This window comes from Psychrobacillus antarcticus, from assembly GCF_029533155.1.
GTDB classification, from domain to species: Bacteria; Bacillota; Bacilli; order Bacillales_A; family Planococcaceae; genus Psychrobacillus; species Psychrobacillus antarcticus.
In genome coordinates, this window is record NZ_JAIZDB010000006.1 from 1 (window position 1) to 57,671 (window position 57,671).

Here is a 57,671-nt window from a genome sequence, read left to right on the forward strand (position 1 = left end):
CAATCTACAGGGCAGGTTGCCCACGTGTTACTCACCCGTCCGCCGCTAAATCAGAAGAAGCAAGCTTCTTCGTCATTCGCTCGACTTGCATGTATTAGGCATGCCGCCAGCGTTCGTCCTGAGCCAGGATCAAACTCTCCATAATAGTTACCTTCCGATCTGCGAAGCATTTCGAAAGGCAACAAATTAGAACTAGTTTAAAAGCTCATTTGTTTTGCTGGCATCATCATTAAATGATGTCAAAAATTGTTTTGCTGTCAAACTAACTAAGTTAGCTATCAAGCTGTATGTCTTAACGTTTTGCATGTTCAGTTTTCAATGTTCAGTATTCTATAGTAGAAAATGTTGGAGCGGGTGAAGAGAATCGAACTCTCATCATCAGCTTGGAAGGCTGAGGTTTTACCACTAAACTACACCCGCATTAAATTTCGTTAAATTGTTATGTGACTGGTGCGGCCGAGAGGACTTGAACCTCCACGGGGTTATCCCCCACTAGGCCCTCAACCTAGCGCGTCTGCCGTTCCGCCACGACCGCTTAGTTAATCAATAGGACAAGGTTTAGTATAGTCTCGAACACCTTAAATGTCAATAACAATTTGATGAGCCATGTAGGATTCGAACCTACGACCCTCTGATTAAAAGTCAGATGCTCTACCAACTGAGCTAATGGCTCAAAAATGGCTGGGGAACCTGGATTCGAACCAGGGCATGATGGAATCAAAATCCATTGCCTTACCGCTTGGCTATACCCCAACATGGCGGTCCCGACCGGGATCGAACCGGCGATCTCCTGCGTGACAGGCAGGCATGTTAACCGCTACACCACGGGACCGTTAAAATATTTAAAAATGGTAAATGACCCCTACGGGATTCGAACCCGTGTTACCGCCGTGAAAGGGCGGTGTCTTAACCGCTTGACCAAGGGGCCATAATGGCTCCGAAGGTAGGACTCGAACCTACGACCGATCGATTAACAGTCGATTGCTCTACCACTGAGCTACTTCGGAATAATTTTTGTTGTTTTGTCGTTTTGTTTTACTCGACTTTATCTATTATAGAGAGGGTTTTTGAAAACGTCAACTACTTTTCGGATATTTATTTCATATTCTCCAAGGAAACGAATAACAAAGCTCCGTAACACTTGCCACAACGGTATTTCTTCGTATTTAATTGAATCTTCCGGTTATATAAAAGAGAGCATTTAGCGCATTTATACGTATACTTCTTTGTAATTTTCCTTCCTGTTCTCTCCATTAACGTAGAACAAAATCTAGGGGCGTTTGTTTTTTTTAGTAGCTCACGAAAATCTGCATCTCTATGTTGATATCCTTTTCCTTCTATATGTAAGTGATAATGACAAAGCTCATGTTTGATCACACCAACTAATTCATCCATTCCATATTTTTCGAATACTAACGGATTTACTTCTATATGATGTGTTCTCAACATATATCTTCCACCTGTAGTTCTCAGGCGTTTATTAAAATATGCTTTATGTTGAAAGTCTTTCCCAAAGATCTCGTTCGATACATGACATACTAGTTCGTACAGTTTTTCATCCGACATATAACTCACCCCTATTTAAAAAGAGGTTGTCCAATAGAAAATCTCCATTGGACAACTCTATTAGTTACACCTGTTGTTCTGGAGGAAGCATCGTTAATGCAATTCTTCCTTTATTGGCATCGAACTGCTCTACCCATACGGTGACGATGTCTCCAAGCGATACAACATCTAAGGGATGTTTGACAAACCCTTTTTTTAGTTTGGAAATGTGAACTAAACCATCTTGTTTTACACCGATATCGACAAATGCACCAAAGTCTACTACATTTCGTACTGTCCCTTGTAGTTCCATCCCTGTTTTTAAATCCTCTAATTTGAGTACATCTTTTTTCAAGAGAGGTTGTGGGAATGCTTCACGGGGATCACGTGCAGGTTTAATTAATGCATCTACAATATCTTTTAGTGTGATTTCTCCTATTTCTAATTCTATACTCACTTCTGCTATGGAAATTTTCTTTAATGCCTCTTCTGCTTCTTTTGTGCCTATTTGTGTTTTCTTAAGGCCTGCAATTTCCAGTACCTGTTCCGCCCCTTTATAGCTTTCAGGGTGAATGCCAGTTGCATCAAATGGATTTTTTGCATCTGGTACGCGTAAAAACCCAATTGCTTGCTCATAAGTTTTAGCTCCAAGACGCGGAATTTTCTTGAGTTGAGCTCTGGAGGTAAATCTACCCTGCTCATTTCTCATATTCACAACATTTTCTGCGACTGTTTTTGAAAGACCAGAAACGTATTGCAATAGAGAGGCTGATGCTGTGTTTACATTTACTCCAACTTGGTTAACAGCAGTTTCTACTATAAAGGATAGCGATTCCGATAATTTCTTTTGCGAAACATCATGTTGGTATTGTCCCACCCCTACAGCTTTTGGATCTATTTTCACTAATTCTGCAAGAGGATCCTGCAGTCTTCTTGCAATAGATACTGCACTACGCTGCTCTACTTGTAAGTCAGGAAACTCGTTACGTGCAGTTTCAGAGGCTGAATACACACTGGCACCAGCTTCATTTACTATTACATACGCTACTTCATCCTCTACTTCTTTCAAACAGTCCACGATAAATTGTTCCGTTTCGCGAGAAGCTGTACCATTCCCAATGGCAATTAAAGAAATAGGATAGTTTTTTAAGTAAGCAAGCACTTTTTTCTTGGAACCCTCCACATCCATTTTAGGTGCATGTGGATAAATAGCAGAAACCTCAAGAAGCTTTCCTGTATCATCTACAACCGCTAACTTACATCCCGTACGAAAAGCTGGGTCGACACCTAGAATTACTTTCCCCTTTAATGGTTGTTGTAATAGTAGGTTTCGTAGGTTTTCAGAGAAAATATGAATAGCTTGCGCTTCCCCTTTTTCAGTAAGCTCTGCGCGGATTTCTCGTTCTACAGAAGGCTGAATAAGTCGCTTATACGAATCTTCTACCGCCAATTCAATCTGCTCCACCGCATCACTAGATGAAGTTTTAATCCACTGTGCCTTCATCACATTCATCGCTTTCTCTATTGGAACCTGAAGAGTTACTTTTAGAATATCCTCTTTTTCTCCTCGGTTTAACGCTAATATACGATGAGGTACTATCTTTTTCACCGGCTCTTCGTATTCGTAATACATCTCAAATACATTCTTTTCGTCTAGCTCTGCTTTTTTAACAGACACAATAATTTTACCGTCCGCACGGGTAATATTTCGAATTTGCTCTCGTATTTTGGCATCATCGGCGAACTGCTCTGCAAGAATGTCTCTAGCTCCAAGTAAAGCTTCCTCTACAGTTAAAACTTCTAACTCCTCATTCAGAAACTCTTCTGCTAATATAGCTACTGGCTCCCTAGGGAAAGTCATTAAAAGTGCAGCAAGTGGTTCTAATCCTTTTTCTTTTGCGATAGTAGCTTTCGTTCTACGTTTTTGCTTATAAGGACGATATAAATCCTCTAATCGCTGCAGTACTGTCGCATTATTTATAGAAGCAGTCAATTCTTCGGTTAATTTTCCTTGTTCCTCAATTAATCGAAGGATTTCTTCTTTTCTTTGCTCCAGCTGTTGTATGTAGTTATAACGATCCTCGACGGCTTTAATTTGGACTTCATCTAAAGATCCTGTTTGTTCTTTTCTATATCGTGCGATGAAGGGAACCGTATTCCCTTCTTCTAATAATTTTATAACCTGTTCTGCTTGCGATGTTTTGACACCTGTATCTTTTGAAACCAGTTGGAGCATCTTTTTTATTTCCAAAACAAACACGTCCTTTCTATATAGTACTCATTTTACCATACCTGGAGCCTTCTAGAAAAAGGTAAACAAAAAGCTTACCCTAGTTTAGAGTAAGCTTCCAACTATAAATGTAGAGTCGTCACCATGTTCAATTTCTTTAAAAACTGTTTCATAGAGACACTGAGCATTATTTGCATTTTTTAAAGTAGATTTCGGACTTCTCATCACAACACCGTCCGAGTGGAGCATAAACAAGTCATTCTTATCACAAGCATATGTTTGCGTATTTGTCTTTTGTTTTCTCCCAGATAAATAACCCATTACCGGCAAAGGATAAATCATCTTGTCCGTAGCACGTTTATACATATAAAACTTAACATTTCCTACACAGCTATAAGAAATAGTTTGATCTCTATAATCTATTTTAACTATCGCTACCGCCGCACCTCTTTTTTGAAACATCAAATCATTGCAGCGTAATAATAGTTCATCGAGCGTTTCTTCTTTATAGTTCTCTAAAATTTCCGGTATAACATCCGCAGATTCTTTAGCAACCGGCCCGTTTCCCAAGCCATCTGCTATAGCACAAAGCATAAAATCATCTGTCTTTGTAATATAATAAGTGTCTCCAGATTGTACATTTCCACTTTTGGCTTCTTGGTATACAAATAATTCTACTTTGTCATCTGAAAAATTTATCATTATACTACTCCGCCTGAGGATGAAATAGCTTCTTGTAATTTCTTTATGGCTTTGCGTTGAATTCTAGATACATGCATCTGAGATATACCAAGACGATCTCCCGTTTCTTTTTGACTCAGCTGCTCCATATATGTAAGTTGAATTATTTCTTTCTCACGATCAGATAAAACACTGAGTGCATTGGCCACAAGTAATCGTTGATCTGTTTTCTCGTACTCGTCATCCGGTTGTCCAATTACATCAAATAGCGTAATCGTACTACCATCTGAATCCGACTCAAGTGAATGATCCATAGAAAGTGCTTGATAACTTTTACCCATTTCCATGGCTTCTAGTACGTCTTCCACTTCTACCCCTAAGAAATCGGCTATTTCTGGGATAATAGGTGAACGTTGAAATTCTACTGTTAGTGTTTCAACTGCTACCCTGATACGTGGTCCTAGCTCTTTTATTCTTCTTGGAACATGAACAGCCCATGTTTTATCTCTCAGAAAGCGCTTTATCTCCCCGATAATCGTCGGAATTGCAAAAGCTTCAAAGTTTTTACCGAAAGATGGATCATATCTTCGGATAGCCCCAAGTAAACCAAGCATTCCAACTTGGGCAATATCCTCATGATGCGGTTTTCCATTTGAATACTTTCGAGCGATTGATTCAACCAATCTAGTATAATTTAGCACTAGTTTTGTTTGAGCATCTTCGCTTTCCGTCTCTTGATATTCTTTGATCCATTCCAATATTTTCTCTTTCGATTCTTTAGGAAGGGACGTGTTCGACATTTTGATCCACCCGCTCTACTCCGACATGCTTCGTCATAAATACAGTAACACCGTCTTGGTGGTGGACTTTCACTTCATCCATTAATGTCTCGATTAAATATAAACCAAGACCTCCTTCTCTTAAAAAGGATACTTCTTCTAAGTTATGGTATGGCCCTATTTTTGCCTTTGTTTCTTCAAAGTCAAAACTTTTCCCATGATCTGCTACCATAATTTCTATTTTTCCCTCGTACAATGCACAACCAATGACTACTTCGCCTTCCTCATTATCGGCATAAGCATGTTGGACTGCATTTGTAATAGCTTCACTTGTAGCAATTTTCAAGTCTTCTATATCGTCATACGTAAATCCGATGCGATTAGCTAGCCCAGAAATTGTAAGTCGTGCCACGCTAACATACTGAGGTTTTGCAGGCAGTCGCATTTCTACATAATCAAACGGTTTCATCTTTTTTCACCTCTTTATCTGTCTCCTGGATATCCATAATTTCTACTAAACCAGTTATATCAAATAAGCGTTTCAATCTAGACGAAAGTCCCGTCAACTCCATATGACCATTTGCAGCACTTATACTTTTATAAAACCCAACAAAAACTCCTAATCCTGTACTATCCATATATGAAACGTCCATTAAATTCAATTCAACATGCATATTATCCTGTAACGTTATTTCCTTAAGTTTCTCTCTTAGAATTGGTGCTGTAAAGGCATCAATCTCTCCACCAATTATTCCTTTAACGTGCAACTCACCTAATGTATGAAGTTCAACTGAAATATTCATTTACAATTCCCCCCGATTTTCGCTATAGCTATATATATGGTCTATATACCACAAGTTAGCTGATGATAAACCTTATATTACTTCTTTTTGAAAATAACGAGTGTAAAGTCATCCCGTTGTTCAAACTCCTGTAATTCCTCCAGCTTATGAAACACAAATTCCACCATATCTTGGGCGGACTGATCTCTTACACTTTCAATAATATCCATTACGGTATTTTGGTCAATGAACCCAGCTTTTGAACGACATTCCGTTACACCATCAGTCATCATAACGATAAAGTCATCTTTATCTAAGGATATAATATGCTGTTCATATTTAACATTGGGAATAACGCCTAATAATAATCCCTTTGCTTGTAACTCTGAAAATTCATTCGATTTAGCAGAATAAAACAGAGGTGGTTCATGCCCAGCTGAAGCATATGTAAATTTACTATTTGAAGTATCATAGGTCCCATAAAACATAGATATGAACATCGAATCACTTACACTTTTCTCGACGATTCTATTTATAACGTCTAGCACAACGATTGGTTCAGTTTCTGCACCATTCAAACTATCCATCCCATATTTAATCATAGACATGCATAGGGCAGCTGGAATTCCTTTTCCAATCACGTCAGCAACAGCGATACCAATTGTAGTGTCATCATTTAAAAAATGTGTATAATCCCCATTCATTTCTTTTGCAGGAACAGATATCATTCCTATATCCAAATCGTTCATAACTGGAATCTTTGTTTTCAACAAGGTTTGTTGAACATTAGACGCTAGCTCCATTTCCATTCTAAAGTTTTCCTGCTTTTTTATTAACGTTTGATGTTCTTTTAATGCTAGTCCATATCTAATCATCACTTCTATTAATAAATCAAAAGAATGCCAAACATCATTCGGTAAATCAGGCATAAGCTCTTCTAAAGAAGCCTTATGTATACTTATAACTTCCTCTGGAGAAATGTTCTTTTGAATGAGTTGTCGACTGAAGTTTTGCCCCTCATACAAATTAAGTTCTGTTTGTCTTTGAGTATATTGCTCCAAGATTTCTTTGTATTGTCTCTTAAATTCCTGAGGCATACGTTTAACTCACCTCCTATCTTAGTAGCTTAGACGCACTAATTGTAGTGCCCTCTCCTAGTACAGTTTCAATCTTAAAGTCATCCATTAGTCGCCTTACACCTGGTAGACCGGCACCTAGGCCACCTGATGTCGTATAGCCATCTTCCATAACTTTACGAACATCTACAATGCCTGGTCCTTTATCGGACGCAATGACTAATAGACCTCTAAGATTGCCATCTGTAATTTGTCTAATCTCTATTTTACCTTTACCAGCATATAAATATATATTTCGAGCAAGTTCACTAATCGCTGTTGTAATTCTTGCTTGGTCTACTGTACCGAAGCCTACTTCTTTGGCTTCATTTCTACCAAGTTGCCTTGCAGCAACGATATCCCACTCCGTTATTATATCAACAGAAGACCTTAAGTTCATAATGAATTAGTCCTCCAATTCTCGTTCTAATTTTTCCAATCCATTTTCTAAGTCTAGAGCCGTAACTACATTCTCAAGTCTGATTCCTAATTCTATAAGGGTAATTGCTACCGCGGGTTGAATGCCCGTGATTACTACTTTTGCTCCCATAAGACCAGACATATTAATAACATCGCCTAGTACCTTCGCGATGAATGAGTCGATAAAGTCGATCGGCGTTAAGTCAAGTACTACTCCTCTAGCAGAAGTTGTATGAAGCTTTTCAAGCAAATCTTCTTGAAAAGAAAGTGCAGTTTGGTCATCTAACTCCCATTGGATCGAAACGATTAAACAATCTCTCAATTTTAATATAGGTATTCTTGTAATCATTATATATTCACCTCTACTATTGCACGATTTGTCATAGCTAGGGCTTGTTCAACCCCTTTTTGTAATGTGCTTGTTGTTGTAAAATCATTTAAATTAATACCCAGTGTAACAATAGTTTGCGCAATTTCTGGACGGATTCCTACAAGCATACATTTCGCTCCTACTAAACGTACGGCATCTGCCGCTTGAATAATATGATGGGCAACCATTGTATCAACTACAGGAACTCCAGTGATATCTAGTAATACTACTTCTGCTCGATGCTTGACAACTCCATGTAGAAGGTTTTCCATTATTAGTTTTGCTCGTTCTGTATCAATCGTACCAACTAAAGGCATTACCGAAATTTTTTCAAATACAGGAATTAATGATGCAGAAAGTTCTTGTAAGGCGATTTTTTGTAAGCTCACTGTTTTTTCCCACACCACAGAATAGGCATCCACAATACTATGGTTTAAAGGAGTAATCCAATTAGTTAATATATCTCTATGTGATTGGAAATTACCTTCATTTAAGTACTCTGCTTCGTCCATTTTCTCATAAATTATTTCTGTAAAATTAGTTAGCGCCTTTAGTACAAAAGAAATAGACCAGCCATAACGTACAATTTGAACAGAGAAATCATCTAACTTTGCTGTATACGTTGCTTGTTCTTCCGTTAGACTCGAAATCATTAACTCTCCGAATTCGCGAACTATACTTTCCACAATTTTATCCGACATGATTTGGAAGAAGCGATCATCCTTCTCTTCTTCCATTTTGCATCTCCATTTTTCTAAAATTTCATCAATGTTTTCGTGAATATACGAAGCAATTCTTTTATTCATTGTCTCCTATACATCTCCTCGTTGGATATTAGTAATTATATTGTACAGAATTTCCTCGTACATTACATCATTTATACTTGTCCATATAAAAAAAAGCAGAGACGCTGCACTTCTGCTTCAGCGTTCTTCTGCGTCGAGCGAGTATAATTAGCTATGTTTTCCACTCATATATACTTATGAACTAAAATTTTTCTTCCTATTAAAAAACACAATGTGTCTTTGTCGGATTCACATTGTGTTCTTACTATGTATTAAAATTTAACAATTCCTAAGCTAATCCCTAAAGCATGATCAACATCTTCCATTACGTCTACGTCTAGGTGGGTGATTTTATCCGTAAGTCGAGATTTATCAATTGTTCTTAACTGCTCCAATAAAATAACTGAATCACGTTCGAAATCATATTCTTTTGCATTTATTTCTACATGCGTTGGTAATTTTGCTTTTTGAATTTGTGCTGTGATAGCTGCCACAATGACAGTTGGACTGAATCTATTACCGATATCATTTTGTATCACCAAAACGGGTCTGGTTCCACCTTGCTCAGACCCGATTACTGGTGATAAATCCGCAAAAAAAACGTCTCCACGTTTTACGATCAAATTTTCATCCTCCACTTACGAGTCGCTCTGTCGTATGTTGAGCTTCATATTCTGCATGTAAACACTCCGTACAGATGGAGAGATTTATATGAGACATCTCAACATAGCCTTTCATCATTGCTTCTCTTATAAGATTTGCCTGACCATTTTTTACATATTCATTTGCTTGGACACGAACGAAACTTTCTACGCCAGTTAATGATTGTTTGACGGTTTTTACTCCTTCATTAACCAATTGATTTGGAAGCTGAACTACTGCTTCCTTTTTCTTTTTATCACTTACCACAGCAAACACCTCCGACAAAACATTTCCCAATATGACAATATACTTCATCTTACCATCTCTCTAGCTAAAATAAAAGACATTACGAGAAATGATTAGACAAATTATTCATATATTCTTAATTTTTGTCGAAAGTCTACTTGCTATATATTCTTGGTACTCTGTTAGAAAAAGTGCAACAAACTTCATAAGGGATAGTTTGAAGCGCTTCCGCCCATTCTTCTATTAGAATCTCTTCGGTTTCTTGTTTACCTATTAATACAACTTTTTCACCAATCTCTACTTTTTCATCAAGCCGAATCATTGTTTGATCCATACAAATTCTCCCGACTATTGGCATCTTTTTACCATTTATCAATACAGATTGATTATGTAGCTTTCTTAACAAGCCATCTGCATAACCAATCGGAATTGTCGCAATCCACTCGTCTGTTGGAGCCACATATGTAGCCCCGTAGCCAATGGTAGAGCCCTTTAGAACCTTTTTTACATGTGCTACCTCTGTGTGCAACGACAGTGCCTTTTCTAACGAAAATGGAAGTTCACCATTAATCCACGGAGATGGCGCTATACCATACATAGATATACCGAAACGCACGGCATTCCAGTGCTGATCAGGATATATTAAAGCCGCTGCACTATTAGAGGTATGCACGATGGCCGGTCTTTGCTCAAATACATTTAATAACTTTTCAAATTTGGAAACTTGTTGTTGGAATAGTGTTTGGTCTTCCTCATCTGCGGTTGCAAAGTGCGTGAAAACGCCCGTAATCTGCAACCCCTCACTCTGTCGAATAAAAGCTAGCGCCATCTTCAGCTCTGTTTCATCCATAAAACCAATTCTACCCATCCCACTATCAATTTTTATATGCAGCTTCAAGGGACCTTGAATATCCCGAGTAGCAATTAGCCATTCATATGAATATGCTGTAAGTGTAATGTTCTGTTTGGAAGCTTCCTCTAAGAAAGAGAGAGGAGTGGTGCCCAGTAGAAGTATATCTGCTTGAATACCGGCTTCCCTTAAGTGCAATGCCTCCTCCGGCGTGGCAACAGCCAAGATTTTGGATCCTGCTTTTAATGCAGCTTGCGCAACAGCAACATCTCCATGACCGTATCCATTTGCCTTAACTACAGCAATAACTCCTGTATGTGTCGGAAGTGTTTCCTTGAGTCTTTTTATATTATTTTGTATGGCTTGTAAATTCACCTTTATGAACGTAGGACGGTAATGCTGTTGCGACATGTAATTCCCTCTTTTTATCAGTTTAAACCGATTATCCTACTAGTATAATGAAGTAGTCAACCCTAATCACTTTAAACCGCCAGTAGTCATGGACGCTGCAACTTCAATCATTTCTTCTTTTGTTAAAGTAGATGAAGCGATAAAGAATGACATTCCTTCCTGCTCCCAAGACAGTGAGTGGTCTGTTATAGCACCAATCGCAGCTCCTAAATCAACCGGATCACCAGGTGAAAATACTGGAATGATGGAAGAATCGCCCAGTTCACTCCGTTGTTGAATAATCGTAAATTCTTTGTCTCCACTATATGTTAATATAACTCTTTTTTCTCCGTCGACTTCCATTAATTTCTCATCAATGTTATGCACTTGTTCCCATTTTAATAATGGATAATACGTTTCAAATTCAGAATCATCTATCTCTGCTGATGCCTCAATTGTTCCTTCAGTGCCACCAGCTTTTGGGGCTGTTGTTTGTTCCATCTTATATTCTGCTGCTGCATGTGTTTTCCCTAGAGATACTTTACTGAATGTAATATGAATTTGTTCTTCTTTGTTCTCATTCATGATAGAAACATCCGTGGGTAGTAATGTCTTTTTATTGATGTAAATCTTTTGAGTTGGCAGCATCGTTTTATGATTATTACTCGTTTTTGTTTCAAAGACATAATTATCCCCTTCTTCTTTGAAGGTTGCTGTTTTATCTTTTTTTATGTCGTTGGCTAGTGAACCGATCAAATACGCTTGGCTATTTTCAGTTGGCCATTTGCTTTGGAACTTATACGTTTTGTTCAGTGCTGGCGTTACGACAAACACGCCTTCTGTGTTACGAACGATCATTTGCGTATTCTCTGCATTAGTATCCGACACCTGAACCCGGTAAAAATCTGGTTTCGTATGCCAAACTTCTACATCGTAAACTCTAGGTTCATCCCCAGTTAAGATACTCATCTCAGCTGCGAGCTCATACCCCTTTGTATCCACCCACTTGTTACTAAGTTTTTTCACAACGTCTTCTTTTGATTCTGCTCCACATGCGGAGAGTACTAAAATTGTTACAAATAAAAATAATAGTTTAGCCACGCGGCTTTTCAATCAGTCCATCCTTTCTATTATCACTGCGTTCATTCATTGTATGTAGATGGACGACCGGTTATGATTGTAGAATTACTTGTGCAGCTGCATAAACTTTTGTATGTGTTATAGAAACAAAGCCGTTAACTTTGATTCCTTTAAAATATAAGATTGGCTTACCTGAAGGTTCTTTTAAGATTTCAATATCTTGAAAACTACAATCTTTTCCTATTCCAGTGCCTAGCGCTTTAGAAAATGCTTCTTTGGCTGCAAATCTTCCAGCTAAATATTCTAATTGTCTTGCCGTTGATAATTCATTTAATTGAACTCTTTCTTTGTCGCTAAGTATTCGCTCTTCAAACTTATGTGTTTTAGCCTGAATGGATTTAATTCTTTCTATTTCTGTTATATCTAAGCCTATTCCAGTAATCATGAATGTTTCTCCTTTCCAAATATCCCACTCACAGGATATACTAATAGTAGAAAAATTGAGGTGATATAATGTTCAGTAGAACAGAAAACTTTAAACAATACATAAAACTATATCCAGTTGTTTCTTCATTGCTCGCGTTAAATATCGCTATACATCTATTAACGTTAGTTCCTATTCTCGGATCGCAAATTTTTAGTTTTGGTGTTCATTTTAACTTACTAATTAGTGAGGGTGAATATTGGCGTTTGCTAACTCCGATATTCTTGCATGCTTCTTTTGCTCATTTATTATTTAATATGTTCTCCTTGTACATATTTGGTCCGGAGTTGGAGCAAATTGCTGGGAAAGCTCGTTTCCTCACTATTTATATGTTAGCAGGATTAGTTGGTAATGTTGCCACCTATTTAATACATGACTGGAATTATACCAGCGTTGGGGCAAGTGGCGCAATTTATGGGATTTTCGGTGCTTTTGCGGCTTTAGTTTATTATATGAGAAATTTCATGCCACAGCTAAAACAAATCATTATTCCGATTATCGTAATTGGTGTTATTATGACATTCCTACAGCCTCAGATTAATGTTACTGCTCATCTTGCAGGTTTGGTAACTGGTTTTATATTAGGAATGATTTACTTCCATCCTAAGCGTATAGCTGCTTGGAAGAAACGACAACGTAAGCTTAAATCAGTTTGACCTAAGAGAAGATTACAAGAAAGACCGGACAAAAAAACGCCAAGGTCTTTAGGATCTTAACCTGTTTCTACTGTTTTCGAAGGGCTTTGGACAGACTTATTGCTATATAATTACCGTTTCATTTTTTAAAGATGCTGATCGTGACTGAGGTCACGACCAGCATCTTTTTTTCTTGGTAATCTTATGGCTATTAACTGTCCGTCGCACTTCTACAACTTTAAGAAACAAATTATTGCACTTTTTGTTAACTAGAGAAAAGCTACTTCCCTATTGTTAGAGGTGGATGAAGATGAGAGATTGCCTTCCCTTTGAGAGGTGGCGCTCTTAGCCTTTGTACCCCATCTGAAACGGAAATCAGTAGTATTTATTCATTCTATCAGGTCCATAAACCTAGTGTTCACGTACAATTTCATATACTATCTTTCAAAAAAGAACAGACCTTACAAAGGCTGTTCTTTTTCTATTTCTATAGGTTCTATTCTAGCTGGTTCATACCATTCCATTAGTTTTTCTGCATCTGCTTTTTCAATATGAGGAATGGTAGCAGCCGATCCAGACACGCCAGACTTAATAGTAGTAATAATAGAAGAAACTTCTGCTTTTTTTTGGAAATATGTAGTCCGCTCTGTCATTGCTTGAATGCGTTTCTTTTCCATCCAAAGCGAGACTCTACTAAATAGACGATACTGTACAACAAGCTGTTTTTCATCCAACCAATATCCTGCTGTCTTATGCTGCCATGCACCCAATAGAAAGCTTAGCGGTAAGAGTAATAGCGAGAACAACCCAAACGGAAAGAAGAAATAACTAACTACTGCCACAACTGGGATCAACCATAAAAAATCTAAACGATAGAAAAATTTTCTAGAGCGTTTCGGAACTCGCGTAAAGTTAGCTCCAAATTCGTAATTAGGAAAGATTTGAACGAGAATAGGATTAATCTGGTCCTTTTTAATAAGAGGGATTAATCGAATTTTCTCGTCTTTCTCAGCTAAGGATCCCCCAGCACTGTCAACGATAACAGTTGCATGCCCTGTGAGTTGACGAAGAGGATTTTCCACAATTCGCACTCCTTGGATGCGCGATAAAGGAATCGTTATTTTTTTCTTTTCAAGTAATCCTCTAGTAATAATAATTTCCTCATCTTCTACTCGAATAGTGAACTCATAATAGTTTATAAACGTAAGTGCTACCGATACAATCCATGCCACCAGAAGTACAAAGAATACAACTAAAGCGATTAGTAAAGCTCCGAACCTGATAAACATAATGACTTCATTATATATAGTCTCGTAAGGGATTACTTCTGAAAATTGGGAAACAAACACAGCTAAACCAGAGAAAAAAACACCAACTCCGCCAGATGTACTTGCAAGAATAAGTAAATCCTTCTGAGACATTCGGAATAACGGTTGTATTTGTTCTACTACCTGCTCTTCTGAATCAAAAGACAAATCAATACTATCTATTTCTGATTCCTTATTTTTCGCGAGATTCATCTCTTTTTTTATTTGCTCAGCTGCTTCTTTAGAAATTGCAGTCAATTCTGCATCTGCTTCTTTTGTTGCGCCTCCACCAGCCGTCTCTACCTTCACCTTTACCAATCCAAATGGTCGATGAAAGATACCCTCTGTATAATTTAAGCTTTGAATTCGTTCAAATGGGATATACCTTTTTTTCTTTACGAAAAGACCATATTCAATACGGAGTTCTTCCTCTTCGAACCAGTAACGAAACCTTTTCCATTTAATAATTCCACTCACTAACATAGCAATTAATAACACTGCATAAATAATATATATTATGTAAGAGGTCCAGCCCTCGGAGTCTCCTCCTCCAAACCCATTTACTGCAATAACTACGACTAACGGTACAATCATTTCTTTTAATACTTTTACAAAATTAATAACGGCAGATATAGGATGTAAAGTAAATTTTTCTTTAGACATCATCTTCCGCCACCCTTGCAAGCACAGAAATTCTACCACGAAGTTCGTCCGCTTCTGTAGTTATGAGGGCAGGAATAGTGTGACTAGTTGCAGCAGTTGAAATAGTAATCGACGATAAATCATACTTTCTCAGGATAGGACCCTGTTCCGTATCTACATGCTGTACACGAACCATTGGCACAAGCGTTCTTTTGACGATAAACAATCCGTGCTGTAATTCGATCTCTTGTTCTCGCACTTCGTATCTCCAACGAGTCCATCTAATTTTCGGAAATAGATAGATTAATAAATATCCAAAAAGTAATATTACTACTCCATCTACTATGTATAACCATATAAGTTGACCAGTGAAATAATTGATAACTCCTACTCCAACACCTAATAATAAAGCAATTATAGATTGAAATATTCCATAAATTCTCCATACACGCAATCCTTTTTCGGATAATCGATTGATTGGTTCTTGTCTCATATTAAGCCCCCTCTTTCCTCATTGTATACGAAATGCGCGCTAATATGTTTCAATATATTACAATTTTCTACGAGAACTAAATTTTCGGAACTAACATTTTTTTCCCAAAAGAAAAAGAATGAGCATACACCGAAGTGTAAGCTCATTCTTTGAAATTTCTTTTTAGCCTTCGTTACGTGGTGAGCGAGTTCTTGTGCTGCGTTGTGTTGAGCCGTCACGTGGACCACTGCTACGACGCGCGCTTGAACTTGGACGTGAACCTCCACTTGAACGAGGTCCGCGATCGCTGCTTCCGCTACGACCACCTGATGAACTACGACCGCCACCGCCGCCGCTGCTACGGTTACCTTTGTAACCACCGCCGCCGCCACTGCGTCCGCCGCCACCGCCACCACGTTCTCCACGAGAAGGTAGTGGACGTTCTTCAGAAAGAGAAATCGGAGTATCATCCGGTTCTTTCGTCATTGTTTTTAATGCTGCAGCAATTACGTCTATTGCTTCGAATTTTTCAAGCATTTCTTTTGCTAATGGACGATAATCACCTAAATCATTTTTATTTACAATTCCAGATAAAGTTTCTACTGCTACAAGTTTAAGTCCAACTAGTGCTTCATCTGAGCTTGGAGGGATTAAAGCTTCCATACGTTTTTTCGTTGTATTTTCAACGATACGTAAGTAACCCATTTCTCTAGGTGTTACGAATGTAGTAGCAACTCCACTTTTACCTGCACGACCAGTACGGCCGATACGGTGAACATAGCTTTCAGGATCTTGTGGAATATCAAAGTTATATACATGTGTTACGCCAGAGATATCTAATCCACGTGCCGCTACATCTGTTGCAACAAGAATATCAATTTTACCTGATTTGAATTGTTTTAATACAGACATACGTTTAGCTTGGCTTAAATCACCATGAATTCCTTCTGCAAGGTAACCACGAATACTTAAAGCATGTGCTAATTCGTCAACTCTACGTTTTGTACGACCAAAGATAATCGCAAGTTCTGGTTGTTGTACATTCAATATTCTTGAAAGAACATCAAATTTTTCACGCTCAGTAGCTTTTACGTAATACTGTTCAATATTTTCAACAGTCATTTCTTTAGACTTAATACTAACTTCCACTGGATCTTTCATGAAGCGTTCTGCAATTTTACGAATCGGTCCTGGCATTGTAGCTGAGAACAATAGCGTTTGACGCTCAGGAGGTACGCTTTCTAAAATTGTGTTAATGTCTTCAATGAATCCCATGTTAAGCATTTCATCTGCTTCATCTAAGATAAGTGTTTGAACTTGGTCAAGTTTCAACGTACGACGGTTAATATGGTCAAGAATACGACCTGGTGTCCCTACGATAACTTGTGGTTTGTTTTTAAGCGCACGGATTTGACGGCTAATTTCTTGTCCACCGTATACTGATAATAAACGAACCTTTTTGTCATACCCTAATTTGTAAAGCTCTTCCGAAACTTGAATTGCAAGCTCACGTGTTGGAGCGATGATTAATGCTTGGATATTCGGGTTTTTAATATCAATCTTTTCAATCATAGGAATACCAAATGCAGCAGTTTTACCTGTACCAGTCTGTGCTTGACCGATAACGTCGCGTCCACCCATAGCATGTGTAATAGTACCTTCTTGGATTGGTGTTGCTTCTTCAAACCCCATACGTTGTACGGATTTTAATGTAGAAGCGCTAATATTTAATTCTGAAAAGTTTGTCAAAATTTTAATCTCCTTTTTGTCTTTTTCACAAAAGGTTACATTTTCAGATGAAATTGCGGCAAATTCGAGCCTATACGAGGAACGTTTCCGTTACTTAAAATTCTCTGTGGTTTAAGATCAGAGGGGTCTTATATAAAGGGAAAGCCCGGTCTTTTGCCGAGCGGTCTGTTAGTGAGTTATCGTTAATACTACTTCAACAAACCGTTATGTTCAAAAAAAAGTACTCTTCAATAAACGCTGAAGAGTCTTCACACAAAATGTATCCATTGCTCTAAACGTAGTATATCATGCGACAAACTCAGTTGCAATGAATAAGCAACTGTTATAATTATTAGTTAATTAGTTTTCGTCTATTCCTCCTCCTCATGTAAAAATATGAGTGCAGTACTAAACCAATCTTCGCAGTCCTCGCTATAACAAATATGGTGTTTCCCTATGTCCGAGTAGACAATTTCTTTTTTCAAAGAACCAATTTCATCGTAGATAAATTGGGCTGTAGCATAAGGTACAATACCATCTTTTTTACCTTGGACTATATAGACTGGTATTGTAATTTGACCATAATAGGGCTGAACTATACGAACCAAACGAATAAATTCTAACGTCCCAGAAATTGGAGTCACTTTCAACTTATCACTGTATTTTTTATATAGAGAGTTTTCCTCAAGCTTACCAACAACCGCTTTTTTTGCTATATCCTTTATATCTTCTAAAAGCTGGGCCGGATATATGTATTTTGCTGCAGCACTCAATAAAACAAGCTTGTGTATTGGATAACGATTTGCTAAGTACATGGCAATAATTCCACCCATGGAAAATCCAACTATTATTATACGGTCCACTTCTTTTTGTAGTTGCCGAAGCGCCTGTTCAGCCGCCATCATCCACGATTCTGCGGTTAAATTCTTTAGCTCCAACGTTTTCCCATGACCAGGTAACGTAGGGACAACAAAATGCCAGTCTGTATGTGCCTGTATATAGTCAACAAATGGTTGAATCTCATATGGTCCACCTGTAAAACCATGAATACCTAATACTCCTGTTTTCATTGTCCTCACACCTATCTTTTAATTTTGAAACAGCTCAATTACTCTTTCTAACTTCATTCCCCTTGAGCCCTTTACTAAAACAATAGATTGGCTATTTATTTTATTTGCTAAAAAGGAGACTAGTTTTTCTGTGTCGTCATTGCTCCAAATTAGTTGATCGGCTGTAAATTGTTCTACTAACTTGTTATATAACCACTCCATGCGAGGTCCGTATAGGCAAACACCGTCAAAGACCTTGTTGGAAATAGATTTACTCATTTCCTCATGGTATTGTTGCTCATTGTCTCCAAGCTCAAGCATATCACCTAATACCAACCACTTTTCTGACTTAATAGATGACTTTTCTAAGAAAGAAATTGCTGCACGCATGGAGGTCGGCGCTGCATTATAAGCATCATTGATGAAAATAGCCCCATTATTTCCTTCGACCACCTGCATCCGCATATCAGTCAACACAATTTGTTTTAATGCTTCACGCATCTGCTCTGCAGTCAATCCAATTTCGTTTCCGATTAACAGTGCAGCGAGTGTATTTTTAACTTGATGCTCTCCCAACACAGGGATAGACATTTCATCGTTTAACTCTCCCTCTACTCGGAAAGCACTCCCTTGCTCGGTAAAGTTCACTTCTGCTATACGCAGATCATTCCGTTCCCCAACACCAAATGATTTAGTTTGTAAATGAGGAGTACTTTCCACAAATGGACGAAGTAATGGTTCATCCCCGTCGTAGAATAATTGACCAGCCGTATCTAATCCAGCAATGATTTCAAACTTCGCTTTTGCAATACCTTCTCTAGAGCCAAGATCCTGCATATGTGCTTCGCCAATATTCGTAATGACTACATATTTTGGTTTAGCTAAATTCGATAAAAACTCAATTTCTCCAAAGGAGCTCATACCCATTTCGAGCACTGCAAACTCCGTATCTTCCTCTAAAGAAAGAATAGTTAAAGGTAAGCCTAGCTCATTATTAAAGTTACCCTCTGTCTTTTTTACACGGAAGTACGGGGACAGCATGCCTGCCACTAAATCTTTTGTGGATGTTTTACCATTTGATCCAGTAATTCCGATAAATACCGACTGCAGTTCAGCGCGATACGCCTCTGCCATTTGCTGAAGAGCTTGTTCCCCACTTTCTACAAATAAAAGAGGAACGTCCTCTGGTGGATTCGGTTCGTCCTTCAACCAAAGAGATGCTACTGCTCCTTTGGCAAAAGCATCCTTTACAAATCGATGACCATTTACTTGTTCTCCGCGAAACGGGATAAACAAATCGCCCGGTTGAATCGTTCTCGTATTTATGGAAACACCTGTAATGACGGGATTATCGTCTGTTTTCTTTTGAATGTGTAACCATTCTGCTAGTTGTGCTAATGTTTTTTTCACTTGGTCACTTCCCGTCTTTCGAGTGTTCAAGCTGTTGCTTTTCTTCGTGGCGTTCGATTGCCAAACGAATAAGTTCTTCTATTAAATTTGAATAAGATAGTCCTGATTCCATCCAAAGCTTTGGATACATGCTGATTGGCGTAAAGCCTGGCATAGTATTCACTTCATTGATAATGACTTCATCTTGATCCGTTACAAAAAAGTCTGCCCGTACAAGACCCGAACAATCCAATATTTTAAACGCTCGAATAGCTGCATCTTCTAATTTCTCTTGAAGCTCTACAGAAATTTTAGCGGGGATTGCATAGTTCGTCGTACCATCCTCGTATTTTGCTTCGTAGTCATAGAAATCCTTCGTCGGCAGTACTTCTCCCGCAACCGAGCATCTTGGTTCATCATTTCCAAGGACACTCATTTCAATTTCACGCGCAAAAATACCTTGCTCCACAATAATTTTGCGGTCATATTTGAAGGCATACTCAACCGCTTTAATAAGTTCTTGTCGGTTTGTAACTTTACTAATTCCTACACTGGAACCGAGATTGGCAGGCTTTACAAATAAAGGCCATTGTAAATTTTCTTCCATTTTTTCAAGTAAAGCATCTTGATTCTTTTTCCACTCTTTACTGATGAAGTAAACATAAGGAACTTGAGATAAGCCAGCCTGGGCAAACAGTTGCTTCATGACTACTTTATCCATTCCTGCAGCGGATGCCAGTACGCCGTTTCCTACATACGGTAAGTTCAATACTTCTAACAATCCTTGTACTGTTCCATCTTCCCCATTCGGCCCGTGCAGAAGAGGGAAAATTACATCTAGTTGAGTGGTATCGTCCCCTTGTTGAGGTAGAAAACTAGAAATGGTATTAGGAATGGTTATTTTGCTACCAAATTGCAGAGATTCAATTGATTCTACTGGTGCAGTTAACTGTCCTTCTTTTCTCCATTCCCCTGTCTTCGTGATGAAAATTGGAAATACTTCATATTTATCAAAATTAATCGCTTGAGAAACGGCTCTTGCTGTAAGTAGCGACACTTCATGCTCTGCAGATTTCCCACCGTATAATAAGCCCACTTTTATTTTCATTCGTTCAATTACCTCCATGTTTTGGATACTATTAGTTTATCACGGACAGCCTCAATAGTTGAGTATTTACCCGAACAATTTAAGACCCACTACTCCCATGATAATACAGCTTAGAAAAAACAACTTCTTTCTACTTTTTTTCTCTCTAAAAAGATACATCCCCAGAAGAACGCTTCCTGCAGCGCCGATTCCTGTCCATACAGCATAACCAGTACCAACTGCAATTTCTTTTAAGGCCAAAGACAATAAGAAAAAACTTAAAGAAGCAGTAAGCACTGTAAGAATTGTGAATTTCACATTTTTGAAACCATCCGATAATTTCATACTAACAACAAATGCCACTTCAAATGCACCCGCAATTACTAATAAAAACCATGCCATTAGTTCTCCTCCTCTTCATCATCTACTAATTTCAGACCGATGATCCCAAAAAGTAGGACAACTAAAAAGAAGATCTTTCCAACGTTTACCTCTTCCGCAAACCAAATAATTCCTACAATAGCCGTGCCAGCTGCTCCAATCCCCGTGAATATAGCATATGCTGTACCAATCGGAATCGTCTTCATAGCTTTAGCAAATAGGAAAAAACTCACGATTAAGAATACGATCGTTACAATAGAAGGAACAAGCTGCGTAAAGCCATGAGCCTCCTTTAAACCGATTGCCCATATTATTTCTGTTAGTCCTGCGATTACCAATAAAATCCAAGCCATAAATTTCACCTCATTACCTAATAAACGCTCTTGCCCCTTCCTCGTGGCAAAAGCGTTCTATTTATACCTCTATCAAGACATCTGCTGGTTTTGCTAAATGCAACTTTAGATCCTCCAAAACCTCATCTGGGAATATATTCTCCGGGAGAATACGAATTTCTATCCCATAATTCAATTTATCTGTTTTGAACAAAGACATTAGCACACCATCTTCAAATAGTTCGTTTTGCTCTGTTACCTTTTCTGCCGACAGTCTTGGTAATACGATATTGTTCTTTTTCCGCCAAAAAGCTGTTGACTTAGACTTTTCACCAATTAGGCTAGTAATGACATCAGCAACTAAATGATTAAAATCTTCCATGTCTCGGAAATAGATTTTTGTTATCTTCTCGCCTTCGTCCGATAGATAGACAAATCTATTTTGTAGGTGATGATAAAACGGTGATCGAATCGCTTCTTTTTTATGTGCTATGTATAGTAGCTCAGCTTGTTCTTGAGGAGAAAGCATATTCAATTTACGCTCATCTTCAAAATCCATGAAGCATAATTCAAAGGGTCCTTCTATAAAGTCCTTTATGAAGTGGCTGTATTGTTCTGGAACGATAAATTCAAGCTGTGTATGCATATTAAAAGAAGCATCATCATAGCTATGTTTTAATAGTAAAAGAGCTGACAAATCATAGAATTTTTTTATAAATTGCTGAACTGTAATTCCGCTAAACAAAGCAAAATGCTCTACCTCGTTAACGTGGACATATAAATGAGTTAGGTATTCATCCATATCTCTCACATCTTTTTTTGCCACCAAAATCACTCCTTTGTCTGTTCATAATAATAGCACTATTTATACAAGGAAACATCTTTATCCGCTTCACGTCTCTATTAAACCATCAAGCAAAAAATATCATTATACGCTATAATAAGTGAATGAAATTCGAATGAAATATAGGTGACTTACATGGAGAACAAGAAAGGCTTTGCTGATCGTTTCGATTGGACACTTGCTTTTATTATATTATTATTTTTAATCATTAGTTTACTTGCTATTTCGTCAGCACAAACGACAGGACAATATGCTACTAATTTTGTTTTTAAACAGTTATTTTGGTATGGGGTCGGAGTTGTTATCATAGCAATGGCCATGTTTTTTGAACCAGAGCAATATAAAAAATTATCATGGCCTATTTATGGAACAGGTGTCTTCCTATTATTCTTATTGTTTATCTTACCTGGCAGTTTGGAGATAGTAGCGGAACGTAACCATGCCAAAAGTTGGTTTCATCTACCCTTTGGTATAGGGAGTATTCAGCCCGCTGAATTTATGAAGACCTTCTATATATTAGGACTTGCCCGATTAATCACGATACATCACGAGAAAAATCTTATTAAAACTGTGAAGACCGATTTAATTCTGTTGGTTAAAATTGGAGTTACATTAATTATTCCTCTGGCATTTATTCTTAAACAGCCTGACTTGGGTACTTCGTTAGTGTTCCTAGCAATTACGGCAGCTCTTATCATAGTTGCCGGAATTACATGGAAAATTATTCTGCCAATCTTTTTAGGTGGTATAGGTATGGGTGGTCTACTATTGTGGATGGCCGTGTATATGCAGGATTTTTTGGTTAACGTTTTTGGGTTTGACCCGTACCAGTCTGCACGTATATATTCTTGGTTAGATCCTTATTCTTATGCAAACGATGAAGGGATGCACTTAATCACTTCTCTAAATGCAATTGGTTCCGGAGAAATCTTCGGTAAAGGTTACGGAGAACGTATTGTCTATGTTCCAGAAAATCACACGGACTTTATATTTGCTGTTATTGGTGAAGAGTATGGTTTCGTAGGAGCAAGTATCGTTGTCAGTCTTTATTTCTTACTTATTTTTCATTTGACGAAAATTACGCTTCAGTTAAAGGATGCGTATAGTACGTATGTATCTGCAGGTATTATTGCAATGATTACATTCCATGTATTTGAAAATATCGGCATGACGATTCAGTTATTGCCTATTACTGGTATACCTCTACCATTTATAAGTTATGGTGGTAGTTCGCTCATGGGGAATATGTTAGCCATTGGTTTAGTGTTTAGTATGAAGTTTCATCATCGGACTTATATGTTTGCAAAAAACGAAGACGATTGATCAGTTAAAGCGTGTGGAGAAAGGGATTCTTGCCCGATCTTTGGATAAAAAAAGTTCAAAACCTGTTTCTATCGTTTCCGAAGGGCTTTGGACACAGACATTTTGCTATATTATTACCGAGTGAATTTTTATGGATGCTGATTGGTTGTGACGTCCGTCACAACCAATCAGCATCCATTTTTTTCGGTAATTTTATGGCGTTTAGTCTGTCCGTCGCCCTCCTTCAACTCTTAGAAACAGGTAAGTGCATTTTGGGTAAACTAGAGATAAGAAACTTTCCTATTGATAGAGCAAGCTCACGAAGATGCAATTTCGTTCGCTATTTCGCTGCTTTATTTAGTAAATACATACTATTTCTCTTATTTCCACTAGATAAAAGAAAATCTACTTTCTTCATCTTCCTTATAGGATTGTATCCCTAATTCAAAAGCCTGTTTTATCCCTCTATTAACTTTGACTACTATTATCATCTAAGCGAGGACTGTGCTATATCTTATCTTGGAGTACTACGCACTTAATTGGAGTGTAAGGTGGCGACTCCAGCGGGAAAAGCACGAACTGAAAGCCCCGCAGGAACATTTGAAAGGGACAAAGGCTAAGAACGCCACATAGTGTGGCAACACCTTCGTGACCAACATCCTGTTGGCCCGAGGAGATTGAAGCCGTGCCCGCGGAACGCGTCCACCTGTAACGGAAATCACAGTATTATTCATTCACTCAAATAACATGAACACTGTGTTCACGACACATTTTTATATACTCTATTATCTTTTCAAAAAAAAGGTGACTCTATTCGTTTCTTAACGAAACCTAAGAGTCACCTTCTTTTTAGTTTTGTACGTGAGGACTTTGTGCTGGTGGTGCTAAAGCTTTAAGTAGGTCAAGTCTAGATTTTGTCATTGTAACAGTAATACCAAGCTTCGAAAGATTACTAACAATTTTCTTCAAATCAACTTCCTTTGCCATTGAATCCACCTCGTCCTTCTATTTAATAATTACGATTTTCTTTATAAAAAGTTTCTTTTTTTTTATACGAATTTCTCCATATCATTATACCACTTTTTACCTAAGTTGAATCTTTCAATTTTGTTACATATATTATCGACTTGTAAACCATGCTATTTCCTAAAGGAGTGAGTGATTTGAATATAAAAGATGTCATGAGTAAAGAAGTTGTAACCTGCAACCCACAGGATTATGTAAGTGAAGTGGCAGATCAAATGCGAACACTAGACATTGGCTGTTTACCAGTAGTTAGCAACAAACAATTAGTTGGAATGATTACGGACCGGGATATAGTGACAAGGGCGGTTGCTAAGGATATGAAAAGCAAAGTGGAGGATGTCATGACTAAGTCCGTAATTTCCGTCTCCCCAGAAGATTCCACATCCCATGCATCTATTGTTATGGCTCGCCATCAAGTTCGACGCCTTCCCGTTATGGAGGATGGTAAACTCGTTGGCTTTGTCTCCTTAGCGGATTTAGCCTTTCCATTTCCACATGTTCAAGAAATTTCTAATGCTATGGAAAGTATATCCGAACCACGGCAATCCTAAACATACGGCATACGAGCTATCCTAAACTAGGGTGGCTTTTTAATTTCTATAACTGCTTTTGTCGTTTATATACGCTCTGATTTCAACGTGGCAAACTTCATAAAAACGTGTAAAATGGAGACTACAAGATTTGCAGAAAGCAGGTTCGATGGATGAAAAAAACACTACTTATATTAATGTCTATCCAGTTTTTGGTTTACCTAGGTTTTGGAATTATTATTCCCGTATTGCCAGAGGTTATATTAGAGCAAAATTATAATGAAATTCACGTTGGTGGTCTATTGACTGTTTACTCCTTAGCTTCCTTCTTTACTGCACCATTATGGGGAATGCTATCTGATCGTATCGGACGAAAAACACTTATTTTAGTTGGTCTAGTAGGATTCTCATTAAGTTTTTGGTTGTTTTCATTATTTTTTGATTCACTGTTTATGCTTTATTTCTCTCGTGTGGTTGGAGGATTATTTTCTGGCGCTCTTTACACTGCAGTTACTGGGTTTGCAGCTGATTTATCAAATGAAGAGAATCGTAATAAATATATGGGATTTCTCGGCATGTCGATTGGTTTAGGTTTTATCTTTGGTCCAGCAATCGGAGGAGTATTAGGACATATAGATTTAGCACTTCCATTTACAACTTCTGCGATTTTATTACTTGTTATTTTTGTTTATGCTTTCATTATTTTAAAGGAACCAGAACGTACGGGTGAAGCTAACAAACGCGCACTTCTTCCGAAAGGAGCAGCGAGTTTATGGGGTTACCGTATTAAATATCTCTTCTTATTTTCTTTCATGGTGACGTTTTTACTAGCAGGTCTTGAGGCAACGTTCCAATTATTCCAAATCGAAAGAATCGAAATTACCCCTCTACAAATAGGTTATCTGTTCATGTTCAGCGGATTTGTCGATGCGGCAATTCAAGGTGGCGTGGTGCGGCGCATCAAAAATGGTACGGAAACAAAATGGTTATTATATGCGCAAATTATTACGGCAGTCGGATTATTTATGACTGTTTTCACTCAAAGTATTTTCTGGGCTGGACTGTCTTTATGTGTGTTCACTGCTGGAAATGCGTTAGCACGGACAACTATCGTCTCTCTAACTACAAAAGAATCTGGCGGACGCTATGGTACAGCAGCCGGGATGTCCTACTCGATGGATAACTTAGGTCGCATTATCGGCCCATTATTGTTCGCTTGGTTATTTACAAAGCAACCCGACAATATTTATATGCTATCTAGCGTGCTTGCAATTGTTTCTATTGGTTTAATCTTCTCATATCGTAAGTCAACGAAGTCATTAAAGGATGTTGCATAGGATTGACCTTTTTATTAAGAACAGGTGAAGGAAAACTCAACCCGTTTAGTTGAGTGGTACAAAACTCAAATTAAACACATAATCGGACTGTTAATTAACATATAATTAGCAGTCTTTTTTCATTGGTATATAGCGACTTTCACTGAATTAGATACCCTTTTAACACAACTATTAGCAACTAAATCATCCAAGTAACAATGCTAATTAGCTTGTTAATCGCTATGTTAAAAGATACTTCAAAAAGTTCGATTCAAGATTCATGTTATACCCTTACATCTTATTAACGAGAATACTATTTGGAATATTATAAAAATAGTTGTATAGTGTTTGGAGATGTTAAATTTTGTCTTATTCAACTAACGTACGCAGGTTTAGATTAATAAGAAATCGAAAAATTGTATTTGAAGGGAGTAGTTCATTTGAAAGCTAATATTTCTCTTTTTGTATTTTTAACTTCACTATTATTAATAACTGGTTGTACGCCTAGTAATTCCGTAGAAACACATGAAACAAAAAAGGAAAATGCAATCGTTATAGTAGATGAGAAAGTATTAAAAATTGGAGACTCAGAAGAAGAGTTTTCATATTTAACAGGCTTGTCGGAAGAAGAATTAAAGTCATATGAACTATTTACCAAGGGATATGACACAAATTACTTACAAGGTTTTTCACCAGAAAAAGTTATACTTATATATATTCATTCAGCAGTTATCGATGATATAGAAGCAATCTATTCGTTGGCTTATATTGATGGTGTACCGCCTGATTTTGATACTTTCAAAGAAAAATATTACAAAAATCTTAATATATCCAACTTGGAAATAGCCCTAGATTTCAGATATTATAATTCAATCAAAATAAAACAAGAAGATAGTAATGGCTTATTGGTCGAATTAATGGTTAGTTATGGAACGTTCACAGCGTCAACATTAATGGGATTAAAAAAAGAAAATGATTTATGGAAAATTGAACTACCAGACTTATTCAAAAATTGAGCTCTTATGAATATATTTTCTTCAAATAACGGATGCTCTAGTTAAAAAAGTGGCTGTCCACTGTAGGGTTGCTTTTCTTATTGAACTAACGCGGGCGCTTTAGTTCAATAACAGAAAATTTTAAAATGGAAAATTCACCTGAAATTGTAACACCAATTCGTTTCAAACGTATTAAAGTAAAAGTGCGAATCACAAGTAAAATCATGGCCAATACAAACAAAACAGAACCAATCATACCAAGCACGACATACCCATCTTGATTAAGAATTGGAAACTACATGAAATAGGAACGTGCGTCAAACAATTCATTCTCAGGAAATGGGAAATATAAATACATACATATACATAAAATAACCGCTGAACTAATGAGTGCTGCCTTATTTCTTATCATTTTATCCATACCAAGAAACGTTAGCAAGTGGAATTACAGCCATTTCATATGATGGCAATGGTACGTGCAGTTTTCAGTATGTGAATGAAGACTTATCAAATGGTGAATGTAACCTCATGTTACATAATCGTAGCAATGAAGCTGTGTCATTTGAATTGGAATTTTTAGATTCATACTTTTTAGAAAATGAAGTTCGAATGGAATCACTCATGAACTTGGGAGGCCCATATAGTATTTCGATAGAAGCAAAAAGTAAAAAGTCTATTCATCTGAAGGAATTACTAAATTTAATAGATGTTCCAAAACATACAGCTGGAGGAACATCTATGAATATCCATTTTAAATTAATTGATGGAGAGATTGTACGTATTTTATGAGTAATGCTAATTGTGATAATTGAATTTCGGTTGTTGAAATAGTTATGGCTTAGTTCTCACTCAAGGAGAACTAAGCCATTTTATGCGTCAAAATAAAGCTAATTGATTTCTTAATTGCGATGATAATTTACATATCAATATATTGCGAATTCGAATGTTATTTTGAATGTTTTACCACTCAACTGAACGGGGGAAGGAAAACTTCACCTGCTTTTTTATAGTTTACGCTCTCTCGCATAGGAGTTGATGTCTCTCGTATAGCTAATAATCCCTCTCGTAAGCGCTGAGCTCCCTCGTATGAAGTTCATTCGCTCTCGAATAACTAAATCTAATCAGCTTTCTGATTTCAGATACCCCACTTTTTTCTGTCCGAGCTCTGGATGAGCTGCTCTAACTACAGAAGGTCTTGCCAAGAATAGAGTTACCAATATTAACAAAATGCTTGAGACAATTAAAATACTTTCTGCTGGGAAGACATCATATAAGAACCCAAACAATACCATTCCAAGTGGCATAAGAGCCATTGCACAAGTTTCTAGTATAGAAAATACACGCCCCTTATAATCATCCTCAATCATTTTCTGCATCATTACCATAATCGGAGTGTTCGTTATAATCATGGATGCTCCAAAGAAGAACATGATAATGACATAAAATACCACAACCACTGGATAAGAAATATTGATTAACAATGGTAAAGCAACAGCTCCCATAATAACACCCATGACAATGATGCCCCATTTAGATACTAAAAACGGAAATTTCAATTCCTTTCGCACAGAGAAATAAATAGACAAGAGTAGCATTCCAATAGCAAATGCCCCTTCTGTAAAACCAAAGTGTTGAGCATTCATCTTCAATTTTTCGATTAGGATGTATGAGTATCCTACCTGATAAGCACCAAACAGAAAGTTGATAAATAAGGAAATAACAACCATTGTTTTTAAAATAGGTTGCTTCATCAAGTAATGGAAGCCTGCTTTCATACTCTCTAGCATTGGTTCCTTCGCTTCCCCTTCAACTACTTCTTTTCGTTTTGCAAATAGTTTAAAGTCCATCGTAGATTCCAACATAACCGCTATAACGGAAGCAATCATATACATAATTAAAAATACATGCATAGGTACCGCCCCGTATAGAAGTCCCCCTATCGCCGGGCTTCCAATTGCCGCAAAAGAAATGGACATTTGGTTAAGCGACATCGCTTTTTGAATTCGTCCCTCATCTATTAACCCTGTAATGGACGAACTAAACGTTACACCGGAAAATAAAGAAGTTAACGATAAGATCACGGTCGTACTATAAATCGCTACTAAAGATAACCCGGCAGTCAAACTCACTATAAGCAGTCCACCAATTGCGATTGTCGTAGCAATCTGTGCTACGATGACAATCATTTTACGAGAATATTTGTCTGCAGCGTATCCTGCAAAAGGTGCAACTAATGTCCGTGGCAAAATACTACAAATTAAATTTAACGCAAAACTAGATGCCGAACCTGTTAACTGTAAAATGTAAAAGCTAATTGCAAATGCATATACCTGTGCCCCAAAAGTAGATACTAGTTTACTAATAGTGAACGTCCACAAGTGATATGTCGCTTTTTTAAGTTTTAATACCTCATCCATCTTCCTTACCCCTTCGTTTTGTGAATTATCAAAAAGTTTAATTTGATTAAACAAATAATATCATATTCATCCTTCCATTTCAACAAAAAGTTTAATATAATTAAACTATTATAAAGAGGTGAAAAAGATGTCCACATTAGGCGAACGTATTCGTGCAATTCGTAAACAACAGAAAATGACGCTTGAAGCTCTAGCAGGTGCAGAGTTAACAAAAGGTATGCTCAGTTTAATAGAAAACAACAAAGCAAATCCTTCGATGGAAAGCTTGAACTATATCGCTTCGCAGCTAGGTGTTGAAGTAACTGAGTTACTGGAAGAAATAAGCGGTCAAGAGTTACGAAAAGTGTTAGATCAAGCAGAATTTTTACTTACCGCTAAGGATTATGAATCTGTAGATGAGCTTGAACAGGTGAAATCTTTAATAGAACCATATATACCAAAACTAACTCAAGGATATGAGGCAACACGATTACTCGACATATACGGAAGATGCTTAGCTTATTCTTCTCCAGATGAATCTGTTGCGATGCTGAAAAAGGTCGCAAAAATGTATGAAGACTTACATTTAATAACTAAAAGTGCGGACATAGGGAGAAATCTCGCAATTATTCCTTTTATGAATCACCGGTATCAAGACGCATTAGATGTTCTATTAGAGGAACGGAAAAAGCTGGAGGAAAACCCTCTATGGATTGATCCATTATCGCGTATGGATTACGATTATTTAGAAGCAGTACTTTACTTTGCATTAGGAATGAATTCAGAGGCCATTCAATTGATGAACGATGCTATTCTCTATTCTAATGAACAGAAAATATTTAAACAAATAGATAATCTTTTTAGGATAGCCGCAATACATGCCATGATGGAAGAAAACGTCGAGAAGAAGGATTATTACTTAAAAAAACTGGAAGCCTACAGCGAATTTGCTGATGATGAGGATTCCAAATCATTTATCCATTACGCTAATCTACATTACTTAAATACATATACAAAAATGTATGTAGAGGCAGATGCTTTATACAATAAATTCTCTTTAGACCAGATGAATAAAAAGTTATTTACTCCCTACTTCCAACTCGAAAGAGCAAAGACTTTATATGGATTAGGAAGAGTTGAAGAGGCATTACAGAAATTCGATGAAGTGAAAATTCCAGACTTCGTCCACCATCCATTCGATTTATCTATTTTCTATGAGAAGGATGCATACATTGCATTATGCTATCTAGAACTAGACCAAATCGAAAAGGCAATTAGCTCGGTAAAAGCCGCAATGATCAACATTGAAAAAATGCCAGACACACCTTATAAAATATTTATCCAAAACGTAAATGAAAAAGTGATGAAACGTTCATAGGGGGATCAGTTTATTGAAGAATAATTGGTTTTGGGGAGTACTATGTATCATTATATTAAGCTGGATGGGTAATATTATTTATTTTGAAGTGCATCAATTAGAAGAGCCTGTTGTGTTAGATGCTTACATTGATATTCCGACCTCTAAAAATGCTGATTTTTCTTTATTTTATTTGACTAATAGCAGTGAAGTTGTCGAGTTAGAAACACTAATTGCTGGTGGGTATACCTACAGTAATGAACAAAACTTCTTTCCGTGGTTTGGCGATATTACAGCACAAATGTACAGGCAGCAGTTTACACATCAACTTTTAAAACAAGCAAGTTTTACAATCGACGAGCAATCTTTTGAGCATTTTGCAGAAAGTGTGCAAGGTAATGATCTGTATGCTCGTTTTACAAATGGCCAGGTAGTAACTTTCGAGTTGGAGAAACTGAATTTCAAAACTCCACTTACTGAACAGAGTTTCTTGACGAGTAAAGTTAGTTTTGGAAGCAACCAGGGAATCCAAGGAGAAATTTTTGAAGTAACCGAAACTATTCAGATGGATGCGCTTGTACTTCCCGAGTCGATTAAAGATCAAGTAGATTTGAAAGTGCAAATATGGTCGGATACCTCCTCTGACAGATTAGATTCCAATAAAATAATGGAACAAAACTGGAAGGATATAGACGCTCCACTATACAACGATATAAACTGGCCATTAAAACTGGAGAAGGGGGATTCCGTCGGACTGATCTTTCAAGTTAAATATCGTTCTTATATAGATATTGTCCATAACTGGTCGGGCATAACAGAATCCGGAAAAGCCTTTACTTATTCTTTTCCTCTTCTAATTGAACCTAATCTTTCCAACCAGGATATTGTGGATATTGTTCAAAAAGCAAGGGGTGAACATAAATGAGACAAGGATTTAAGCAAATTATTATTGGCTTTCTATTCGTCTTTCTAAAAATACAAATTGTTGTAGATATTTTACCAGATTTCATCGGCTATATCTTCATATACAACGGTATTAAGCAAATCGCTACTTTATCGTCTCAATCATATGAAAAATTAAAAATACTTTGCATTATTTTAACAATTATATCTGTCCCCAACTTTTTCTTAAACGATCAGATCATTCAACAAACCGAATGGCTAAAGTATTACCCAAATTTGTTAGCACTTGTCAAAATAGTACTCGTTTATTACCTTTTTCTCTTACTACGTGATGTTGTTAAATTACTTCCTACAGATGAAGCGCTCGATAAAACAAATCGGATGTTCACCTGGTATATGTTCGTAACACTCAGCGCGTTATTGATGCAATCCTTTTTGTTGAACATTCCGATGGATATAAGCACTCTATTAATGATCATCGTTATTGTTGCTTCTGTCATAATCGAAGTTTATTTTCTTGTATACCTACGTAATATACAAAAAAAGTTTCCGAAAGATAGCGTAATTGACTATTCTGCATAAGTGAAGTGCTGCCATCTATTAATTGTTTAATAGATGGCAGCACTTTTACTATTTGATAGCGTTTAGAATATATTTAGTCATGATAAATTCGATAGTTGTCTAGCCAATTCATGAGCTTCATCCAGGCATCTTCAAAATTTGGTTGTATACAGGAGACTTGCAGTAAGCCCTTTGCGATTAAATAATCGCTTCTATAATGAAGGTCAAATCCCGACATCCTAGCATCTTCCGCTAAGTAAGGGAACTTTTCCTCTATCCATGTAAAGATCATTGGATAATGGTCATCTGAAAGCAATTCAATCCCATGCTTGGAAACTTCCTCTTTGATAAATTGCATGCGACTTTGTAATAATTTATATCTTTCTCCGTTTTCATAGGACACTAACGCAACCTCTAAGCTATGTACAAACTGAGAAGGCATCGTAAATGGTATTACATTATTCACGCTTAATCCCAGATCTAAATACGAAGGAATATTATTACTCGCTGTTATTTCAGTGTTAGCAAATACAAAGGATAATCCGCTCATGGTTCCAATTGCTTTACCACTTACACCCGTAGCTAGATACACGCTGTCCAATTTAAATGGTAGTGCTCCAAAAGAACTTACACAATCCGCACAGAGCAAGACATTATATTGTTCACATAGCATGGATATTGCATCCAAGCTATTTAACATGCCGGTAGAAGTTTCGCCGTGTACCATTAAAAGCCAACTGTAAGCTCCCGTGGCAAGCTTTTCTTCAATCAGCTCTAGATTATAGGGGCTCCCCCATTCAAAAGTAGCTACATCAAAAGATAGCTGCCAACGTTCCGCTTGTTTTTCCAACCGATCACCAAAGGCACCATTTTTAACGATTAAGCCTTTCTCTCCTAATACGTGTATCTGCGCTATCATTGCGTCATTTGCTAACGTGCCACTACCTAATAACAAGTGGACATATGCTGCACCACTCATTGATAATAGGCTTTTCTTTACTCGTTCTAGCATGACCTTAAACTCATCCGTTCGATGGGACACCGGCTGAACGGAGAATGCTTGTTTTATGGCATCAGATTGTTGCACAGGCCCTGGATAAAAAGAATATCTTTTTTGTTTAAATCGAGCCGCAACGGATTGATCGAAACGATCTCTAGTTAGTACCATTGGGATAAATTGGGCTTCCTCTTTACCCACTGGATCAGCAAACGGTTCAAAACCAAGCTGATTATATAATTTCTGTTCCCGTACAGTTCCCGATATTACTGCTGCTCCATATCCGTTTTCATAAGCGTAATCGGATAGAGCACGCGCTAAGTAATAAAATACTCGTCCGTTTCGATGTGCTTTATCGACAGCCATTAATCGAACCTCACATAACACTCCAGTTAGTGCATCCTTTGGCAAAAAATTCTCCACTGGTCCAAGCTTTAAATCGAGAGAAAAAGGACGGACAGCTCGAAATGCTACCATTCCAGCCAACTCCTGATCCTTTAATACAATGACATATACGTTCTCATGATGAAACGCATCGACTCGCATCCCACTAGGATCCGGCTCGTGCTGTGGAATTTCCTCCACAAACGTTTCATAATTTAGTCGTGCAATTGCTTCAAATTCTTTTTCCGTACGTGCAATTTTACACCAATACATCCCTATCTCCCCTATCTATTCACTAGAATGATAGCGTTCGGTTCTTTTTTCCAATAAACTAATGCCTACCACCAACAGTACTATTGCAATTCCTACCATCATACTTACATACGTCCAAACACTACTTAAAGTTCCCTCGTAAACTGTAACTCGTTTCATAGCCTCCATCGCATAATAAACAGGGGACAGCCATCTTATAGCGAGCAAGCCCTCGGATTGAACAATTTCTAGAGGCCAATAAGCCCCACCTATCATAGCAAACGCTACTGCTGCCAAAGAAATAACAACACTACTTTGACTAATAGTTTTAACTAAAGAAATAACTAAAACGGAGAAAGCCATTACGATTAATACATAGATAGCTGCAATGAAAATTACATTCCAAAAACCATCGTACATATTTGTATTTAAAATGTATCTAAATACAAAAAGAACAAGCAACATTTGGATTAATCCAATAGCGTAACTAAAGGACAAGTGGCTAAAATAGAGTTGAAATCTACTAATGGAGGCTAACTTCAATCGATTCCAAACACCTGATCGTTTATCATCCAGTATAAACTGGACATTAATAGATACGGTATAAAACACAAAAAATAACATAAATCCAAATAAACTTTGAAGGGCATTATCATAACGGAAAACCTCGGATTCATCCATAGCTTCCATTTGTAAACTAAATGCCTGGTCATCTTGTATGCTATTTGCTACCGTTGTCCACGTATCTTCTCCTCCAACGTTGATTACTCTCTGCTTAAAACTAATATCTTTATATGCGGAATCAATAAGAAGCGATAAATTTCTGACACTATCCGATTCTGACGCAGCTAATACGGTATAGGATGTTTTATTCAACAAAATACCTACCATCCGGATATCTTTCTTTGCTTTTTGTTGTAGCTCTTCCTCCGTAATTTCTCGAAACAGATATCCGTCATCATCGTTTAATCTTTCCAATACAGCTTGAGTCGTTTCCGAGCCATCCACAGCAACTGATATACTCATCTTTCCATTACTTGAAGCACCAAGTACATATGCCATTACTAAAGTCATTACCGTCATCATGATTAAAACAATAGGTTTACGCTTTAAATTTTGTAATCTAGCAATCCATATACCCATCATTCTGCCACACCTCTTCTCGGAAAGAAAACAATTGAAAGTAATATACAGATTATTACTAATACATATATCACTGTCATAAATGGCCAAATAACGGATAAATCCTGGCCTTTTTGTATAGAAAGAATTGCTGACATCGTAGCGCCATTAGGAGTAAAATCTCCAATTTTCCCAAGAGTCTCAGATAGATCTCTTATACTAAAGAAAGAACCGCCTAGGAAAGAAAATACGGTAATGACTAAACCGTTGAACAGGTTTGCTATGCCATCTGTTTTTGTTCGGAATTGAAGTGTAGTTAACAAAGCTGATAAAGAACCAATAAAAACACTAAAACTTACTATAGTAATTATCATTGCATTTATATTAATCCAATCTATCCCTAACGCGAACCTTCCAAAGAGAAGCATAATTATTTGCTGTATAAAAGCTACAAGGGAACCTGTTATAAAAATAGAAAGGGTGTACCAAGTAGGGGAAACCCCTGCCAATAAAATGCGGTCATACACTTTCCACTGAACTTCTTGCAGAGCAAATCCTGCTAAGAAAGATGGAATATATAATGCGAACATCACTAGCATTCCAACTGTGTAATAAATGGATGCAGGAATCTTCCGTTCATTTGCCTCTAGCACTTGTTCGATCTTTTCCACGCTTGTTTGATTGTTCAATATTTGTTCTGGAGAAACCCCGGCATTGGACAAAGCCAGAAATTTTGTATATTCACTTTGCCATTCCGTTAAAATAGAACTAATAATAGAAGCACGAATTTCATTTTCTTGATTGAGATATAAGGATAAGTCCAGTAACTTCTGTTTATTAAAATAGGCTGTTTCTATATAATCTAAACGAAAATTTGCTGGTATACGTAAAATTCCATCAATTTTCATATCCTCTCGCAAAGTCTCCATATCTGCTTTTTGTTTATCTTCCACTTTTATATATTTTTTAATCTCGTCTGAATTTAATATATTGTTTTTCAATATGTGGGCTGGGTCATTTTTTTCAAATTGAAGGAGGAGGCTTTCTAAAGCTGGACCAGTTAGGCCTTGTTGCTGGAGAAAGTTCACGATCGCATCTTTTTCCTGATCCCAGGATGAATCATCTATAATTACTAGATTTGCTTGGATTGCCTGCTCCTCTTCTCCATCCATTATGCTACCTAATGCATTTGATAAAATGGTTATTAACACTAATGGCATGACCAACAAGATGATTAATGGTTGTTTATTTCTGCTTAACATTTTCAGTTGCTTCAATATTAAAGTAAATAGCATCACTCCATCTCCCTATCTAATCTCTCAGTGCTTTTCCGGTCAAATGCAAAAATACATCTTCCAAAGATGGTACTTTAACTATGGCAGCGGTAATAACAACATTGTTTTCCGCAGCAATTGCAAAAATAGTTGCCAGTGGCTCTTCATTTTTCGGCATCGATATCGTTAGTAACTCTTCTTCTGTTCGAACAATCGCAGTAGGGAGCTGATTAGTTAATGCCTTTTCAAAATTTGCATTCACTAAGTTTACTCGTAGTTCAATAGTTTGGTTAGAAGAAACTAGCTCTTTAAGTTCTTCTTTTGTCCCATAAGCAATTATTTCACCCTGATCCATAATATAAACTTTATCGCATAGGAGCTCTACTTCCTCCATGTAATGGCTTGTATATAATAGAGACATTCCTTCCTCTACAAACTGCTTAACGGTTTCTAAAATATAGGCTCTCGATTGAGGGTCAATTCCAACAGTGGGTTCATCCATTATTAAGATGGATGGTCTATGTAAAAGCGCAGCACCAATATTTAGCCGACGTTTCATCCCACCAGAAAAAGTTTTAACTATATCCCTTTGTCTATCAGACAATCCGATTTTCATTAGTACTTCCGTAATTCGTGTCTCTAAAAGTTCACCTTTTAATCCATATATTCTTCCGAAAAAAGCTAAATTTTCTCTTGCGGAAAGCTCCGGATATAAGGCAATTTCTTGAGGGACCACACCTAATTTTTTACGCAAAGGATCAGGATCTTTCGTAATAGACTTTCCATCCCATAGAACTTCCCCACTTGTCGGGATAATTAAAGAAGAAAGCATCGAAATAGTCGTCGATTTCCCTGCTCCATTTGGACCTATAAGACCGATAGATTCTCCCGCCGGCATTTCCATATTCACTTGCTTTACTACTTCTTTCGTTTTGAACTTCTTAGAAAGATTTATTGCTTGAAGCATTATCTCATCTCCTTACAACTTAGTTATGCCAATTATATCAAACTACCACGTAAGTTTATGTAAAGATATTTTAATATTTAGTATTCTTCCGTAGTTGTAAGAATTTTAGTTGACAATAATTTTCAAATAAGAAAAACCGGGCAAAAAAACGACCGGTCCTTGAAAGTCAAAACCTGTTTCTATCGTTTTCAAAGGGCTTTGGACAGACGTCTTGCTATATAATTACCGTTTGATTTTTTAAAGATGCTGGTCGTGACTTCAGTCACGACCAGCATCTTTTTTTCTCGGTAATCTTATGGCGATTGACTGTCCGTTCTTCACAGGACATTTTTATATATTCTCTTATCTTTCAAAAAAGCTGCCCTTTGAAAGGACAGCTTTTTAATAATTTATATTACACTTCGTCAGTTGCTATTTGGTTTAAAGGTGTGTTGTATAAATCTACATCTAACTCACCAGTAAGTTTTGCAGTTGCGACACCTGCTGTCATGGATCCACTTACATTTACTGCTGTACGTCCCATATCGATTAATGGCTCAACTGATACTAGAAGACCAGCTAATGCAACTGGTAAATTTAATGCAGATAGTACTAGGATTGCAGCGAATGTTGCACCGCCCCCAACTCCTGCTACACCAAACGAGCTTATCGCTACTACCCCAACAACCGTTAAGATGAACATCGGGTCTAATGGATTGATACCTGCTGATGGGGCAATCATAAACGCCAGCATCGCTGGATAAATTCCTGCACAACCATTTTGACCAATAGATAACCCGAAAGATCCAGAGAAGTTGGCAACTCCTTCAGATACGCCCATTTTAGTCGTTTGTGTATGAATGTTAATTGGTAGGGTTCCTGCACTTGAGCGTGAAGTGAACGCAAAGATTAAAGGTTCCGCTGCTTTTTTAACATAAGTAATTGGATTTAATCCAGATAGTGTGATGATTAATAAATGAATCGCAAAGACTACTGCTAACGCTACATAAGAAGCGAGAACGAACTTACCTAAATTGTATATGGCACTAAAATCTGATGTTGCAACGGTTCTTGCAATAATTGCTAAAATGCCGTATGGAGTTAAACGAAGTACTAGTTTAACTACTCGCATTATTAATGCGTAAATCGCATCAATACCTGTTTTAATCGTTGCTGCAGTTTCTTTCTCTTTACGCGCTATTCCTAAATAAGCAAACCCTAAAAATGCTGCGAAGATAACTACTCCAATAGTTGACGTTGGTCTAGCTCCCGTGAAATCTAAAAATGGATTTGCAGGTAATAATTCTAGGATTTGGTCTGGAAGTGCTTTGTCTGCAACTTCTGCAGAGCGACCTTCATAGTATTCTGCACGTTCAGTTTCTGCCTCGCCTTGAATGATTTGTTCTGCATTCAGATCGAATAATGCCGCAGAGCTAATACCGATAACTGCAGCAATGGCAGTTGTTCCTATCAAGAAACTTAAAATAATTGCTGCCATTTTACCAAAATTTTTACCAATCGTAATTTTTGTAAACGCCCCTAAAATAGAGATGAATACTAAAGGCATAACAATCATTTGTAATAATTTTACGTAACCAGTACCAATCAGATTATACCAAGGTACAGTTTCTGCCAATACTTCCGAATCTACCCCGTAGGCTAAATTCAACACTAACCCTAGTACTATTCCTAATCCTAGGGCTGTAAATACACGTTTCGAAAATGAAACATGTTTTTTCTGCATTATGATTAATACCCCAACTAAGAGCAGTAAAGCTACAATGTTAAGAATAATAAATAATAAATTCATATAAATACCTCCATCTTTTGTGCTTATCATATAATAATACTTTTATCCCTATTGGTCAAGTAGGGATTACTTTCTGATTTATATATGTCTTCCCTACTTTCTTTGTGACAAATCAGCTATACTAGAATTAAAATAATAAATGTATAAATAAACATGCACCGGGGGTGAAAATTTGATAGCAAGTTTTTATGGTATTATCGTTTCCGGCATACTTGTTTTAAATATTTCTTTGGCAATTGCACTGATATTTTTAGAACGTCGAGATGCCTCCGCCACTTGGGCGTGGATCCTAGTACTTTTCTTTATACCTGTTTTAGGATTCGGTATTTATTTACTATTCGGTAGAAAGCTACGTAAGAAAACGTTATTCCGTTGGGAAGGAAAAAACAAGATTGGTATCGATAATCTCATTGAATTTCAAATGGAAGCTATTGAAGATGACTCCTTCGATTTTCGTCTAGATGATGCGATGCACTATAAAGAGTTAATTGTCATGCATTTACGTAATAACCAAGCCGTCTTAACCCAAGACAATAAAGTGGAAATCTTTACCGATGGACGAGAAAAGTTTGATGCACTACTTCAAGATATCCACCATGCGAAGGACCATATCCATATTCAATATTATATTTTTCGTTTAGATTCCTTAGGCCAAGAAATTTACCAAGCAGTTTTAGCAAAGGCTAAGCAAGGTGTGAAAGTAAGGATCTTATATGATGATACGGGTTCCCGTTCTTTAAGAAAGAGACATTTCAATGAACTCATAGCGCTAGGTGGTCGTGTAGAAGCATTTTTCCCTTCCATCTTTCCACTAATCAATCCACGTATGAATTACCGGAACCACCGTAAAATCGTCGTAATAGATGGACGAATCGGTTATATCGGAGGATTTAACGTGGGCGATGAATATCTTGGACTAAAAAAGAAATTTGGATATTGGCGTGACACGCATTTACGTATTGAAGGTAGTTCCGTGCATCCACTTCAAACTCGATTCATTCTCGATTGGAACCAAGCCTCAGCAGAGCATGATATTGAGTATTCCGATAGATTTTTCCCAGCTATTCCGATGAAAGGTTCTGTTGGTTTGCAAATTGTTTCTAGTGGACCCGATTCCGAATGGGAGCAAATAAAAAATGGATACCTTAAGTTAATTATGATGGCCAAAAAGTATATTTATATTCAATCCCCGTACTTCATCCCGGATGCTAGTTTTATGGATACGTTACGTATTGCATGTCTTTCCGGCATTGATGTAAGAATTATGATTCCAAATAAACCTGATCATATTTTTGTTTACTGGGCAACATACTCTTATGTTGGCGAGTTGATAAGGGCCGGAGCTAAAGTATATATTTATCAAAATGGATTTTTGCATACAAAAATGATTGTCATTGATGATGAGGCTTCTACAGTGGGAACGGCAAATATTGATGTACGAAGTTTTAAATTGAATTTCGAAGTAAATGCATTTATATATGATCGAGAAACTTCTCATCAGTTAGCGGAGATATTTGAAGATGATATGAAGTTATCTACCGAGTTGACGGCAAAAATATATGAAGATAGATCAACGATGATTAAATTCAAAGAGTCATTATCTCGCCTGATATCTCCAATACTTTAATCTAACTACGCCTTAGAAGAAAAACTAAAAGTACTTTTTAAGGTGAATACCCGTTTATAACGTTTCCGAAGTGCTCTGGACAGACTTGCCGATTTAATAATTACCGATTAATTTTTAAAAAGGCTGGTTGTGACTTCCGTCACAACCAGCCTTTTCTTTTTCGGTAATTTTATTTCGCTTGCCTGACCTTCGTCGCCCTTCAAAAATTCTTAGAAACAGGCAAGTGCGTTTTGGATAACTAGAGATAAAATACTTTCCTACTGAAAGTGGAAGCTCACGAAGATGCAATTTCGTTAGCTATGTCGATTCTTTATTTAGTAACTACTTACTATTTTTCTTTATTTCCACTAGTAAAAAAGGAAATCTACTATCTTCATCCTTCATTACACAATATCATTCCTAAGTTCAACAGTCGTTTTATCTCAATATTAACTTGGACTACTCTTATCATCTAAGCGATAAGCTATGCAATATCTCCTAATTGAGTACTACTCACTTAATTGATTGGTGTTCAAGGTGGCGACTCCGGCGGGATGAGTGAGACAGATGAGATATCACAACGACGCGCTAGCGACGGTGATAGCTCATCGCTCACCCCGCGGAGGCCAACAGGATGTTGGTCACAAAGGCGTTGCCACACGAGGTGGCGCTCTTAGCCTTTGTACCCCACCTGAAACGGAAATCAGTAGTATTAATCATTCTTAAAAGTTCTATAAAACCAGCGTTCATACTATATTTTTATATACTTTCTTTCAAAAAGAGGTTTCCATTTCTGGAAACCCCTTTTTTTATATGCTAATTCCGTCTCTTACAGATCCAGGAATTCTTCTAATGTTACGTTAGCTTCGTATACTTGAGGCGCTAGTTCTTTACCAATGTAACGGAAATGCCATGGCTCATACATGTAGCCTGTAATTTTTTCTGATCCATTAGGATAACGCATGATAAATCCGTACTTATGGGCATTGGCAGCCACCCATTTTCCGGCTTCTGTTTCACCGAAGCTTTCTCTCGCAAAATGTTGTTCAAAATGTTGTTCCCCGATGTCAAAAGCTAATCCCGTTTGATGTTCGGAATATCCAGGACGCGCACTATAACGATCCGCAGCTACTTGACCATCATTCGTTACGTAGCGGTTATAAAGCGTTGTTTGATAGTCAAATGATCGGTACGTACTGAATGCTATAAGTGTATAACCAGACAAAGTAGCTTCTGCTGCCATTTCTTGAAATGCGGCTCTTGCTTCTTCGCTTTCACCAGGTGCATAATCTGAAGGAAGAGGATACTTTTTACTAGCAATTACTATACCTTCTGCTACTGTCGGTTCCTGCGGTAATAATTCATTTCCAACGTAGCCCTTTGCTCCAGACATATCCATTTCTTCCACAACAGGCTCCTCCTTTATGGGAATTTCCTCTTTTGGTTCTTCTACTATAGGCTTCTCCAGAATCGGTTCTTCTATTTTACCTACTGCAACCGGCTGCGTTGCCTCTGTCAGATTACGAAGTTCCTCTATACTCTTATCTATATTCCACTCATTCATCCCTACCCAAACTACTGTGACCCCAATCAGTAGCCCTGCAAAAGTTCCAGAAATAATATATGGCCATTTTTTCTTCTTTTTTTTCTGTAACAAATTATATCTTGATTGCATTTTTTTGAATTTCCTTCTTTCTCATAACGTTATTTCTAGTTTACCATTCTTCCGATAACTATTCTTGTATTCAAATTGAACTTCACCAAAATAATTATACCTATCTTTATCGATAATAAAATCCTTCTAAATCAGTAAAAGCGTATCTACCTACTATAGGTAAATACGCTCTTATTTGCTTATTAAAATAGTAAAGAAACTAACACAATTATAAATAGAATGGCAAATAAAATGGACATACCCTTCATCCATTTCGCCTCTTTAACGAAGCCTTTTTCCTTAAATTTTATCGCTCGGAAGCCATTACTTAGAGTAAAGATTGCTGTCATTAATAATATAGCCATACTAATATTTCCTTTAATGATAAATACCAATGCTGAAACACTAACTGCTGTCATCAGTAGACCAAAAATCCAATTTCTGTTCATATATACACCTCTCATATAAAAAAACGAAGCAGCAATCGCTTCGTTTTCATGTTATACAGACTCTTCTGCTTTTTCTGGATGATTCGAATAGAATTTACGCCCCAAATACGTTTGGAATATCAGTAATACCCCACCTACAGCCCAATATACTGGCAGTGCTGCCATAGAACTGAAGGAAATGAACATAATCATAATAGGCGAAATATAAATCATCATTTTCATTTGTTTCTGTTGTTGCTCAGGTACTGTCCATAACGAAACTTTTGCTTGTATGAAGTAAACTGTTCCAGCAATAAGTGTCATTACAATATCAGGTGACCCTAGGTTAAACCATAAAAATGGGTGAGCTTTAATATCAGCCGAATACAGAATCGCAAAATACAATCCCATAACAATTGGCATCTGAATCACCATTGGTAGACAACCCATGTTTAGTGGATTCACTCCATGTTTACGATATAATCCCATCATTTCTTGTTGTAGAGCCGCTTGCTGTTCTTTATCTTTTGTTTCTTTTAGTCTCTTTTGGATATCGTCCATTTCAGGTTTAAGCTTGTCCATTTTTTGTTTCATGCCTTGTTGCGTTTTATAATTTCTAAGCATTAAAGGCATAAGAACAAGACGAATAAGCACGGTAATCGCGATAATCGCTAATCCGTAACTACCATTGAACATTTCTCCAAAGAAATGTATAAGAAATTCAAAAGGTCGAACAAAAATATTATAAAAAGTACCTTCTTTGTTTTCTACTCCAGAACATCCACTAAGCACTAATGCTGCAAATACTAGAATAGAAAATAAACTAACCTTCTTTTTCAAATCCATTCACCTTCACTCATCAAACTACAAGAAGTATACCTTACTATGAACCTATATATCAAATATAATCCACAATATTTAAACAGACTGTTGTTCATTAGGAAAATTATATTTAAAACTTGGATATTCTTGGTTATCTCGATATTGCTTCGGTGTTAGTCCTGAATACTTTTTGAATATGCGGGTGAAGTAGCTTTGATTGCAAAAATGAAAACTATTCGAAATATCCGATATAGCTTTATTTGTATTTCTTAAAAAGTATTGGCATTCTTCCACTTTACGAACATTTAAGTATTCCACGAGCGTCACACCCGTTTGCTCTCTAAAGATACGAGAAAGATGACTGGTACTAATACTAAAATGTTTAGCAATATCCTCTACTGTTAGATTTTTCTCTATTTCATCATTAATATAAAGGATTACTTTGTTAACCGTTTGATGTCCAAAGGATGGTTTCTTTCTTTCGGTTATGACCATTACAAAAAATTCAACTAACTCATCCGCGCATAGCAAAAATTGTGCGTCACTCATTTTAGTCTCGATTGTTTCAACACATGCAGTATTAAATGCCATCACTTTATCAGCTGGGACTTGGCTTTCATTTAACTTTCTTGTCATAATAGCTGATAGTTGTATGTAGTAATACTTCACGTTTAGGATCATATTTTTACGTGTTCTAGCTATTATTATATCAATTATACTTCTTAAAATTTGTTTCGCTTCCGGAATTTCAAAGGAAAACATTTTTTGGAAAAGCTCTTCTTCTAATTCTAGAAGAGAATCTAAACCATCGACTTTTGCTGTCACACCTATTTCTCTATTATAGATCTTGGAGAAATTCTCTAAAAATTGCTTCTCTACAGTCTTCATATGTCCCTCTTTTTCCTTCTTATTAGGTCTTATTGATCACAATATCCTAATAGGTATGTTGTATTAATCTATATCATTATCCTGGAAATTCGGAGTTTTTACAACTGTTAAGTTTCAATTTTTTTGGGAATTAGCATTTTTAAGTGTTTCGGCAATACTTTTATTTCTAATGGGGTACTATCTCCCTCATCTCCATCTACATTACAATATAAGGGTTTTTGAGTTTCGATTAATATATTGGTCGATTCAATCACCTCAACCCCATTATCCTTTTCTAAGGTTCCAAATATTATTTTCGTACCCATTCTAGCTATAGAAGCTAATCCTGCTTGTTTTATAATATAAATATGTAATTTCCCATCATTTATCTCAGCGGAATTTACCATTTTTTCAAATCCACCAACTGAATTCGTCAGTGCCACTAATATTAGCATAGGTGTACCCTTCCAAATACCTTGATCATGCGTTATTGTCATCTCTATCTCTTCACTTGATTTAATAGCTTTGGCACCTTCTATAAGATAAGCAAGAGAGCCCATTTTTGTTTTTTGTTCAACAGTTGTATCAGCTACACGATTAGCTATCTCACCGATAGCTACTATATTCATAAAATATTTATCCCCTATTTGGCCAATATCCACCATTTGTGTGTGAGTCGCTTTCAACGCTTCAATGGCAAGCTCCGGTTCCAACGGAATTCCTAATGCACGCGCAAAATCATTTACAGTGCCGAGAGGAACAAACGAGAATAATGGACGATAGGGTTGATTAGCAAGCCCATTAACTACCTCATTAATCGTTCCATCCCCACCCATTGCAACTAAAAAGTCTATTTTCTCTACACAAGCCTGCTTAGCAAATATGGTGGCATCCTCTTGCTTCTCTGTCTCTTTAATAATAACTTCATATCCCATTCCTTCTAACACATTAATAGTTGTTTCTTTATACTGCTTCGCTTCTGCTTTACCAGCAGACGGATTATAGATGAACATTGCTTTCAAAGGAACTCCCCCTAGCATATTTTGGTCTACTTCAAATTCCCTTTATCGATAATTTTAAAACCTTTTACTGAATAAATGTTAAACTATGAGTAAAGATCATTATAGAATAGAAATGAGGGGCAGCAATGCACTTTTTCATATATATTATTATTTTTTTCTCGTTCTTCGACTTATTTTCCCAACTACCAATCATGAGTCCCTTTGCTGAATCGTTAGGGGCTACTCCTTTTATAACTGGATTAGTTGTTGGAATGTACTCTCTTTCGAATACATTTGGGAATATCATATCTGGATTTTTAACCGATAAAAAAGGACCCTTCTATATATTAATCATCGGTTTGTTTGCTACGAGCTTTTCGTTATTCCTTTACCAACTTGTCAGCGATCCTACTGGGTTATTAGTGGTAAGGTTTATACATGGCTTAGTTGCTGGACTGATTGTACCTGCAGCGTTTACTTATTCTGCAAATAAGACTTCAAAGGAAAAGCGTGGTAAAGGGGTTGCACTATCTGGTGCATTTGTTGGACTAGCTGCTATCGCTGGTCCGGCAACAAGTGGAATTCTCGCAAGTAAAAAAAGTGAGGTATTTGTTTTAGGAATGACTGGCTCTATCATGCTTGTATTAAGTATATTAGCGCTCGTTTTGTTAAGAAAAATTGCTATCGAACGAAAAGATAAGGAAGCTTCCTCACAACATACCGTTCTTTCTATTTTTCAACATACTGGCATTGTTAAATCATTTGCAGGTGCGTTTTTCTTAATGTTTTCCCAAGGTGTATTGGCTTATATGCTACCTTTAAAGGTATTACACCTTGGATTTGACTCTAAAACAAGTGGATTTCTTCTAAGTACATTTGGTCTTGTTGCCATTTTGGTGTTTATACTACCGACTAATAGAATATTTGACCGGGTGAAGCCAGTTTATACGTTTACTTTTGGAATGTGTATGATGGGAATAAGCATGTTATTACTTGGTCAAACAGATTCACTGAATTTACTTTACGTCTGGATGGGGTTATATGGAATAGGATTTGCGTTTCTATTCCCTTCTATTAACACACTTTTAATCGATTCAAGCGAACAGTCATATCGCGGTAAGGCGTACGGCTATTTTTATGCTTTCTTCTCTATAGGAGTTGTTATGGGGTCAAGTATTACTGGTTTTCTTGAACTAGATGCAACAAGTGGATTTACTATGACAGGAATCATATTGCTCATAGTTTCTACCTTGATCATTGCAACAAGAAAATAATAAAACAGGAATGTGTCTATTTGCACATTCCTGTTTTATGAAGCATTATAATGTTATTTGGTCTTTTAGATTAGGTTTCTTTTCTACTTCAACCTTTTCTGCATCCTTAGAAGATTTTTTAGATTTATCCTGCACCTCTTCATTGTAATACTGGACACTTGTCAGAGCACCTTCATCCACCATGTTGTTATCAGGTATATCATGCGGATCTGGATGTCCCGCTGTCGTTAAATCAGATTTTTGGTGATTTTGCGAGTCTATGTAAGCATTCACTTTAGATTTGGTATTATTAAATGCTACTAATGCTTTGTCACGATTTTCTTTTTTACTAAAATATGCATAAGCTCCTGCTGCTAATCCTGCTAATAAAAGTGATTTGTTTTTTGCCATCCTAATTACCTCCAAGTTATATATATAGTTTATATACCCTATTATGAATAAGTTCACACCTTTTTAATAAATTTAGTTTTTAAAGGAGATTTAAGTAATAGAATAATAGTTTAAGCGTTTTATATTACATTTTGATTTCTAATTGAATTTAATTCTGCGTAATTGTAGAAGATTCTCATTATTTTTGTTATGATTACAAAAAGAATTTAGAGGTGATTTCAAATGATTAGGGCGACTACGTTAGATGATATTTCGATAATTCAACAGATCGCAAAGGTCAGTTGGAACGATACATATAAAAATATAATACCTATTGACATACAAACGCTTTTCTTAGAAAAGGCTTATTCCCCTATGATGATTGTCAAAAGAATAGAAAAAACTATTTTCTTAGTTGCTGAATGTGAAGGTAAGCCAATTGGTTTTGCCAATTTTACATATGTGGACGAAGATGGAGATGCTGAACTAACTGCAATCTATATATTACCTGAATACAAACAGACTGGATTTGGAAAAAAACTTTTATTAGCTGGGCTAAACGAAATGCCATCTGGTCAACAATTATTTGTTTACGTTGAAAGCAAAAATGATAATGCTCGTCATTTTTATGAAAAATTCGGCTTCGAGTGCTTAGAAGAATTTGATGAATACTTTGAAGGACACCCACTAACTACCGCTAAATATGTTTATCTATTGAAAACACCGGCCATTTAGGTCGGTGTTTTTGTTAACTAAAGTGTCTTTTCTGTAGCGTAGAATTCCTCTTGAAATTCAACTGGTGGTTTCCGTACAAAGCACATAATTGCTGCGGAGTACAACAGAATTGACGTTAGCGATATTATACCTGCAAATAGACCAGCAATGATAAACATAATTCCGGCTAATTTCGGGTTTTTGTTTTTGGAAATAGAAACAATCCCAATGATATTCAAGATCAAACTAATAACAAGAATAATAATAAACACCCAACCAAATATGTTCAATGCATCAATAATTATATCCATATCACCGTCATGAACTTGTAAGTCCGCCTCAGTCAATGCTGGGTCATTGGCAATCATGTCCTGGAATTGGGTTTTGAATGCCTCATCTTTCAGTACGCTGCTTCCACTTACCACTAAAATGGTTATTAAAATAATGCTTAGTAAAGTCATAATTGCACTAATTACACCTAATACAATTTCTCCTGTACGTGACATAGAATTCACTCCCTTAATTTTATATGTTCCTTTTACTCTACGAAAGTTAATCAAAAAAGTTTCGTATAATTTTAATGTCCCCTTCCTAAAAATAGTTTAAACCTGTTTAAAAATTAATGGACTGGGGTAACATTAAACTATCAACGAGAACAGAGAGGATGAGTTTCATGGAGAAAAAGATCATTTTTAACCAATCAGATTTCTTTTATATGTTAGCAGGTGCATCAGTATTAACAGGAATTTTAGTGTTTTTTACACAAATTTAATAAGTTCACAATAAAAAAGCAATCCTTTTCTCTTAGATAGAAACGGATTGCTTTTTGTATTATGCTTTTATATCATCATATTCGTCAGATTTTGAGAAGGCTGCCACTACATACGAGCAAACCGGCTCCATTTTTAACTCCTGCTCTCGCGCATAAGTTGCAGCGCTATCCAATAATTTCTTGGCAACTCCCTGGCCTCTCAATTTATCAGAGACAAATGTATGATCCATCACCATTATATCCCCAAGTAACGTCCAAGTAATCTCTCCAAGTCTTTCTCCCTCTTGTATATATTGATACGCAAATACATCGTTGCCTAATTCTTTAAATTGAAATTCCATCGATAACCACTCCTTTTCTGAATTTTAGCATATTTATTTGTTTATTGACAACGGACGCAACTGAGCTTCGATTTCTGCTCTTCTTGTTTCTAAAAAAGGTGGTAGCGCTAATCTTTCTCCCAAAGTCTCCATTGGTTCATCCGTATCAAATCCAGGTTCATCAGTTGAAAGTTCAAATAAAATACCATTTGGCTCTCTGAAATAGATAGCCTTGAAATAGTATCTGTCCACTAAACCAGATGTAGTGAAGCCTTTTTCTCGTAAACGCTCCTCCCACTTTGGATAATCTTCCATTGTAGGAACTCGGAATGCAACATGGTGCACACTACCGCGTCCAGGTCGCTCTATTGGTAAATCTGTACGTGTCTCTAGATGAACTTCTCCAGCAGGCCCGCCTTTTCCCGTCGTATAAACTTGGATAGCTGGCATTTCGTTGACATCAGATGGGTAAGAACCTGCTAAGTTAAACCCAAGTATTTCTGTTAATACCTTTTCAGTAGGTGCTGATTTTCGAACAGTAAGCTTCACTGGACCTAGGCCAACAATCGCATTGTTAGCTGAAATTCCCTCTTTAACCCACGCTTCTCCATACGGAATTCCAGTTCCATCGTCCACTACTAGCATATGTCGTGCCCCTTCAAAGTCTTCAAAGTAAAGCGTATTGCGACCAAACCGCTCTTTAATGGAATCATGTGGTATATCCAACTTCTCAAATCTATTTTTCCAAAATTGTAAGGCTTCCTCGCTTTTTACACGGAACCCTGTATTACTGATACTTGATACCCCAGGATATGTTCTTCCTGCTTGTGGTATGTCAAAGTATGTCATGTCCGTTCCCGGTGTGCCTACTGCATCAGCGTAAAATAAATGATAGGATGACGGATTATCCTGATTTACACTTTTTTTTACTAATCGCATTCCTAATATTCTTGTATAAAAGTCATGATTTTTATCCGCATTTGCAGTAATTGCTGAGACGTGATGGATTCCCGCTAATTTCATTTGTCTTCCTCCTCATTATTTTATCTTGAAGTTGAGATATATTCATTCAATAATAACAAGTTCTTGTATTTTGTGCAAATAAAGAGCACAAGGCTTTAAGAAATTACCTCCCGAAAACCACATTACCCACCGAACAAAAAGATGTTGGATCCTCTAATAAACAGAAACGTAGATATGACGTTGATTTCCGCTCCGAGCGGACGCTTTCCGTGGACACGGCTTCAGCCGCTTCCCTCGCTTACGCTCAGTCCAGGGTCTTCAGCTCGGTGCACCTGTCGCTTCGCTTTCGGTGCAGAAAACATTTGCTGTTCCCACTGGAGTCGCCGCTCTGCGATCCAATCAACTAGATTCACTTTTTATATATATCGGTACTTGGATATAAAACCACATAAGTATAGGTGCATTATCTTCAAATAACTAATCATGAAAATGACTCAAAAAAGAAGATCTACTTCTTCTTTCATTATAAAATAGTATCCCTAATCTGATAGACGGTTTTATCCCTCTTTTGACTTTGACTACACTTATCTTCTACGCGCGAGGCTATGACCTGATTGTTGAGTAGAGTACTACACACTATATGAATTGGAGTGAAAGGTGGCGACTCCAACGGTATAAGCACGAGCTGAAAGCCCCGCAGGAACTTTGGAAAGGGACAAAGGCTAAGAGCGCCACCACGCGATCGCAACGCCTTCGTGACCAACATCCTGTTGGCCCGAGGGAGATTGAAGCCGTGCCCGCGGAAAGCGTCCACCTGAAACGGAAATCAGCAGTGTTCTTCATTTCTTCAAGTCCTATGAACCCAGTGTTCATAGAACATTTTTATATACTTAATCTTGAACAAAACAAAACCCTCCTATCTTATGAAGAAGGAGGGTTCACGTATTAGTTGAAAATAGAACGAATGGAATCGATTAGATTATTAAAGAAATTTTTGACACTTGCCCAAAATCCTTCATTGTCAACTATTTTACCAATTTTATCTTCAATTGTTTTACTTAAATCATTCAGTTGATCCGACCACTGACTGAAGTCTATATCTAATTGACGAATGCGGTCCATTAAATCGATTAATAGTTGACGATCTTTTTCCGAAAGCTCAATTTTTAGATTGGCTAATTGCTCAGAAACAATTTTCTCCACTTCTTCACGAGAAACTGGATTTTGTTCAGCAATTTGCTTTTTAATTTCCGTTAATAATTCACTTACTTTTGCTTCATCAATACCCGCTTCTTGTGCTAAATTAGTGGCAATAGAAAGTTCGTCATTTGCTACGTCTGTGCGCTCTGGGTCTAGTTTTTCACCAGTAATCTCATACGCTTTGTAAATTCCTACTAGAGCTGAATGGCCAGTTACAGGCTTGGGTGCAGCAATTTCTACTACTGCATCCTGAATCCCTGCCGTTAGCATTGCATTTGCATACATTTCGGACGTTACTTCTGTAATATTATCTTGTGTAACAATGCTTATCACAAGACCTTTACCAGCATCTTTTCGCGTAATCTTAGCGGAAGAGAACATTCTTGCAGATGCATCTCCGTCCTGTAAATAGGTTGCTAAATCTGCCCCAGTTACTTCGATTTCCTGAACATCTGATGTATCCGTTATTTTCAAGCTTTTCTTTACGCTATCTTTTTGTTCAGCAGTCAGGTTTCCACCATACACCACGATAGGAGCACCAAATTTTTCGTTTACGACCTCGTCAGTGGAACTATTTGAATCTGCAAATGAATAAGTAGGTGCAATGACCATGCCAAGCAATAACATTACTGTCATGAATGGTAATAATATTTTCTTCATTCTATTTACCCCTTTCCTTTCCATTTCCTCAATAATACGAAAACAAGAGCAAAAAGTTCCGACTAATCGATTCTTTTTACTCCATGTAATTTACATTTTCAATTGTGTCCAGCCATCTTCTTGGACAATTTTTTTATCTTTCATCAGTTTACCTAGGGCGCGTTTGAAGGCTGCCTTACTCATACTGAACATTTCTTGGATTTCATCTGGAGTTGACTTGTCTGTAAATGGCATTTTACCTCCGACGTCATTTAGATAACGGAATATGGATTCCGCATCGTCCTCCAAACGTTCATGAATGCGTGGTAATAGTGAACCATTCAGAGATCCATCCTCTTTCACGTCAATAATCCGTACAGTCAAATCTTCCCCTAGTCTCGGTTCATTTAATCGTTCTGACTCATGCACAAAAATACGATAGTTTTCTGGAACACTTAACAAAAAAGTCCCTACAGGAAGCAAACGATATGCACGAGCTTGAAGATTCTGATTGAATAATGTCGTTGGAGCGTCTATATATAGCTCTTCTACTCGGTCCTCGGTAGCTAAACGACCGAATAGCTCACCATCTTTGTCTGTACGAAGAGTCATATACAAATGATCACCAACAGCTGGCCATAATTCTTTGATCTTCGGTAGATCGTCCTCTTTTACCTGAACTTCCTTAGACGTACCAATATCGACAAGAACTCCTTCTCTATCTGCTACTTTAATAACACGAGCCCAACCATATGTGCCTTTTTGAATGAATGGAAGCTGCGTTGTGGCAGATAAATTACCTCGTCTGTCCACAAACAAAAATGCTTCAATTGCACCACCAACCTCTAAGTCCTCTGGTGCCTCAGATGCATTTAAAGGTATGTCCATTCCATCATATGTTAAAATCCATTTCGATCCGTCTTGCTCTTTCACTTGTAACTTTACTATTTCTCCTGATGCTGTTCCTATCAAAATTACCGCTCTCCTTCTGACCAAATATAGTACTAATATCTTAACCTGTTTTTTTAAATTTATATAATGTAATCATAAAGCGTCACAGTTTGTGCTAATTCCCTATAATCGATTCATACGAATCATAAGCAATAATTGCCCAAAACTCAACCCACTATCCTGCACAAGGGTTGTATGTATGTTATGCGTTTGTCATTTCAAAACTTTAATAGTGATTACTCACTATCTGGGTCCTGTAATTCTAAAAGCTTTGACTGTAATGCTGGGTTCTCCTCTAGAAATAATACTAAACCTGCAATACGATTGATGGAGTTCCAACTTAAATGATGCTCAATCCCTTCTACATCATTGTAAATATTCTCTTCCTTTACACCAATGATCCGTAAGAAATCTTCTAAAAGTTCATGTCTTTTCACTAATTTCTTGCCAAGTTTCATCCCTTTTGCGGTAAGTGTTAGTCCCCGATACTTTTCATATATTAAGAAGCCATCTTTATCTAGTTTTTGAACCATTTTTGTTACGGAAGATGGTAATACAGACAAAGCTTCTGCAATATCAGACACACGAGCATATCCCTTGTGCTCGATTAACAAATAAATTTGTTCGATATGGTCTTCCATGCTTGGTGTTGGCATATATATCTTCCTTTCATCACTACTCTATACATTTTACTACAAGCAAGACCCTATCACAATTCTAGATATTTTTTACTATATATTTCAAAAGAAAAACATCTAATTTTCATTTCTATTACATAGAAAAACCTTATCTAATAAAGACAAGGTTTTTAGTGACGATGAGGATATTTTCCAACAACATAAATGGAGTGGATAATTCTTTTGTTGATCCATTCTAAGTTTTCAGCAGTATTTAATCGCTCAAAAACGGCGGTTCTTCCTTTTTCTGTTGTAACGTAATGAGCAGGTAATGTATTTAAACTCAATGCGATAATATCTCGTTCGCATCTGTCGCATTTGCAAAAGGTTTGATATTCGGATCCTCTCATCATTACTCTGACCAGGCTATGAACTATTTCTTGCATCACATTCGTAAGCAATGACAAAACTCCTTTCATGCACATTAAAATGTAAGCATGTTTAATACTATACCCAAATGGGTAAAATTTAATATCAAGATGACTTGGTAAATAAAATAAAGAGAGGTTGATAGACCATGGGTAGAATTTTATGGGGAATTATCGTAGTATTAATCGTACTTTGGTTACTTGGCTTAGTATTTCAAATAGGCGGAGGACTTATTCACACACTATTAATTATTGCAGGTATTATTTTTGTAGTTCAATTGATTAGCGGAAAACGATCAATGTAAGAAATGGTGTTGCCAAATTGGCAACACCTTTTTAAATTTCGCATTTATCTATCACTTAAAGCTTTTAAATGGATTCTTGAGATTGCCTAACTTTGGCATATATACAAGTATCCCTAAGCTTTTTCCCATCTGCAGATAAAGAATCTTTTTGTAGGATTCCTTCTAATATATATCCTGCTCTTTCTGCAACAGAGCGACTTCGGACATTTTCGCTATCACAACGAATTTCTACTCGATTGGCCTGCAATTCCTCAAATGCAAATTGAGTAATTCGATCACAGGCTTCCGTCATTAAACCTTTTCCTTCAAACTTGCTATCAATCCAATACCCTATTTCAAATTTACGAACATCCCAATTAATTCGATGTAATCCTGATGCACCTACAAATTCACCCGTGTCTCTTAAATACAGCTGAAGTCGTAAATCCTTTCGGGTTATAAAATCTGCAACGGCTTGGCGAATGTTAGTAGTTATCTGCTCCAATGACTGCTTTTTTTGAGCCCATGGCATCCATTCTTTTAGAGCTGTATCCGAATTAATTACCGCTTTCCAAATTTCCTCGGCATCTTCTACTTTAGGTGCACGTATTAACAAATGCTCTGTGTAAAACTCTTCCGGAAAAGGAAGTTCTTTTTTAACAGGGGAAGGTTTTTGAAAATCTTCATCCCATTTTACTGGGGTGGCAGTACCCTTTAAGAAATCCTCTCTCGTTAGGCCATATGTTACAGCATCATAATAGGAATCCTCTTTAGGTGAAAACCAAGCTTGTCTCAGCTGGGCTTCCTTTACAAATCCAGCTCGTTCAAATGTTTTTCGCATCGCAAAGTTATCCTGTCTTGTATGACCTTCTAAACGTATTTTCGCTTCTGGAAGTTGGAATACATACTCCGCTATACGCTTTAATGCTTCGGGTCCATAGCCGCTACCTCTGGCATGATCTGCAATTCGCAAGTCAAAAAGAGGAATCTCATCTTGTAAGTCATAAATTTTAACGAAACCAACTTTTTCATTTCCTTCATTTTCAATCCAAAAGGTTTTGACTTCATCCGATTGATACCCACCCTCTTCAATCGTTTTCTCTATTAGCTCCCTTGCCGGGTGTGAGTTTCCATGATACGGCCAACTATTTGTCGTCATGAAGTGAATCAGCTGCTCTTGTTCTTCCATCGTCCATTCCGTAAGCTTCATATTCCCGCCTCCGTGCATGCTATTTATTTATCTTTAAAAGTCGTAATGAATTCAATACTACTAATAATGTAGCCCCCATATCCGCAAAGATGGCAATCCATAACGTTAACCATCCTGGAATAATGAGAAGCAGTGCAATTATTTTTAATCCTAAAGCAAACATAATATTTTCTTTAATAATATGCAATGCTTTTCGGCTTAAACGGATTGTGTAAGGCAATTTTTCTAAGTCATCACCCATTAAAGCCACGTCCGCTGTTTCAAGCGCGGCATCTGTTCCTACTCCGCCCATTGCAATACCAACAGTTGCTGCTGCTAATGCTGGAGAATCATTGACACCATCCCCAACCATTGCAACCATTCCGTACTTTTCTTTTAAGGCTTTTATAGCAGAAAGTTTTTGTTCTGGCATTAACCCCGCCTCTACATCCGTCATTCCTAACTTCGCTGCGATGGCATTTGCTGTACGTTGGTCATCTCCTGTTAGCATAACTGTATGCCGTATGCCTGCCTTTTTCAGTTTTTCTAGCACCATTTTACTTGATGGGCGTATTGGATCTGCTACTGCTATAAACCCTTGATATACACCATTTGCCGAAGCAAGCATGACTGTATTTCCTTCCGATTGAAGTCCTTCGATTTTAGTAATGACTTCTATTGTAACAGTGCTTATCGTGGTAATCCAACCGACACTTCCAACTGACCATTTCGTTCCGTCAATTACACCCTCTGCCCCTTTACCGGTGAGAGATTGGAATTGTTCGATTTCTAAAGGATGAATATGCTCTTTTGCGCCATATTTTACAATTGCCTGCGCCAGCGGATGATGAGAATAAGTTTCGATAGACATTACATTTTGCATAAACTCTTTTGGGACATCGGCTTCTACATGTGTAACCTCTGGATATCCTTTTGTAAGTGTACCGGTTTTATCAAAGGCAATCGCTTGAATTCGACCAATTTCTTCTAAGTGGATGCCACCTTTGATCAATACCCCATGCTTCGCTGCATTTCCGATTGCTGTAACAATGGCAACGGGAGTGGATACTACTAACGCACATGGACAGCCTACTACTAAAACCGCAAGCCCTTGGTAAACCCATGTTTGCCAATCAGCTCCGAACAGCGGAGGAACTATAGCCACTAATATCGCAATTATTATAATCGCAGGTGTATAATACTTCGCAAACTTATCTACAAATTTTTGAGACGGTGCTTTCTCTGCTTGCGCTTCTTCTACAAGATGGATAATTTTAGCTATTGTAGTATCTTCCACTCGTTTCGTCACTTTCACTTCAAGTGACCCTTCTTCGTTTAACGTACCAGCAAATACTTCGTCATCTATCGACTTCATGACCGGCACCGACTCACCAGTAATGGATGCCTGATTTACAGCAGAAGCACCTTTTAATACAATTCCATCCATCGCAATTTTTTGTCCTGGTTTTACAATTAGTACATCATTTATTTGTATAAAGTCTGTATCAACCTCCACTAACTTTCCATTTTTACGGATAGTTGCGGTAGGTGGTGCAATGTCCATTAATTGACTGATAGATTGTCGTGCTTTATTCATCGAGTAGGCTTCTAATGCCTCACTGACAGCGAATAAGAATACCACTACAGCTCCCTCGCGCCATTCCCCAATAATCGCTGCTCCAATAATTGCAATGGTCATTAGCGTCTTCATGTCGAAATAAAAACGAGATAAATTGACTAGTCCACCTCTAAATAAGTCAAAGCCTCCAACTAAAATTGAGACGATGAATAACCCTATTGCAAGTGGATGCGATTCGTCGTAAGTGAATGATGCGATCATCCCTATTACTAAAACAACAAAGGAAATAACCGTCAAGACATTCTCTTTTCGTTTGAAAAAAGGGACTTTTTCTAGTTGACGATGTTTGACAGTTGTCACTTTTATGCCATCGAATGACCCTGCTTTTTCAATTTCCTCTATCGATGCTTTTCCAATGACGGAAACCTTTGATGCACCAAAATTAACTGTGGCATCCTCTACCTCGGGAAGACTTTTAATATTATGTTCAAATTTCATGGCACAGTTGGCACATGAAAGGTTTTCTAATCGATATTCTTGCTTAGTTGCTTTCTCCAT

General features: G+C 37.2%; 62 protein-coding genes, 7 tRNA genes and 1 rRNA gene (1 of these 70 running past the window's edge). 15 read left to right on the forward strand and 55 right to left on the reverse strand.

Translation table 11 applies throughout. The features are described 5' to 3' along the window. The 23 genes from LDK52_RS04030 to acpS all read right to left on the reverse strand — a co-directional run. Positions 1-145, reverse strand: a 16S ribosomal RNA gene (locus LDK52_RS04030); the annotation flags it as partial. A gap of 201 nt (positions 146-346) precedes the next feature. Then, positions 347-420: transfer RNA gene (locus LDK52_RS04035), tRNA-Gly, on the reverse strand. 28 nt (positions 421-448) lie between these two features. Beyond that, positions 449-535 (reverse strand) — tRNA-Leu (locus LDK52_RS04040). 65 nt (positions 536-600) lie between these two features. Then, a tRNA-Lys gene (locus LDK52_RS04045) sits at positions 601-673 on the reverse strand. Positions 674-678: 5 nt separating this feature from the next. After that, a tRNA-Gln gene (locus LDK52_RS04050) sits at positions 679-753 on the reverse strand. Between the two features lie 3 nt (positions 754-756). Continuing rightward, a tRNA-Asp gene (locus LDK52_RS04055) sits at positions 757-832 on the reverse strand. A 24-nt stretch (positions 833-856) separates the two neighbouring features. Further along, positions 857-928, reverse strand: a tRNA-Glu gene (locus LDK52_RS04060). A 4-nt stretch (positions 929-932) separates the two neighbouring features. Continuing rightward, positions 933-1,007 (reverse strand) — tRNA-Asn (locus LDK52_RS04065). Positions 1,008-1,095: 88 nt separating this feature from the next. Continuing rightward, positions 1,096-1,566, reverse strand: a complete 471-nt coding sequence (locus LDK52_RS04070; protein WP_277584670.1) for a SprT family protein — start codon at positions 1,564-1,566, stop codon at positions 1,096-1,098. 64 nt (positions 1,567-1,630) lie between these two features. Continuing rightward, positions 1,631-3,796: a Tex family protein gene (locus LDK52_RS04075; protein WP_277584671.1), complete on the reverse strand. Its 2,166-nt coding sequence runs from the start codon at positions 3,794-3,796 to the stop codon at positions 1,631-1,633. Between the two features lie 84 nt (positions 3,797-3,880). Continuing rightward, the gene (locus LDK52_RS04080; protein WP_277584672.1) at positions 3,881-4,477 is read right to left on the reverse strand and encodes a PP2C family serine/threonine-protein phosphatase; all 597 of its coding nucleotides are present in this window, start codon (positions 4,475-4,477) and stop codon (positions 3,881-3,883) included. Beyond that, a complete protein-coding gene (gene sigB, locus LDK52_RS04085) occupies positions 4,477-5,256 on the reverse strand; it encodes an RNA polymerase sigma factor SigB (protein ID WP_277584673.1) in 780 nt (259 codons plus the stop codon). The genes LDK52_RS04080 and sigB overlap by 1 nt, the downstream gene beginning before the upstream one ends. Next, on the reverse strand, positions 5,234-5,704 hold the full coding sequence (gene rsbW, locus LDK52_RS04090; protein ID WP_277584674.1) for an anti-sigma B factor RsbW: 471 nt from the start codon (positions 5,702-5,704) through the stop codon (positions 5,234-5,236). Before rsbW ends, sigB begins: the two co-directional genes overlap by 23 nt. After that, positions 5,691-6,038, reverse strand: coding sequence for an anti-sigma factor antagonist (locus LDK52_RS04095; RefSeq protein WP_277584675.1), 348 nt, complete (start codon positions 6,036-6,038; stop codon positions 5,691-5,693). Before LDK52_RS04095 ends, rsbW begins: the two co-directional genes overlap by 14 nt. Positions 6,039-6,115: 77 nt before the next feature. Further along, positions 6,116-7,114: a PP2C family protein-serine/threonine phosphatase gene (locus LDK52_RS04100; RefSeq protein WP_277584676.1), complete on the reverse strand. Its 999-nt coding sequence runs from the start codon at positions 7,112-7,114 to the stop codon at positions 6,116-6,118. Between the two features lie 16 nt (positions 7,115-7,130). After that, the gene (locus tag LDK52_RS04105; RefSeq protein ID WP_277584677.1) at positions 7,131-7,532 is read right to left on the reverse strand and encodes an anti-sigma regulatory factor; all 402 of its coding nucleotides are present in this window, start codon (positions 7,530-7,532) and stop codon (positions 7,131-7,133) included. 6 nt (positions 7,533-7,538) lie between these two features. Next, positions 7,539-7,901 (reverse strand): STAS domain-containing protein, encoded by a 363-nt coding sequence (locus LDK52_RS04110; RefSeq protein WP_277584678.1) that lies wholly within the window; start codon positions 7,899-7,901, stop codon positions 7,539-7,541. After that, complete coding sequence (locus LDK52_RS04115) at positions 7,901-8,728, reverse strand: STAS domain-containing protein (protein WP_277584679.1); 828 nt, start codon at positions 8,726-8,728, stop codon at positions 7,901-7,903. Before LDK52_RS04115 ends, LDK52_RS04110 begins: the two co-directional genes overlap by 1 nt. Before the next feature lie 251 nt (positions 8,729-8,979). Continuing rightward, entirely contained in the window at positions 8,980-9,330 is a 351-nt protein-coding gene (locus LDK52_RS04120) for a type II toxin-antitoxin system PemK/MazF family toxin (RefSeq protein ID WP_090566493.1), read from the reverse strand. A 4-nt stretch (positions 9,331-9,334) separates the two neighbouring features. Further along, the gene (locus tag LDK52_RS04125) at positions 9,335-9,616 is read right to left on the reverse strand and encodes a transcriptional regulator (RefSeq protein ID WP_407081780.1); all 282 of its coding nucleotides are present in this window, start codon (positions 9,614-9,616) and stop codon (positions 9,335-9,337) included. Between the two features lie 133 nt (positions 9,617-9,749). Continuing rightward, positions 9,750-10,856 (reverse strand): alanine racemase, encoded by a 1,107-nt coding sequence (gene alr / locus LDK52_RS04130; protein WP_277584681.1) that lies wholly within the window; start codon positions 10,854-10,856, stop codon positions 9,750-9,752. A 66-nt stretch (positions 10,857-10,922) separates the two neighbouring features. Further along, positions 10,923-11,948, reverse strand: coding sequence for a LolA family protein (locus tag LDK52_RS04135; protein ID WP_277584682.1), 1,026 nt, complete (start codon positions 11,946-11,948; stop codon positions 10,923-10,925). 58 nt (positions 11,949-12,006) lie between these two features. Then, complete coding sequence (gene acpS, locus LDK52_RS04140) at positions 12,007-12,360, reverse strand: holo-ACP synthase (protein WP_277584683.1); 354 nt, start codon at positions 12,358-12,360, stop codon at positions 12,007-12,009. 68 nt (positions 12,361-12,428) lie between these two features. Here acpS and LDK52_RS04145 point away from each other — a divergent pair, with 68 nt between their 5' ends. Continuing rightward, positions 12,429-13,055: a rhomboid family intramembrane serine protease gene (locus LDK52_RS04145; RefSeq protein ID WP_277584684.1), complete on the forward strand. Its 627-nt coding sequence runs from the start codon at positions 12,429-12,431 to the stop codon at positions 13,053-13,055. 440 nt (positions 13,056-13,495) lie between these two features. Here LDK52_RS04145 and LDK52_RS04150 read toward each other — a convergent pair whose 3' ends face one another. The 9 genes from LDK52_RS04150 to LDK52_RS04190 all read right to left on the reverse strand — a co-directional run bounded on the left by LDK52_RS04150 (position 13,496) and on the right by LDK52_RS04190 (position 22,247). Continuing rightward, positions 13,496-15,004 carry a PH domain-containing protein gene (locus LDK52_RS04150; RefSeq protein WP_277584685.1) on the reverse strand — a complete coding sequence of 503 codons (1,509 nt, stop codon included), beginning with the start codon at positions 15,002-15,004 and terminating at the stop codon, positions 13,496-13,498. Beyond that, complete coding sequence (locus tag LDK52_RS04155) at positions 14,997-15,476, reverse strand: PH domain-containing protein (protein ID WP_277584686.1); 480 nt, start codon at positions 15,474-15,476, stop codon at positions 14,997-14,999. The genes LDK52_RS04150 and LDK52_RS04155 overlap by 8 nt, the downstream gene beginning before the upstream one ends. Positions 15,477-15,638: 162 nt before the next feature. Beyond that, positions 15,639-17,204 (reverse strand): degradosome RNA helicase CshA, encoded by a 1,566-nt coding sequence (cshA, locus tag LDK52_RS04160; RefSeq protein ID WP_277584687.1) that lies wholly within the window; start codon positions 17,202-17,204, stop codon positions 15,639-15,641. Between the two features lie 350 nt (positions 17,205-17,554). Next, positions 17,555-18,253: an alpha/beta hydrolase gene (locus LDK52_RS04165; protein WP_277584688.1), complete on the reverse strand. Its 699-nt coding sequence runs from the start codon at positions 18,251-18,253 to the stop codon at positions 17,555-17,557. A gap of 18 nt (positions 18,254-18,271) precedes the next feature. Beyond that, positions 18,272-19,642 (reverse strand): UDP-N-acetylmuramoyl-tripeptide--D-alanyl-D-alanine ligase, encoded by a 1,371-nt coding sequence (locus tag LDK52_RS04170; protein ID WP_277584689.1) that lies wholly within the window; start codon positions 19,640-19,642, stop codon positions 18,272-18,274. Between the two features lie 4 nt (positions 19,643-19,646). Next, positions 19,647-20,729 carry a D-alanine--D-alanine ligase gene (locus LDK52_RS04175; protein WP_277584690.1) on the reverse strand — a complete coding sequence of 361 codons (1,083 nt, stop codon included), beginning with the start codon at positions 20,727-20,729 and terminating at the stop codon, positions 19,647-19,649. 66 nt (positions 20,730-20,795) lie between these two features. Then, entirely contained in the window at positions 20,796-21,110 is a 315-nt protein-coding gene (locus tag LDK52_RS04180) for a DMT family transporter (protein WP_277584691.1), read from the reverse strand. Next, the gene (gene sugE / locus LDK52_RS04185) at positions 21,110-21,442 is read right to left on the reverse strand and encodes a quaternary ammonium compound efflux SMR transporter SugE (protein ID WP_277584692.1); all 333 of its coding nucleotides are present in this window, start codon (positions 21,440-21,442) and stop codon (positions 21,110-21,112) included. Before sugE ends, LDK52_RS04180 begins: the two co-directional genes overlap by 1 nt. 61 nt (positions 21,443-21,503) lie before the next feature. Next, positions 21,504-22,247 carry a hypothetical protein gene (locus LDK52_RS04190; RefSeq protein WP_277584693.1) on the reverse strand — a complete coding sequence of 248 codons (744 nt, stop codon included), beginning with the start codon at positions 22,245-22,247 and terminating at the stop codon, positions 21,504-21,506. Between the two features lie 153 nt (positions 22,248-22,400). On the opposite strand from LDK52_RS04190, the gene LDK52_RS04195 reads away from it, so the two are divergent. Next, positions 22,401-23,588 carry an FtsW/RodA/SpoVE family cell cycle protein gene (locus LDK52_RS04195; protein WP_277584694.1) on the forward strand — a complete coding sequence of 396 codons (1,188 nt, stop codon included), beginning with the start codon at positions 22,401-22,403 and terminating at the stop codon, positions 23,586-23,588. A gap of 828 nt (positions 23,589-24,416) precedes the next feature. Here LDK52_RS04195 and LDK52_RS04200 read toward each other — a convergent pair. Then, positions 24,417-24,554 carry an Lmo0850 family protein gene (locus LDK52_RS04200; RefSeq protein ID WP_277584695.1) on the reverse strand — a complete coding sequence of 46 codons (138 nt, stop codon included), beginning with the start codon at positions 24,552-24,554 and terminating at the stop codon, positions 24,417-24,419. A 176-nt stretch (positions 24,555-24,730) separates the two neighbouring features. Here LDK52_RS04200 and LDK52_RS04205 point away from each other — a divergent pair, with 176 nt between their 5' ends. The 5 genes from LDK52_RS04205 to LDK52_RS04225 all read left to right on the forward strand — a co-directional run bounded on the left by LDK52_RS04205 (position 24,731) and on the right by LDK52_RS04225 (position 28,223). Next, positions 24,731-25,144 (forward strand): CBS domain-containing protein, encoded by a 414-nt coding sequence (locus tag LDK52_RS04205; RefSeq protein ID WP_277584696.1) that lies wholly within the window; start codon positions 24,731-24,733, stop codon positions 25,142-25,144. Positions 25,145-25,296: 152 nt separating this feature from the next. Next, positions 25,297-26,460: an MFS transporter gene (locus LDK52_RS04210; RefSeq protein WP_277584697.1), complete on the forward strand. Its 1,164-nt coding sequence runs from the start codon at positions 25,297-25,299 to the stop codon at positions 26,458-26,460. Positions 26,461-26,879: 419 nt separating this feature from the next. Then, positions 26,880-27,455: a hypothetical protein gene (locus LDK52_RS04215; protein ID WP_277584698.1), complete on the forward strand. Its 576-nt coding sequence runs from the start codon at positions 26,880-26,882 to the stop codon at positions 27,453-27,455. A 125-nt stretch (positions 27,456-27,580) separates the two neighbouring features. Beyond that, on the forward strand, positions 27,581-27,715 hold the full coding sequence (locus LDK52_RS04220; RefSeq protein WP_277584699.1) for a hypothetical protein: 135 nt from the start codon (positions 27,581-27,583) through the stop codon (positions 27,713-27,715). Between the two features lie 109 nt (positions 27,716-27,824). Then, positions 27,825-28,223 carry a hypothetical protein gene (locus LDK52_RS04225; RefSeq protein ID WP_277584700.1) on the forward strand — a complete coding sequence of 133 codons (399 nt, stop codon included), beginning with the start codon at positions 27,825-27,827 and terminating at the stop codon, positions 28,221-28,223. Between the two features lie 332 nt (positions 28,224-28,555). Here LDK52_RS04225 and LDK52_RS04230 read toward each other — a convergent pair whose 3' ends face one another. Further along, positions 28,556-29,851 carry an MFS transporter gene (locus LDK52_RS04230; RefSeq protein WP_277584701.1) on the reverse strand — a complete coding sequence of 432 codons (1,296 nt, stop codon included), beginning with the start codon at positions 29,849-29,851 and terminating at the stop codon, positions 28,556-28,558. Positions 29,852-29,978: 127 nt separating this feature from the next. On the opposite strand from LDK52_RS04230, the gene LDK52_RS04235 reads away from it, so the two are divergent. Genes LDK52_RS04235 through LDK52_RS04245 form a run of 3 tightly spaced genes read left to right on the forward strand, consistent with a single transcriptional unit; the run spans position 29,979 to position 32,672 of the window. Next, positions 29,979-31,208 (forward strand): helix-turn-helix domain-containing protein, encoded by a 1,230-nt coding sequence (locus LDK52_RS04235; RefSeq protein WP_277584702.1) that lies wholly within the window; start codon positions 29,979-29,981, stop codon positions 31,206-31,208. Between the two features lie 13 nt (positions 31,209-31,221). Beyond that, on the forward strand, positions 31,222-32,112 hold the full coding sequence (locus tag LDK52_RS04240) for a hypothetical protein (protein WP_277584703.1): 891 nt from the start codon (positions 31,222-31,224) through the stop codon (positions 32,110-32,112). Beyond that, the gene (locus tag LDK52_RS04245) at positions 32,109-32,672 is read left to right on the forward strand and encodes a hypothetical protein (protein ID WP_277584704.1); all 564 of its coding nucleotides are present in this window, start codon (positions 32,109-32,111) and stop codon (positions 32,670-32,672) included. The genes LDK52_RS04240 and LDK52_RS04245 overlap by 4 nt, the downstream gene beginning before the upstream one ends. A gap of 73 nt (positions 32,673-32,745) precedes the next feature. Here LDK52_RS04245 and LDK52_RS04250 read toward each other — a convergent pair whose 3' ends face one another. The 5 genes from LDK52_RS04250 to LDK52_RS04270 all read right to left on the reverse strand — a co-directional run bounded on the left by LDK52_RS04250 (position 32,746) and on the right by LDK52_RS04270 (position 39,436). Further along, positions 32,746-34,305, reverse strand: a complete 1,560-nt coding sequence (locus tag LDK52_RS04250) for a GNAT family N-acetyltransferase (protein ID WP_277584705.1) — start codon at positions 34,303-34,305, stop codon at positions 32,746-32,748. A 15-nt stretch (positions 34,306-34,320) separates the two neighbouring features. Further along, positions 34,321-35,430, reverse strand: a complete 1,110-nt coding sequence (locus LDK52_RS04255; RefSeq protein WP_277584706.1) for an ABC transporter permease — start codon at positions 35,428-35,430, stop codon at positions 34,321-34,323. Further along, complete coding sequence (locus LDK52_RS04260; protein WP_277584707.1) at positions 35,427-36,701, reverse strand: ABC transporter permease; 1,275 nt, start codon at positions 36,699-36,701, stop codon at positions 35,427-35,429. The genes LDK52_RS04255 and LDK52_RS04260 overlap by 4 nt, the downstream gene beginning before the upstream one ends. A 16-nt stretch (positions 36,702-36,717) precedes the next feature. Next, positions 36,718-37,647 carry an ABC transporter ATP-binding protein gene (locus LDK52_RS04265; protein ID WP_277584708.1) on the reverse strand — a complete coding sequence of 310 codons (930 nt, stop codon included), beginning with the start codon at positions 37,645-37,647 and terminating at the stop codon, positions 36,718-36,720. A gap of 394 nt (positions 37,648-38,041) precedes the next feature. Then, entirely contained in the window at positions 38,042-39,436 is a 1,395-nt protein-coding gene (locus LDK52_RS04270; RefSeq protein ID WP_277584709.1) for an L-cystine transporter, read from the reverse strand. 172 nt (positions 39,437-39,608) lie between these two features. On the opposite strand from LDK52_RS04270, the gene cls reads away from it, so the two are divergent. Together cls and LDK52_RS04280 are read left to right on the forward strand one after the other, a co-directional pair. After that, positions 39,609-41,063, forward strand: coding sequence for a cardiolipin synthase (gene cls / locus LDK52_RS04275; protein WP_277584710.1), 1,455 nt, complete (start codon positions 39,609-39,611; stop codon positions 41,061-41,063). Positions 41,064-41,609: 546 nt separating this feature from the next. Next, positions 41,610-41,768 (forward strand): hypothetical protein, encoded by a 159-nt coding sequence (locus tag LDK52_RS04280; protein ID WP_277584711.1) that lies wholly within the window; start codon positions 41,610-41,612, stop codon positions 41,766-41,768. Between the two features lie 103 nt (positions 41,769-41,871). On the opposite strand, the gene LDK52_RS04285 is transcribed toward LDK52_RS04280, so the two are convergent. The 5 genes from LDK52_RS04285 to LDK52_RS04305 all read right to left on the reverse strand — a co-directional run bounded on the left by LDK52_RS04285 (position 41,872) and on the right by LDK52_RS04305 (position 45,826). Further along, positions 41,872-42,717 (reverse strand): M15 family metallopeptidase, encoded by an 846-nt coding sequence (locus LDK52_RS04285; RefSeq protein ID WP_277584712.1) that lies wholly within the window; start codon positions 42,715-42,717, stop codon positions 41,872-41,874. A 182-nt stretch (positions 42,718-42,899) separates the two neighbouring features. After that, a complete protein-coding gene (locus LDK52_RS04290; protein WP_277584713.1) occupies positions 42,900-43,145 on the reverse strand; it encodes a hypothetical protein in 246 nt (81 codons plus the stop codon). Positions 43,146-43,196: 51 nt separating this feature from the next. Further along, positions 43,197-43,970 (reverse strand): membrane protein insertase YidC, encoded by a 774-nt coding sequence (gene yidC / locus LDK52_RS04295; protein WP_277584714.1) that lies wholly within the window; start codon positions 43,968-43,970, stop codon positions 43,197-43,199. Between the two features lie 72 nt (positions 43,971-44,042). Then, complete coding sequence (locus LDK52_RS04300; RefSeq protein ID WP_277584715.1) at positions 44,043-44,834, reverse strand: AraC family transcriptional regulator; 792 nt, start codon at positions 44,832-44,834, stop codon at positions 44,043-44,045. A 107-nt stretch (positions 44,835-44,941) separates the two neighbouring features. After that, positions 44,942-45,826, reverse strand: a complete 885-nt coding sequence (locus LDK52_RS04305) for a diacylglycerol/lipid kinase family protein (RefSeq protein ID WP_277584933.1) — start codon at positions 45,824-45,826, stop codon at positions 44,942-44,944. 134 nt (positions 45,827-45,960) lie between these two features. Here LDK52_RS04305 and LDK52_RS04310 point away from each other — a divergent pair, with 134 nt between their 5' ends. After that, a complete protein-coding gene (locus LDK52_RS04310) occupies positions 45,961-47,088 on the forward strand; it encodes an MFS transporter (protein WP_277584716.1) in 1,128 nt (375 codons plus the stop codon). A gap of 45 nt (positions 47,089-47,133) precedes the next feature. On the opposite strand, the gene LDK52_RS04315 is transcribed toward LDK52_RS04310, so the two are convergent. Continuing rightward, complete coding sequence (locus tag LDK52_RS04315) at positions 47,134-47,478, reverse strand: hypothetical protein (RefSeq protein ID WP_277584717.1); 345 nt, start codon at positions 47,476-47,478, stop codon at positions 47,134-47,136. 222 nt (positions 47,479-47,700) lie between these two features. Between LDK52_RS04315 and LDK52_RS04320 the strand changes: the two genes are divergently transcribed. Then, complete coding sequence (locus LDK52_RS04320; RefSeq protein WP_277584718.1) at positions 47,701-48,192, forward strand: GNAT family N-acetyltransferase; 492 nt, start codon at positions 47,701-47,703, stop codon at positions 48,190-48,192. Positions 48,193-48,209: 17 nt separating this feature from the next. Here the strand turns inward: LDK52_RS04320 and LDK52_RS04325 are convergent, their stop codons facing one another. From LDK52_RS04325 to LDK52_RS04355, 7 genes are all read right to left on the reverse strand, one after another. After that, positions 48,210-48,677, reverse strand: a complete 468-nt coding sequence (locus tag LDK52_RS04325; RefSeq protein WP_277584719.1) for a DUF4064 domain-containing protein — start codon at positions 48,675-48,677, stop codon at positions 48,210-48,212. A 325-nt stretch (positions 48,678-49,002) separates the two neighbouring features. After that, positions 49,003-49,284, reverse strand: coding sequence for a GNAT family N-acetyltransferase (locus LDK52_RS04330; protein ID WP_277584720.1), 282 nt, complete (start codon positions 49,282-49,284; stop codon positions 49,003-49,005). Positions 49,285-49,317: 33 nt separating this feature from the next. Next, complete coding sequence (locus LDK52_RS04335; protein WP_277584721.1) at positions 49,318-50,286, reverse strand: ring-cleaving dioxygenase; 969 nt, start codon at positions 50,284-50,286, stop codon at positions 49,318-49,320. An 885-nt stretch (positions 50,287-51,171) separates the two neighbouring features. After that, positions 51,172-52,086 (reverse strand): DUF1002 domain-containing protein, encoded by a 915-nt coding sequence (locus LDK52_RS04340; protein ID WP_277584722.1) that lies wholly within the window; start codon positions 52,084-52,086, stop codon positions 51,172-51,174. Positions 52,087-52,176: 90 nt separating this feature from the next. Then, on the reverse strand, positions 52,177-53,037 hold the full coding sequence (locus LDK52_RS04345; RefSeq protein ID WP_277584723.1) for a CvfB family protein: 861 nt from the start codon (positions 53,035-53,037) through the stop codon (positions 52,177-52,179). A 215-nt stretch (positions 53,038-53,252) separates the two neighbouring features. Beyond that, entirely contained in the window at positions 53,253-53,672 is a 420-nt protein-coding gene (gene mntR, locus LDK52_RS04350; protein WP_277584724.1) for a transcriptional regulator MntR, read from the reverse strand. A 152-nt stretch (positions 53,673-53,824) separates the two neighbouring features. Beyond that, a complete protein-coding gene (locus LDK52_RS04355) occupies positions 53,825-54,094 on the reverse strand; it encodes a late competence development ComFB family protein (RefSeq protein WP_320415338.1) in 270 nt (89 codons plus the stop codon). 116 nt (positions 54,095-54,210) lie between these two features. On the opposite strand from LDK52_RS04355, the gene LDK52_RS04360 reads away from it, so the two are divergent. Further along, positions 54,211-54,366: a lmo0937 family membrane protein gene (locus tag LDK52_RS04360; protein WP_277584726.1), complete on the forward strand. Its 156-nt coding sequence runs from the start codon at positions 54,211-54,213 to the stop codon at positions 54,364-54,366. Positions 54,367-54,430: 64 nt separating this feature from the next. Here the strand turns inward: LDK52_RS04360 and LDK52_RS04365 are convergent, their stop codons facing one another. Continuing rightward, positions 54,431-55,555: a GNAT family N-acetyltransferase gene (locus LDK52_RS04365; RefSeq protein WP_277584727.1), complete on the reverse strand. Its 1,125-nt coding sequence runs from the start codon at positions 55,553-55,555 to the stop codon at positions 54,431-54,433. Positions 55,556-55,574: 19 nt separating this feature from the next. After that, positions 55,575-57,671, reverse strand: coding sequence for a heavy metal translocating P-type ATPase (locus tag LDK52_RS04370; protein ID WP_277584728.1), 2,097 nt, complete (start codon positions 57,669-57,671; stop codon positions 55,575-55,577). Further along, a protein-coding gene (locus tag LDK52_RS04375; RefSeq protein ID WP_277584729.1) for an ArsR/SmtB family transcription factor crosses the window boundary here: on the reverse strand, positions 57,655-57,671 show its end. It continues 358 nt past the right edge of the window; 17 of the gene's 375 nt are visible here — the last part of the coding sequence; the start codon falls outside the window, past its right edge — the gene reads right to left on this strand; the stop codon is at positions 57,655-57,657. Before LDK52_RS04375 ends, LDK52_RS04370 begins: the two co-directional genes overlap by 17 nt.

What these genes read in the sequence shown, in the direction of transcription:
- LDK52_RS04155 (WP_277584686.1), bottom strand. Translation starts at nt 15,476, where the DNA reads ATGAGACAAGAACCAATCAATCGATTATCCGAAAAAGGATTGCGTGTA.
- sigB (WP_277584673.1), bottom strand. Translation starts at nt 5,256, where the DNA reads ATGTCGAACACGTCCCTTCCTAAAGAATCGAAAGAGAAAATATTGGAA.
- LDK52_RS04230 (WP_277584701.1), bottom strand. Translation starts at nt 29,851, where the DNA reads ATGGATGAGGTATTAAAACTTAAAAAAGCGACATATCACTTGTGGACG.
- LDK52_RS04290 (WP_277584713.1), bottom strand. Translation starts at nt 43,145, where the DNA reads ATGAACAGAAATTGGATTTTTGGTCTACTGATGACAGCAGTTAGTGTT.
- alr (WP_277584681.1), bottom strand. Translation starts at nt 10,856, where the DNA reads ATGTCGCAACAGCATTACCGTCCTACGTTCATAAAGGTGAATTTACAA.
- LDK52_RS04080 (WP_277584672.1), bottom strand. Translation starts at nt 4,477, where the DNA reads ATGATAAATTTTTCAGATGACAAAGTAGAATTATTTGTATACCAAGAA.
- LDK52_RS04110 (WP_277584678.1), bottom strand. Translation starts at nt 7,901, where the DNA reads ATGATTACAAGAATACCTATATTAAAATTGAGAGATTGTTTAATCGTT.
- acpS (WP_277584683.1), bottom strand. Translation starts at nt 12,360, where the DNA reads ATGATTACTGGAATAGGCTTAGATATAACAGAAATAGAAAGAATTAAA.
- LDK52_RS04100 (WP_277584676.1), bottom strand. Translation starts at nt 7,114, where the DNA reads ATGCCTCAGGAATTTAAGAGACAATACAAAGAAATCTTGGAGCAATAT.
- LDK52_RS04175 (WP_277584690.1), bottom strand. Translation starts at nt 20,729, where the DNA reads ATGAAAATAAAAGTGGGCTTATTATACGGTGGGAAATCTGCAGAGCAT.
- LDK52_RS04220 (WP_277584699.1), top strand. Translation starts at nt 27,581, where the DNA reads ATGGAAAATTCACCTGAAATTGTAACACCAATTCGTTTCAAACGTATT.
- LDK52_RS04280 (WP_277584711.1), top strand. Translation starts at nt 41,610, where the DNA reads ATGAGATATCACAACGACGCGCTAGCGACGGTGATAGCTCATCGCTCA.
- yidC (WP_277584714.1), bottom strand. Translation starts at nt 43,970, where the DNA reads ATGGATTTGAAAAAGAAGGTTAGTTTATTTTCTATTCTAGTATTTGCA.
- LDK52_RS04255 (WP_277584706.1), bottom strand. Translation starts at nt 35,430, where the DNA reads ATGATGGGTATATGGATTGCTAGATTACAAAATTTAAAGCGTAAACCT.
- LDK52_RS04210 (WP_277584697.1), top strand. Translation starts at nt 25,297, where the DNA reads ATGAAAAAAACACTACTTATATTAATGTCTATCCAGTTTTTGGTTTAC.
- rsbW (WP_277584674.1), bottom strand. Translation starts at nt 5,704, where the DNA reads ATGAAACCGTTTGATTATGTAGAAATGCGACTGCCTGCAAAACCTCAG.
- LDK52_RS04285 (WP_277584712.1), bottom strand. Translation starts at nt 42,717, where the DNA reads ATGCAATCAAGATATAATTTGTTACAGAAAAAAAAGAAGAAAAAATGG.
- LDK52_RS04335 (WP_277584721.1), bottom strand. Translation starts at nt 50,286, where the DNA reads ATGAAATTAGCGGGAATCCATCACGTCTCAGCAATTACTGCAAATGCG.
- LDK52_RS04115 (WP_277584679.1), bottom strand. Translation starts at nt 8,728, where the DNA reads ATGAATAAAAGAATTGCTTCGTATATTCACGAAAACATTGATGAAATT.
- LDK52_RS04150 (WP_277584685.1), bottom strand. Translation starts at nt 15,004, where the DNA reads ATGTCTAAAGAAAAATTTACTTTACATCCTATATCTGCCGTTATTAAT.
- LDK52_RS04360 (WP_277584726.1), top strand. Translation starts at nt 54,211, where the DNA reads ATGGGTAGAATTTTATGGGGAATTATCGTAGTATTAATCGTACTTTGG.
- LDK52_RS04105 (WP_277584677.1), bottom strand. Translation starts at nt 7,532, where the DNA reads ATGAACTTAAGGTCTTCTGTTGATATAATAACGGAGTGGGATATCGTT.
- LDK52_RS04070 (WP_277584670.1), bottom strand. Translation starts at nt 1,566, where the DNA reads ATGTCGGATGAAAAACTGTACGAACTAGTATGTCATGTATCGAACGAG.
- LDK52_RS04200 (WP_277584695.1), bottom strand. Translation starts at nt 24,554, where the DNA reads ATGGCAAAGGAAGTTGATTTGAAGAAAATTGTTAGTAATCTTTCGAAG.
- LDK52_RS04145 (WP_277584684.1), top strand. Translation starts at nt 12,429, where the DNA reads ATGTTCAGTAGAACAGAAAACTTTAAACAATACATAAAACTATATCCA.
- mntR (WP_277584724.1), bottom strand. Translation starts at nt 53,672, where the DNA reads ATGCCAACACCAAGCATGGAAGACCATATCGAACAAATTTATTTGTTA.
- LDK52_RS04305 (WP_277584933.1), bottom strand. Translation starts at nt 45,826, where the DNA reads ATGTTCATCTATAATCCGTCTGCTGGTAAAGCAGAAGCGAAGCAGTAT.
- LDK52_RS04195 (WP_277584694.1), top strand. Translation starts at nt 22,401, where the DNA reads ATGGAGAACAAGAAAGGCTTTGCTGATCGTTTCGATTGGACACTTGCT.
- LDK52_RS04245 (WP_277584704.1), top strand. Translation starts at nt 32,109, where the DNA reads ATGAGACAAGGATTTAAGCAAATTATTATTGGCTTTCTATTCGTCTTT.
- LDK52_RS04310 (WP_277584716.1), top strand. Translation starts at nt 45,961, where the DNA reads ATGCACTTTTTCATATATATTATTATTTTTTTCTCGTTCTTCGACTTA.
- LDK52_RS04270 (WP_277584709.1), bottom strand. Translation starts at nt 39,436, where the DNA reads ATGAATTTATTATTTATTATTCTTAACATTGTAGCTTTACTGCTCTTA.
- LDK52_RS04300 (WP_277584715.1), bottom strand. Translation starts at nt 44,834, where the DNA reads ATGAAGACTGTAGAGAAGCAATTTTTAGAGAATTTCTCCAAGATCTAT.
- LDK52_RS04165 (WP_277584688.1), bottom strand. Translation starts at nt 18,253, where the DNA reads ATGAAAACAGGAGTATTAGGTATTCATGGTTTTACAGGTGGACCATAT.
- LDK52_RS04325 (WP_277584719.1), bottom strand. Translation starts at nt 48,677, where the DNA reads ATGTCACGTACAGGAGAAATTGTATTAGGTGTAATTAGTGCAATTATG.
- sugE (WP_277584692.1), bottom strand. Translation starts at nt 21,442, where the DNA reads ATGGCTTGGATTTTATTGGTAATCGCAGGACTAACAGAAATAATATGG.
- LDK52_RS04320 (WP_277584718.1), top strand. Translation starts at nt 47,701, where the DNA reads ATGATTAGGGCGACTACGTTAGATGATATTTCGATAATTCAACAGATC.
- LDK52_RS04250 (WP_277584705.1), bottom strand. Translation starts at nt 34,305, where the DNA reads ATGTATTGGTGTAAAATTGCACGTACGGAAAAAGAATTTGAAGCAATT.
- LDK52_RS04340 (WP_277584722.1), bottom strand. Translation starts at nt 52,086, where the DNA reads ATGAAGAAAATATTATTACCATTCATGACAGTAATGTTATTGCTTGGC.
- LDK52_RS04370 (WP_277584728.1), bottom strand. Translation starts at nt 57,671, where the DNA reads ATGGAGAAAGCAACTAAGCAAGAATATCGATTAGAAAACCTTTCATGT.
- LDK52_RS04260 (WP_277584707.1), bottom strand. Translation starts at nt 36,701, where the DNA reads ATGCTATTTACTTTAATATTGAAGCAACTGAAAATGTTAAGCAGAAAT.
- LDK52_RS04235 (WP_277584702.1), top strand. Translation starts at nt 29,979, where the DNA reads ATGTCCACATTAGGCGAACGTATTCGTGCAATTCGTAAACAACAGAAA.
- LDK52_RS04330 (WP_277584720.1), bottom strand. Translation starts at nt 49,284, where the DNA reads ATGGAATTTCAATTTAAAGAATTAGGCAACGATGTATTTGCGTATCAA.
- LDK52_RS04095 (WP_277584675.1), bottom strand. Translation starts at nt 6,038, where the DNA reads ATGAATATTTCAGTTGAACTTCATACATTAGGTGAGTTGCACGTTAAA.
- LDK52_RS04265 (WP_277584708.1), bottom strand. Translation starts at nt 37,647, where the DNA reads ATGCTTCAAGCAATAAATCTTTCTAAGAAGTTCAAAACGAAAGAAGTA.
- LDK52_RS04180 (WP_277584691.1), bottom strand. Translation starts at nt 21,110, where the DNA reads ATGGCATGGTTTTTATTAGTAATTGCGGGTGCATTTGAAGTGGCATTT.
- LDK52_RS04315 (WP_277584717.1), bottom strand. Translation starts at nt 47,478, where the DNA reads ATGGCAAAAAACAAATCACTTTTATTAGCAGGATTAGCAGCAGGAGCT.
- LDK52_RS04365 (WP_277584727.1), bottom strand. Translation starts at nt 55,555, where the DNA reads ATGAAGCTTACGGAATGGACGATGGAAGAACAAGAGCAGCTGATTCAC.